The organism is Lewinella sp. IMCC34183, assembly GCF_003390915.1.
Lineage (GTDB): Bacteria > Bacteroidota > Bacteroidia > Chitinophagales > Saprospiraceae > Neolewinella.
This window is the reverse complement of the sequence record NZ_QMEM01000011.1, coordinates 57,672-115,342: the sequence shown is the minus strand read 5'-3', so window position 1 is coordinate 115,342 and position 57,671 is coordinate 57,672. Positions and strand designations below refer to the sequence as shown.

54 protein-coding genes (2 of these 54 cut by a window edge) are annotated in these 57,671 nt (G+C 61.0%); 35 read left to right on the top strand and 19 right to left on the bottom strand.

The window, feature by feature from the left end:
- From DQG19_RS18975 to DQG19_RS18965, 3 genes are all read right to left on the bottom strand, one after another.
- A protein-coding gene (locus DQG19_RS18975) for a hypothetical protein (protein WP_116127883.1) crosses the window boundary here: on the bottom strand, window positions 1–723 show its 5' portion. 135 nt of this gene lie to the left of the window's left edge; 723 of the gene's 858 nt are visible here — the first part of the coding sequence; its start codon is at window positions 721–723; its stop codon lies beyond the left edge, outside the window.
- A 32-nt stretch (window positions 724–755) separates the two neighbouring features.
- The gene (locus DQG19_RS18970) at window positions 756–1,784 is read right to left on the bottom strand and encodes a carboxypeptidase-like regulatory domain-containing protein (protein WP_116127882.1); all 1,029 of its coding nucleotides are present in this window, start codon (window positions 1,782–1,784) and stop codon (window positions 756–758) included.
- A gap of 73 nt (window positions 1,785–1,857) precedes the next feature.
- The gene (locus DQG19_RS18965; protein WP_116127881.1) at window positions 1,858–2,574 is read right to left on the bottom strand and encodes a carboxypeptidase-like regulatory domain-containing protein; all 717 of its coding nucleotides are present in this window, start codon (window positions 2,572–2,574) and stop codon (window positions 1,858–1,860) included.
- Window positions 2,575–2,728: 154 nt separating this feature from the next.
- Here DQG19_RS18965 and DQG19_RS18960 point away from each other — a divergent pair, with 154 nt between their 5' ends.
- The 4 genes from DQG19_RS18960 (at window position 2,729) to DQG19_RS18945 (ending at window position 4,492) form a co-directional block, all read left to right on the top strand.
- Window positions 2,729–2,995, top strand: coding sequence for a hypothetical protein (locus DQG19_RS18960; RefSeq protein WP_157974608.1), 267 nt, complete (start codon window positions 2,729–2,731; stop codon window positions 2,993–2,995).
- A gap of 23 nt (window positions 2,996–3,018) precedes the next feature.
- Window positions 3,019–3,354: a hypothetical protein gene (locus tag DQG19_RS18955; RefSeq protein WP_116127879.1), complete on the top strand. Its 336-nt coding sequence runs from the start codon at window positions 3,019–3,021 to the stop codon at window positions 3,352–3,354.
- Window positions 3,355–3,440: 86 nt separating this feature from the next.
- Entirely contained in the window at window positions 3,441–3,932 is a 492-nt protein-coding gene (locus tag DQG19_RS18950; protein ID WP_116127878.1) for a hypothetical protein, read from the top strand.
- A 65-nt stretch (window positions 3,933–3,997) separates the two neighbouring features.
- Window positions 3,998–4,492 (top strand): hypothetical protein, encoded by a 495-nt coding sequence (locus tag DQG19_RS18945; RefSeq protein WP_116127877.1) that lies wholly within the window; start codon window positions 3,998–4,000, stop codon window positions 4,490–4,492.
- Here the strand turns inward: DQG19_RS18945 and hemW are convergent.
- From hemW to DQG19_RS18920, 4 genes are all read right to left on the bottom strand, one after another.
- Window positions 4,489–5,652, bottom strand: coding sequence for a radical SAM family heme chaperone HemW (hemW, locus tag DQG19_RS18940; protein WP_232826554.1), 1,164 nt, complete (start codon window positions 5,650–5,652; stop codon window positions 4,489–4,491). The two genes, DQG19_RS18945 and hemW, sit on opposite strands and share 4 nt — an antisense overlap.
- Window positions 5,653–6,211: 559 nt before the next feature.
- Window positions 6,212–6,823, bottom strand: a complete 612-nt coding sequence (locus DQG19_RS18930; protein WP_116127874.1) for a hypothetical protein — start codon at window positions 6,821–6,823, stop codon at window positions 6,212–6,214.
- A 42-nt stretch (window positions 6,824–6,865) separates the two neighbouring features.
- Window positions 6,866–7,732, bottom strand: coding sequence for a twin-arginine translocase subunit TatC (tatC, locus tag DQG19_RS18925; protein ID WP_116127873.1), 867 nt, complete (start codon window positions 7,730–7,732; stop codon window positions 6,866–6,868).
- Between the two features lie 26 nt (window positions 7,733–7,758).
- On the bottom strand, window positions 7,759–8,619 hold the full coding sequence (locus tag DQG19_RS18920) for an SDR family oxidoreductase (protein WP_116127872.1): 861 nt from the start codon (window positions 8,617–8,619) through the stop codon (window positions 7,759–7,761).
- A gap of 82 nt (window positions 8,620–8,701) precedes the next feature.
- Here DQG19_RS18920 and DQG19_RS18915 point away from each other — a divergent pair, with 82 nt between their 5' ends.
- Together DQG19_RS18915 and DQG19_RS18910 are read left to right on the top strand one after the other, a co-directional pair.
- Window positions 8,702–9,352 (top strand): ABC transporter ATP-binding protein, encoded by a 651-nt coding sequence (locus tag DQG19_RS18915; RefSeq protein ID WP_116127871.1) that lies wholly within the window; start codon window positions 8,702–8,704, stop codon window positions 9,350–9,352.
- 6 nt (window positions 9,353–9,358) lie between these two features.
- Window positions 9,359–10,615 carry an FtsX-like permease family protein gene (locus tag DQG19_RS18910; RefSeq protein WP_116127870.1) on the top strand — a complete coding sequence of 419 codons (1,257 nt, stop codon included), beginning with the start codon at window positions 9,359–9,361 and terminating at the stop codon, window positions 10,613–10,615.
- 83 nt (window positions 10,616–10,698) lie between these two features.
- Here the strand turns inward: DQG19_RS18910 and DQG19_RS18905 are convergent, their stop codons facing one another.
- The 5 genes from DQG19_RS18905 to DQG19_RS18885 all read right to left on the bottom strand — a co-directional run bounded on the left by DQG19_RS18905 (window position 10,699) and on the right by DQG19_RS18885 (window position 16,645).
- Entirely contained in the window at window positions 10,699–11,319 is a 621-nt protein-coding gene (locus DQG19_RS18905) for a gluconate 2-dehydrogenase subunit 3 family protein (protein ID WP_116127869.1), read from the bottom strand.
- Window positions 11,320–11,323: 4 nt separating this feature from the next.
- On the bottom strand, window positions 11,324–13,045 hold the full coding sequence (locus tag DQG19_RS18900) for a GMC oxidoreductase (RefSeq protein ID WP_116127868.1): 1,722 nt from the start codon (window positions 13,043–13,045) through the stop codon (window positions 11,324–11,326).
- A 163-nt stretch (window positions 13,046–13,208) separates the two neighbouring features.
- The gene (locus DQG19_RS18895) at window positions 13,209–14,549 is read right to left on the bottom strand and encodes a lytic transglycosylase domain-containing protein (RefSeq protein WP_116127867.1); all 1,341 of its coding nucleotides are present in this window, start codon (window positions 14,547–14,549) and stop codon (window positions 13,209–13,211) included.
- 57 nt (window positions 14,550–14,606) lie between these two features.
- The gene (locus DQG19_RS18890) at window positions 14,607–15,695 is read right to left on the bottom strand and encodes an alpha/beta hydrolase (RefSeq protein WP_116127866.1); all 1,089 of its coding nucleotides are present in this window, start codon (window positions 15,693–15,695) and stop codon (window positions 14,607–14,609) included.
- A gap of 29 nt (window positions 15,696–15,724) precedes the next feature.
- Window positions 15,725–16,645, bottom strand: coding sequence for a polysaccharide deacetylase family protein (locus DQG19_RS18885; RefSeq protein ID WP_116127865.1), 921 nt, complete (start codon window positions 16,643–16,645; stop codon window positions 15,725–15,727).
- A gap of 211 nt (window positions 16,646–16,856) precedes the next feature.
- On the opposite strand from DQG19_RS18885, the gene DQG19_RS18880 reads away from it, so the two are divergent.
- Window positions 16,857–17,735 carry a hypothetical protein gene (locus DQG19_RS18880; protein ID WP_116127864.1) on the top strand — a complete coding sequence of 293 codons (879 nt, stop codon included), beginning with the start codon at window positions 16,857–16,859 and terminating at the stop codon, window positions 17,733–17,735.
- On the opposite strand, the gene DQG19_RS18875 is transcribed toward DQG19_RS18880, so the two are convergent.
- From DQG19_RS18875 to rfbC, 6 genes are all read right to left on the bottom strand, one after another.
- Window positions 17,736–18,701: a hypothetical protein gene (locus tag DQG19_RS18875; protein ID WP_116127863.1), complete on the bottom strand. Its 966-nt coding sequence runs from the start codon at window positions 18,699–18,701 to the stop codon at window positions 17,736–17,738.
- Complete coding sequence (locus DQG19_RS18870) at window positions 18,698–19,570, bottom strand: hypothetical protein (RefSeq protein WP_116127862.1); 873 nt, start codon at window positions 19,568–19,570, stop codon at window positions 18,698–18,700. Before DQG19_RS18870 ends, DQG19_RS18875 begins: the two co-directional genes overlap by 4 nt.
- A gap of 4 nt (window positions 19,571–19,574) precedes the next feature.
- Window positions 19,575–21,023, bottom strand: coding sequence for an MBOAT family O-acyltransferase (locus tag DQG19_RS18865; RefSeq protein WP_116127861.1), 1,449 nt, complete (start codon window positions 21,021–21,023; stop codon window positions 19,575–19,577).
- 188 nt (window positions 21,024–21,211) lie between these two features.
- The gene (locus tag DQG19_RS18860) at window positions 21,212–22,606 is read right to left on the bottom strand and encodes an MBL fold metallo-hydrolase RNA specificity domain-containing protein (protein ID WP_116127860.1); all 1,395 of its coding nucleotides are present in this window, start codon (window positions 22,604–22,606) and stop codon (window positions 21,212–21,214) included.
- Between the two features lie 329 nt (window positions 22,607–22,935).
- On the bottom strand, window positions 22,936–23,361 hold the full coding sequence (locus DQG19_RS18855; protein ID WP_116127859.1) for a thiol-disulfide oxidoreductase DCC family protein: 426 nt from the start codon (window positions 23,359–23,361) through the stop codon (window positions 22,936–22,938).
- A gap of 25 nt (window positions 23,362–23,386) precedes the next feature.
- Window positions 23,387–23,917, bottom strand: coding sequence for a dTDP-4-dehydrorhamnose 3,5-epimerase (gene rfbC, locus DQG19_RS18850; protein WP_116127858.1), 531 nt, complete (start codon window positions 23,915–23,917; stop codon window positions 23,387–23,389).
- Window positions 23,918–24,016: 99 nt separating this feature from the next.
- Between rfbC and DQG19_RS18845 the strand changes: the two genes are divergently transcribed.
- Window positions 24,017–24,388, top strand: coding sequence for a hypothetical protein (locus DQG19_RS18845; protein ID WP_116127857.1), 372 nt, complete (start codon window positions 24,017–24,019; stop codon window positions 24,386–24,388).
- A gap of 73 nt (window positions 24,389–24,461) precedes the next feature.
- Window positions 24,462–25,091: a peptidylprolyl isomerase gene (locus tag DQG19_RS18840; RefSeq protein WP_116127856.1), complete on the top strand. Its 630-nt coding sequence runs from the start codon at window positions 24,462–24,464 to the stop codon at window positions 25,089–25,091.
- Between the two features lie 42 nt (window positions 25,092–25,133).
- Here the strand turns inward: DQG19_RS18840 and DQG19_RS18835 are convergent, their stop codons facing one another.
- Entirely contained in the window at window positions 25,134–25,685 is a 552-nt protein-coding gene (locus tag DQG19_RS18835) for a class I SAM-dependent methyltransferase (RefSeq protein WP_157974607.1), read from the bottom strand.
- A gap of 141 nt (window positions 25,686–25,826) precedes the next feature.
- Here DQG19_RS18835 and DQG19_RS18830 point away from each other — a divergent pair, with 141 nt between their 5' ends.
- From DQG19_RS18830 to DQG19_RS18705, 26 genes are all read left to right on the top strand, one after another.
- On the top strand, window positions 25,827–26,510 hold the full coding sequence (locus DQG19_RS18830; RefSeq protein ID WP_116127854.1) for a response regulator transcription factor: 684 nt from the start codon (window positions 25,827–25,829) through the stop codon (window positions 26,508–26,510).
- 41 nt (window positions 26,511–26,551) lie between these two features.
- Window positions 26,552–28,642: a hypothetical protein gene (locus DQG19_RS18825; protein ID WP_116127853.1), complete on the top strand. Its 2,091-nt coding sequence runs from the start codon at window positions 26,552–26,554 to the stop codon at window positions 28,640–28,642.
- Between the two features lie 205 nt (window positions 28,643–28,847).
- The gene (locus DQG19_RS18820) at window positions 28,848–32,864 is read left to right on the top strand and encodes a choice-of-anchor Q domain-containing protein (RefSeq protein WP_116127852.1); all 4,017 of its coding nucleotides are present in this window, start codon (window positions 28,848–28,850) and stop codon (window positions 32,862–32,864) included.
- A 217-nt stretch (window positions 32,865–33,081) separates the two neighbouring features.
- Window positions 33,082–33,684, top strand: a complete 603-nt coding sequence (locus tag DQG19_RS18815) for a transcription termination/antitermination NusG family protein (protein ID WP_116127851.1) — start codon at window positions 33,082–33,084, stop codon at window positions 33,682–33,684.
- 135 nt (window positions 33,685–33,819) lie between these two features.
- Complete coding sequence (locus DQG19_RS18810) at window positions 33,820–35,121, top strand: glycosyltransferase (RefSeq protein ID WP_116127850.1); 1,302 nt, start codon at window positions 33,820–33,822, stop codon at window positions 35,119–35,121.
- Window positions 35,118–36,176 (top strand): dTDP-glucose 4,6-dehydratase, encoded by a 1,059-nt coding sequence (rfbB, locus tag DQG19_RS18805; RefSeq protein ID WP_116127849.1) that lies wholly within the window; start codon window positions 35,118–35,120, stop codon window positions 36,174–36,176. Before DQG19_RS18810 ends, rfbB begins: the two co-directional genes overlap by 4 nt.
- A 5-nt stretch (window positions 36,177–36,181) precedes the next feature.
- Window positions 36,182–37,054, top strand: coding sequence for a glucose-1-phosphate thymidylyltransferase RfbA (gene rfbA / locus DQG19_RS18800; protein ID WP_116127848.1), 873 nt, complete (start codon window positions 36,182–36,184; stop codon window positions 37,052–37,054).
- Between the two features lie 134 nt (window positions 37,055–37,188).
- Window positions 37,189–38,859: an ABC transporter ATP-binding protein gene (locus DQG19_RS18795; RefSeq protein WP_198661807.1), complete on the top strand. Its 1,671-nt coding sequence runs from the start codon at window positions 37,189–37,191 to the stop codon at window positions 38,857–38,859.
- Between the two features lie 75 nt (window positions 38,860–38,934).
- Window positions 38,935–40,269: a nucleotide sugar dehydrogenase gene (locus tag DQG19_RS18790; protein WP_116127846.1), complete on the top strand. Its 1,335-nt coding sequence runs from the start codon at window positions 38,935–38,937 to the stop codon at window positions 40,267–40,269.
- A gap of 25 nt (window positions 40,270–40,294) precedes the next feature.
- Entirely contained in the window at window positions 40,295–41,383 is a 1,089-nt protein-coding gene (locus tag DQG19_RS18785; RefSeq protein WP_116127845.1) for an NAD-dependent epimerase, read from the top strand.
- Window positions 41,384–42,130 carry a tyrosine-protein phosphatase gene (locus DQG19_RS18780; RefSeq protein ID WP_157974606.1) on the top strand — a complete coding sequence of 249 codons (747 nt, stop codon included), beginning with the start codon at window positions 41,384–41,386 and terminating at the stop codon, window positions 42,128–42,130.
- Window positions 42,123–42,935 carry a polysaccharide biosynthesis/export family protein gene (locus tag DQG19_RS18775; protein WP_157974605.1) on the top strand — a complete coding sequence of 271 codons (813 nt, stop codon included), beginning with the start codon at window positions 42,123–42,125 and terminating at the stop codon, window positions 42,933–42,935. The genes DQG19_RS18780 and DQG19_RS18775 overlap by 8 nt, the downstream gene beginning before the upstream one ends.
- Before the next feature lie 23 nt (window positions 42,936–42,958).
- Window positions 42,959–45,346: a GumC family protein gene (locus tag DQG19_RS18770; RefSeq protein WP_157974604.1), complete on the top strand. Its 2,388-nt coding sequence runs from the start codon at window positions 42,959–42,961 to the stop codon at window positions 45,344–45,346.
- A gap of 100 nt (window positions 45,347–45,446) precedes the next feature.
- Window positions 45,447–46,382, top strand: a complete 936-nt coding sequence (locus DQG19_RS18765; protein ID WP_157974603.1) for a glycosyltransferase family 2 protein — start codon at window positions 45,447–45,449, stop codon at window positions 46,380–46,382.
- 24 nt (window positions 46,383–46,406) lie between these two features.
- Window positions 46,407–47,081 carry a hypothetical protein gene (locus tag DQG19_RS18760; RefSeq protein WP_157974602.1) on the top strand — a complete coding sequence of 225 codons (675 nt, stop codon included), beginning with the start codon at window positions 46,407–46,409 and terminating at the stop codon, window positions 47,079–47,081.
- 57 nt (window positions 47,082–47,138) lie between these two features.
- Window positions 47,139–48,059 (top strand): glycosyltransferase, encoded by a 921-nt coding sequence (locus DQG19_RS18755; RefSeq protein ID WP_116127839.1) that lies wholly within the window; start codon window positions 47,139–47,141, stop codon window positions 48,057–48,059.
- Between the two features lie 57 nt (window positions 48,060–48,116).
- Window positions 48,117–49,004 carry a hypothetical protein gene (locus DQG19_RS18750; RefSeq protein WP_116127838.1) on the top strand — a complete coding sequence of 296 codons (888 nt, stop codon included), beginning with the start codon at window positions 48,117–48,119 and terminating at the stop codon, window positions 49,002–49,004.
- A 401-nt stretch (window positions 49,005–49,405) separates the two neighbouring features.
- Window positions 49,406–50,473: a glycosyltransferase gene (locus DQG19_RS18745; RefSeq protein WP_198661806.1), complete on the top strand. Its 1,068-nt coding sequence runs from the start codon at window positions 49,406–49,408 to the stop codon at window positions 50,471–50,473.
- Window positions 50,452–51,339 (top strand): polysaccharide deacetylase family protein, encoded by an 888-nt coding sequence (locus tag DQG19_RS18740; RefSeq protein ID WP_157974601.1) that lies wholly within the window; start codon window positions 50,452–50,454, stop codon window positions 51,337–51,339. The genes DQG19_RS18745 and DQG19_RS18740 overlap by 22 nt, the downstream gene beginning before the upstream one ends.
- Window positions 51,336–52,469, top strand: coding sequence for a glycosyltransferase family 4 protein (locus tag DQG19_RS18735; RefSeq protein WP_116127835.1), 1,134 nt, complete (start codon window positions 51,336–51,338; stop codon window positions 52,467–52,469). Before DQG19_RS18740 ends, DQG19_RS18735 begins: the two co-directional genes overlap by 4 nt.
- Window positions 52,459–53,340, top strand: coding sequence for a GNAT family N-acetyltransferase (locus DQG19_RS18730; RefSeq protein WP_116127834.1), 882 nt, complete (start codon window positions 52,459–52,461; stop codon window positions 53,338–53,340). Before DQG19_RS18735 ends, DQG19_RS18730 begins: the two co-directional genes overlap by 11 nt.
- Window positions 53,340–54,440, top strand: coding sequence for a glycosyltransferase (locus tag DQG19_RS18725; protein WP_116127833.1), 1,101 nt, complete (start codon window positions 53,340–53,342; stop codon window positions 54,438–54,440). The genes DQG19_RS18730 and DQG19_RS18725 overlap by 1 nt, the downstream gene beginning before the upstream one ends.
- Window positions 54,437–55,549: a glycosyltransferase gene (locus DQG19_RS18720; protein WP_116127832.1), complete on the top strand. Its 1,113-nt coding sequence runs from the start codon at window positions 54,437–54,439 to the stop codon at window positions 55,547–55,549. Before DQG19_RS18725 ends, DQG19_RS18720 begins: the two co-directional genes overlap by 4 nt.
- Window positions 55,546–56,475 carry a GNAT family N-acetyltransferase gene (locus DQG19_RS18715; protein ID WP_116127831.1) on the top strand — a complete coding sequence of 310 codons (930 nt, stop codon included), beginning with the start codon at window positions 55,546–55,548 and terminating at the stop codon, window positions 56,473–56,475. Before DQG19_RS18720 ends, DQG19_RS18715 begins: the two co-directional genes overlap by 4 nt.
- Before the next feature lie 3 nt (window positions 56,476–56,478).
- Window positions 56,479–57,645 carry a hypothetical protein gene (locus DQG19_RS18710; protein ID WP_116127830.1) on the top strand — a complete coding sequence of 389 codons (1,167 nt, stop codon included), beginning with the start codon at window positions 56,479–56,481 and terminating at the stop codon, window positions 57,643–57,645.
- Window positions 57,638–57,671, top strand: partial view of a polysaccharide deacetylase family protein gene (locus tag DQG19_RS18705; protein WP_116127829.1) — the 5' end (the start) only. 956 nt of this gene lie beyond the right edge of the window; only the first 34 of its 990 coding nucleotides appear in the window; it begins with the start codon at window positions 57,638–57,640; the stop codon falls past the right edge of the window. The genes DQG19_RS18710 and DQG19_RS18705 overlap by 8 nt, the downstream gene beginning before the upstream one ends.

Here is a 57,671-nt window from a genome sequence, read left to right as displayed (position 1 = left end):
CATGTCCTCGTAATTCTCCCACTCACCGTCGTCGTCGGGGTCGATGGCGATGCCCACACCGCCGCCCTCCTCGACGATCTGGAAGGCGGACATGTCGCTGTTGCCGTCGCCTACGTAGATGACCTGCGCCATCGGTACGTAGTTGTTCTGCGGATCGTGGTCTATGTAGGTATTTTCGAGTTCGCTGGCCTTGTCGAGGTCGAGGCCCTCGACCAGTTGCTTGATGTAATGCACCTTGTCAACGTGGCTGATGACCCGGCGGGCGCAGAGGATGCGGCCTTCCCGGTCGAACTCGTACTCCCCGCCGTATACCCGGTCAAACTGCTTCCCGATCACGGAACTCTCGGGGATGGTCTTGAAGCCGGCGGTCAGCAAAACGAACTCCAGATCCACGCCTTCGTCTTTCTCCTTGGCGTAGTCCTTCAGGCAGTCGACCATCTTGTCGGCACCGGGGAAGAGGGGATATTCCCGCCCGAGTTCCTCCATCGACTTTCGGTTGACCGGACTATCCTCCCGGTGGCTGTACTCCCGCAGCAGGTCCGCCTTGGCGAGCGGAGATTGCCAGTATTCCTGTTCCCGCTTTGCGGCGCGGGCGCTAAAGTCCTCATAGGACAGACCGAGGTGCTCCAGGTAGGTCTTGTTCGTATTCGGGCCGAGGGTATCGTCGAAGTCGAAGATCAGCACGATACGCTCGCGCAGCAGGCGGGTGGCGGAAGTGGACATACCCTTCAGATCAGCTTACGTGCACGGTTTGTTCATCGGTGGAGTACCACGCGGCTGTAGACCCGGCCTGACCGATCCGTCAAGCGGAGGATATATGATCCGGGGGCCAGCCGGAGGCTACCGAGCGCCAACTCGATGGGCACCGTCCCGCCGACGTAGGTTTGTGGGGGCCACTCCCGCAGCATCCGGCCGTCGGGAGCGAACAACTGGGGGGTGATGGTCGCAGCGACTCCCGGCGCGTCCCCTGCCGGAAAATGCACGTTGAGCCGGTCGGTAAAGGGGGACGGGTAAACGGAAAGGCCGGAGGTCGCTTTCACCGGTTCCTCTTCTTCCGAATAGGTCTGGTACGTTACGGCAATGGCGCGCCCGAGGGTATACTCGACACGACCGGCTACCACCGTGACGGATTCGAGTTCGTTGGTGGCGGGGGAGAGCACGTACCGCTTCGGCGTTTCCGGCTCGCCCGCGTCTTGCTCGAGCACCGGAACTTCCAACGGCTCGTAACCCAGGTAGCTCAGGACAACGCGCTGACCCACGGATGGTGAGATCCGGAAGTTGCCATCCAGGTCAGCGACCGTGCCGGTTTCGGTCCCGGCAACCCGTACCGTGGTGCCGATCAGGGGAACACCTTCCGCGTCGGTTACGGTCCCGACCAGGTTTCTTGCCGTACTTGCCGGTGGAGCGATGTCGGGGCTTACCGGCAGGCATAAGGCGGGAGCGGGAGGCAATGAATCGACGGCTGGAGCACCCGGTGCGGCCTGCCCGGCGAGCCCGCCCCCCAATAGCAGCCCCGCACCCGCGGCCACCGCCCGCCACCCCGTACGGGGAGCGACGTAGGCGCGGATGGGGCGGTCGAGCTGGTCCCGCCGAAACCGGCCGCAGAGATTTCCGCCCGCGGAGGTGACGAGCTGGTGAATCTCCCGGTCGGTCATCCAGCTGAAGTCGGTTACCTGCTTGTCGCAGCTCGCGCAGTGTCGACGATTATCGCCGACCGGGGTCATTCGGTGCCAATCCGCGTGGCAAGGTTCGGGGACGGAGATGCGTAGGGGAGTGTAAGCCATGGCGCGTATTTAAGGGGTGGATGCGCCGGTTGTCCGGATTACATACGCGGGGCTGAACTTTGCTCGATTCGGATCACTCTCCCGGTAGCGGCGGCGGCGGGACTTCGTAACCTGCCACCGTACCGGTCATCATCATCTCCACCGGGCGCTCCACGGGCGCTTGCCGCCACTCGACTCCGGTACCATAAAATCCGGTATCCCCCTGCCGGATGGTGTACCACCGATCCTGGTGGCCGAAGCTGTAAATCAGCAAGCGCTGGCCGCTCTCGGCAAAGAAGGAGAAGCGTCCGTCCTGGTCCGTATGGAGGGTATAGTCAGTTCCCTGGACGATGAGTTCCGCTCCGACTATGGCCTCCCCCTCCGTGTCTAGTATCCGGCCCCGGAATACCCCGGAGCTGACGCCCGATTCCCGTGCGTGAGTGATGCCCAGCGAAGAGAGGCCCGACTGTACCACCTCGATGCCCGGTAGCGGGGGCAGGGCGTGCGCGAGAAAGGTGGCACCGGCTCCGACGAACAGTCCACCGGCAGCCAGCAAGCCTTTCCATTTCGGGGCGGGCGGGACGTATTCCCGCAGGGGGCGGTCCAGCTGGCTTTGGCGGAAGCGACCGCAGATACCGTCCGGCGAATCTTTGATCAGCCGGACGATCTCCCGGTCGGTAAGTTGGCTGAAGTCGGTGACTTGCTTTTGGCAGGAGGAGCAGAACCGGCAGCCGCTTTCTGCCGGCCGCATTTCCTGCCAGTCTTCGGAGCAGGGGGCGGCAATGTGGAGCGAGAGGGGGGTGTAGGCCATCGGTAGCGGTTTATCCGTCAGATGCCGAAATCCGGTGAAAGGCACACCGATTGCCGGGGAAATCCTTTCGTCGACTGTCGGTCCTCGGTCATCGATGGAAGTTGCGAGCCGCCGCTCCACGCCCTACTATGAGGTTGTAACAAAACCAATCGTCATGGGATTCGGAGGAGCCGCCGCGGCTGCCAACGCCGCCATCAAACGCAATGCCGCCCTCAGGGGAGGACGGAAATTCCTTAATGCCGCGAAGCGGTCCGGCACGGGGAACCGGGCCGGGCTGGAGCAAACGGCCAGCGACGCCGTGCGCAAGCGGTTCAATGCGGAGTTGCGGGCATCCGTGTCTCGCGACCGTACCTTGCTGACTACCGCTTACGTGCTGATAGCGATAGTGATGGCGAGTACGCTACTGTGGCGGTTCCTGTAGTTTCGTCACGGCGCTTACTGCGGGTGGCACTGGCCACCATCGCGCGCGAACTGCGGAAAGGCGGCGGCGATTCTGTTGCAAACCCGCTCCGCGGCCTGCCCAAACCGATTTCCTTCAGCGATGCCTTCAATGCGTGGGTACCCCGGCGGTTCGACCCGCCCGCCGGGGTGTTCTACTACGTCAACGATGAACTGGGAGCCGACGTCGAAGCGCTCTTTAGGGAGGTGCGCCCGGTCGATCGCATCGACGACCCTTACGCGCGGGAATTCGGGACCACCATATACCGCTGCAGCCGGCATCGCCGTCCCTTTCAATCCTTCTGGGATGAAGTGCTGGCCCGGGATCCCTCACCCTATTGATGTCCGCGCCGGTGTACTTTTGGCCGCCCCGCCACAATAATCCGCCCGGTCCGGCGGTCTATGGCAGTCTACCCCAAAATGTCACTATGAACGTCTTTCGTCTTTTCCTTTTCACCCTGCTCTTCGGCCTCTTTTCCACCACCGCATCGGCCCAGGCGTACACCGAGTCCGTCGGCATTCGCGGCGCCTACCCCAGCGCCATCAGCTACAAGGGCTTCATCAATCCTACCGATGCCGTTGAGCTCTACGTCGGCTGGCGCGGCTGGCGACGCTACGGGGCCGTCAGTCTCAACGGAGCCTACCAGCGGCACCAGGACCTGCCCGAGGTAGACAACCTATACTGGTACTACGGTGCCGGCGCGGGTGTGCAGTTCTGGAGCTACGACGATTACGACCGGGGTTCGGCTACCCTGAGTCTCTCCGGCTATCTGGGGCTGGAATACGTGTTTCCCGATACCCCCATCACCCTTGGCCTCGACTGGCGGCCGACGATTTACCTCGGCACCCAGCGGGCGGAGAGTTTCCACAATTTCAGTGGGTTTTCCGGCGGGTTGGCTGTCCGGTATATTCTGCCCTAAAAGTTTAAAGTAGTGGGTAACCTATGTGGCCGGCGGGCCATAAACAGGCAACATACACACCCACTATGAACACACTTCGCTATTCCCTCTTTATCTTCTTTATCCTCGGGTCGCTGGCCGCTGCGGCGCAGGAGTACTCCTCCGCCGCCGGCCTGCGCCTGGGCTATCCCCTCTCGCTGAGTTACAAGACCTTTGTCTCCGAAACCGCGGCCATTGAAGCCTACGCCGGCTTCCGTGGATACAGCGGGGCCAGCTGGATAAGCATCAACGCTGCCTACCAGATCCACGCGGACATTTCCGACGTCGAAGGACTGCAGTATTACTACGGCGGTGGGGTAGGGGCCCAGTTCTGGACCTTCGACTTCGTAGAAAGCAGCAACACGACCTTCAGTCTGGCCGGCTACGTGGGCCTGCAGTACACCTTCCCCGATACCCCGATCTCGGTGAGCCTGGACTGGGTGCCGACCTACTTTATCGGCAGTTCCAACTATTATTCCTACAGCTCCTTCGGCGGCGGCTACGGCGGCCTCGGAGTACGCTACGTGCTGGGTCGCAACTAAACAAAGGCGGCGGCGGCTACGCCGTCGGCCAGCGGCAGTCCCGCTCGGGTGAGCCGGCAGCGGTCGCCCGCAGGGGTCAGTTCAAGCCGGCCGGCCGTCAGGTCGGCACGCGTCTCCCGCACAAAGTGGCGCAGCATACTGGAGCCGAACCGGCTTTCCAGTTCTGACAGGTCCACCCCTTCCCGGCGGCGCAGGGCGGTCATTACGTACTCGTTGTACCGGTCGTCGCGGCTCAGGTGTTCCTCTTCGTAGAGTAGGTCCAGCGCCGTAGCGAAGCCTCCTCCGTCGGTGATGTCTTCCCACGCCCGGGCGTAGCGTGCGTTGTTACTGACGTTCCAGCGCCTACGGAAGTGCCCATCGAAGCTGTGCGCGCCCGGGCCCACGCCGAGGTAGGGCTGCCCCGTCCAGTAGCCGCTGTTGTGCCGGCTCCGGTAGCCGGGCACCGCGAAGTTGGAGATCTCGTACTGCTCGAAACCGGCCGCTTCCAGGTGGTCGATCAGCAGGGCGAACTGCCGGGCAAACTTTCCGTCGTCGGTGTCGGGCACGGCCCCCGTAGCTACCCGGTGGCCCAGGGCCGTCTTCGGTTCCACAGTCAGGGCGTAGGAGGCAATGTGGCGCACGCTGAGGTCGGTGGCGATGCGGAGGTTTTCGCGCCAGGTGGCATCGCTGGTCGTCTGTCCGCCGTAGATGAGGTCGATACTCAGGTTGTCGAATCCCGCGGCGCGTACCTTCTCGACGGCCGAGCGGGCCTCGCGGGCGTTATGGGCCCGGTGCATGAACCGGAGGTCTTCCTCGTCAAAACTTTGGATGCCGATACTCAGCCGGTTCACGGGGCTGTCGGCCAGCATGGCTACGGTTTCCGCGTCCAGGTCGTCCGGGTTGGCCTCCAGGGTGATTTCGGTGTCCGGCGCGCCGTTCCAGTAGCCGTGGTCCTGCAGGGCCCGGAAAAAGGCTTCGAGCTCCCCGCCCGAAAGTAACGAGGGCGTACCCCCACCGAAGTAGATGGTCGGTACGGACCCGGCCGGCAGTTCTTCCCGCCGTACCGCCAGCTCGCGCAGCATGCCCCCCAATACCCCTTCCTTACCCTTCAGGTTGGTGCTGAAGTGGAAGTTGCAGTAGCTGCAGGCCTGCTTGCAGAAGGGGATGTGGAGGTAGAGCAAGAGTAGGATTTACGGTTTAGCAGGTACCATTTTGCGGCTTACTTGCTGCGGTTGTGGGGGAGGAGATGTAAAATTTACAATTTGCGGCTCTGCTCGCTGCGCTCGTGGGGTGGGAGATGTACGATTTACTAAGTACCATATACCAAGTACCATTTGCGGCTTTGCTCGCTGCGCTCGGGGGGTGGAAGATGTACGATTTAAAATTTAAAATTTACCATTTGCGGCTTTGCTCGCTGCGCTCGGCGGGGTGGGAGATGTACGATTTACCAAGTACCATCTACTAAGTACCATTTGCGGCTTTGCTCGCTGCGCTCGGGGGGTAGGAGATGTACGATTTACCAAGTACCATCTACCAAGTACCATTTGGCGGCTCAGCTCGCTAGGCGTAGCGCCGTGGCGGGGCCGCGGGTGCGGCGGCCACACTTGAACGTGGGCCGATCCGGCTACCCAATGCAGCAAGGCCAAGCTACAGGCCTGCCCCAGGCGGCAGACGAGCGAAGCGAGCAGAGCCGCAAATTGTAAATGGTACTTGGTAAATCGTAAATTGTAAATTTCCTCCCTACCGGCCCTTGGGGCGCCGCCGCTTGCCGCCCCGGGCCATCATCTGGTGGCCTTCCTTGCCCATGCGCTGGGCGGCCTTTACCTGGCCGGACTGCCGCAGGGCGGTGTCGAGCATGTCGATCTGCTCGGTGATCTGGGGCAGTTTGACGTTCGTTTCCTTGGCGGCCTTGAGGTACTTCTTGGCGGCACCGAAGTTGCGGCGGTTGGCCTCGATCTGGGCGAGCTGCAGTTTGAGCATGGCCTTCTCATTGGCGGTGGGTACGTCGATGCTGTCGGCCTGCTTCAGCCAGCCTTCGGCGGCATTGAGGTCCTTGCGGCTGAGGGCGATGGTGCCGCGCATCATGTAGTAGAAGGCGCGGTTGGCGCTGTAGAGCCACTCGGGCTTGAGGGTCAGGTTGAGGAGCTTTTCGCCGCGGTCGAAGTCCTGCACCTGCACGGCCTTGGCCGCGGGGCCGACGGTACCGAGGAAGATGTAGCCCAGCAGCAGGATGATGCCGGCCAGCAGGAAGGGGAAGCCGTACCAGAACCCGAAGGAGATCCACAGGGCGATGCCCCCGATGAGGCCGGCGGCGATCAGCGCGAAGCGGATGTAGGGTGGTATGATAAACATGGCTGAATTAAATTTACACGGCACCTGCGCACCGCCGCCCGGCTATTGCAGGGAGGCTTCGTACTGACGTTGCGCGCTCTTGGCGACGAAGATTGAAATTTCGTAAAGAGTGTACAGCGGTACCGCGATCAGGATCTGGGTGACTACGTCGGGGGGCGTCAGCAGGGCCGACAGGATGAGGATACCGATGATACTATGGCGACGGTACTGCCGCATGGCCTCGGCGGTAATCAGTCCGAACTTCGCCAGGAAGTAGACCAGCACGGGCAGCTCGAAAATGAGGGCGGCGGGCAGCGTGAACATGATCATGTAGCTGATCACGGAGTCCATCTTGGGTTGGTTGACCGTACCACCCACCTCGAAGCCCATCAGGAAGTTGGTACCGAAGGGGGCCACGACGAAGAAGCCAAAGCTGACACCAAGAAAGAACAGGAAGGAACAGATGACGATCACCCACCGCGTGGCCTTCTGTTCGGCCGGGTAGAGGCCGGGCCGCACGAACGACCAGATCTCGTAGAAGACGTACGGAAAGGCGAGGACAAAGCCCCCGATGAAGGCCATCTTCACGGCCGTAATAAACTGCTCACCGAATTCGGTAGCCTGCACCAGTACCTGGGGCGGATGAAAGCAAAGCGTACCGCCGGTACCCAGGTAATCGGACAGCCGGCAGAACATCCGGTAGCTCAGGAAATCCTCGCGCAGCGGGCCGTAAAGAATGTACGTAAAGTAGAAATCGTTGAAGATGAAGAGCAGGATACCCGTCACGCAAATCGCGACGAGGGCACGCATGATGTGCCAGCGCAATTCCTCGAGGTGGTCGATGAAGGACATTTCCTTCTCCACTTCGGGAACGGGCTTGCCGGCCTCGTCGTACTTCCAAGTATCTACGTCCTGTTGATCCAGTGGCATGGCGCGAAGGTACTACCTAGTCTAGTTTAGAGCAGAAATTCCCCTACGGCCTCTTCACTGTATTCCCAAAGGCGTCGGGCGAGTTGCGCATTGCAGGCCGTGGGCGAGGGCTTGATCAGGCACTGCGAGGGGTTGAAGTAGCGGCCCGAGACTTCCTGCACTTCCGGGCTGCTGGCCAGGTATACGCTCGTATCGGCGCCCCGCCGCGGGGAGCGGGCGAAGGGCTTGTAGAGCGACCAGATGGTTTTTGTCAGCAGCTTGCCCTTCTTGTTGGCCAGGGAAGTCCCCACCACGCCGGGGTGGAGGCAGTTGGTGGTAAGCTCGGTCCCGTGGCGGCGGTTGAGCTCCTTGGTGAATAGCACGTTGGCCAGTTTGCTCTGGGCGTAGGCGGCGCTGCCGTCGTAGGCCTTCGCGCCCCGCTCGCCGCGCAGGTTGCCGAAGTCGATGCCCCCATTGGCGTGCATGGCGCTGGCCACGTTGATGACGCGGCTACAGAGGCTGGCGCACTGCATGGCGGGCAGGAGGTTGAGGGTCAGCAGGAAGTGCCCGAGGTGGTTGACGCCGAACTGCAACTCGTAGCCGTCGCGGGTGCGTTCCAGCGATTCGCAGTAGACTCCGGCGTTGTTGATGAGCACGTCCAGGCGGGGGTAATCCGCCAGGAAAAGCTCCGAGGCGGACCGTACGCTCCGCAGGTCCGCCAGGTCGAGGGGCAGGGTATCTATCTTCTCGTTGCCGGTGGTCTTGACCAGCCAGTCGGCCGTACGCTGGGCGTTCGTCTCGTCCCGGCAGGCGAGCACCAGGTGGGCCCCCTTCCGTGCCAGGCGCTCGGCCGTAGCCTTACCGATGCCGTCGTTGGCGCCCGTGATGAGTACAGTTTTGTTTTGCATAGCCTCTGGCAGAGGTAACGCGCAGGACCACGGGGCGGTTGTTGGTGAGCTCCGGGTCGGCACGGCGCTTTACCTTTAGGGCGTGCTAGAGACACACGACCTCACTTACCGCTACCCGGGCGCGGCGCTTAGCTTCCGATTTCCGGACCTGCAAGTCGCGGCCGGCGACCGGGCCCTGCTGCTCGGCCCCAGCGGTGCCGGCAAGTCTACCTGGCTGCACCTGCTGGCCGGCGTACTCACGCCCGCCGGCGGGCGTACCCGGCTGGACGGTACGGACTACTCCGCCCTCCGCGGTGCGGCGCTCGACCGCTTCCGGGGGAGGAACATCGGGCTGGTGTTCCAGCGCGCCTACTTCCTGGAGGCACTCACGGTAACCGAAAACCTGGCCCTGGCCCGCCGGACCGCCGGCCTGCCGCCCGACACCCGCCTGCTGCGTACCACCCTCGAGGGGCTGGGCATCGACCGGTACGCCGACCAGCGGCCCGGCCGCCTCAGCGTGGGCGAGCAGCAACGGGTCACCATCGCGCGCGCCCTCGTGAACCGGCCCAAGCTCATTCTGGCAGACGAGCCCACCAGCGCCCTCGACAACCGCAACGCCAGCCGGGTAAGCGCGCTGCTGCGTAGCCGCGCCGCCGAGCTCGGCGCCGTGCTGGTAGTGGTGACCCACGACGAACGGCTGCGCGGGGACTTTCCCCGGGTCGTCGAACTTTCCGAACCCGCCCCAGCCAACTGATCGCCCATGTCCCTCTTCACCCTGGCCTGGCGCAACCTCCTCTACCGCCCCTGGACGACCGCCCTTAGCGTACTGCTCGCCGCCCTTGGTGCGGGCCTCATCAGTATTATCCTGCTCCTGAACTGGCAACTGGAGCAACAATTTGACCGCAACCTGGCCGGCATCGACCTGGTGGTGGGGGCCAAGGGCAGCCCGCTCCAGCTTATGATGTCGAGCATGTACCACATCAGTTCGCCCACCGGAAACGTGCCACTGGCTGGCGTGCTCCCCTTCCTCAATCCCGAGCATCCCTACATAGAATTGGGCGTGCCCCTTTCTCTCGGCGATTCCTACCGGGGGCGGCGCATCGTGGGTACCCGACCCACCTTCCTCGACCTGTACGACGCAAGTCTGGCGGAGGGTGATATGTGGTCCAGCGTCATGGACGTAGTAGCCGGAGCAACGGCCGCCCGCGAACTTGCCCTCGAGGTAGGGGACACCTTTCGGAGCAGTCACGGGCTTATCGAGGACGATGATCTCACCCACCGCGACGCGCCGGCCTTTCGGGTGATGGGTATCCTGGCCCCCACCGGGACCGTTGCCGACCTGGTGCTGCTCACCCCCACCGAAAGCCTGTGGGCGGTGCACGACGTCCATGGCCACGACGATCACGATCACGACGGCGAACACCGCGATGGCGAACACTACAACGTCCGTGGCCCGCTCAGTGAGTACACCGACCGGTCAATCACGTCGGTACTGCTCAAATTTCGCGGCACCAGCGTCGCAGGCTTGAACATGCAGCGGAGCATCAATGAGAACACGGAGATGCAGGCCGTAACGCCGAGCATTCAGCTGGCCGAGCTATACGCGACCGTAGGCCAGGGTGAGGAGGTGCTGCGGCAACTGGGCTACGTGGTCGTGGGAGTAAGCATCCTCAGCATCTTTATCGGGCTGTACGGATCACTCGACCGCCGGCGGGGAGAGCTCGCTCTGCTCCGCAGCCTCGGGGCGGCCCCGGGCAAGCTGTTCGGCCTGCTGTTGCTGGAGGGTACCCTCACGGCGGTGGCCGGTGCGCTGGCGGGCCTGCTTGTCAGTCACCTCGGTTTGGTATTCATCGCCCGCTACTTCTCGGAGGCGTACCGCTACGATTTTCGTGCGCTGGTCTTCTTGCCGGAAGAGGGCTGGTTGCTGGTAGCCGCCGTAGTGGTCGGGGCACTGGCCGCGGCGGTACCGGCCTTCCGCGCCGCGCGGACCGACGTACACCGTACCCTGGCGGGATAAAAAAAAGGAGCGGGAGGCTTGCGCCTCCCCACTCCCTGATGATACTGTAAGCTTTTGTCGTCCGGCCGGGGGCCGGAAGCGGGTCAGATGGCCCACGCCTTACCGCCGGTCAATTCCTGCAGGTCGCCACAGGGAATGTACTCGCCGGGGACGGGATCGTAAGCGAGCACCTCCGTACCGATCGGTTCGCTGTTGAACCAGGCACCTACGATCTGCGACTTGAGGTCGAAGTACACGGCGCGGGCTGAGGCCTCCACCTCGGGGATTGTATCCCAGTCGGTGTCGGGGTCCTTGTAGTGCATATCCTGGTCCTGGAGGTAGATCAGGGCCTGGTCGTTCTCCAGTCCGGTGAAGCTCGGGTTGTCGGCATCCTCGCCGTCCATGCGCTTCATCAGCTCCTGGAGGCCGTCGCGGAAGTTTTCGCGCGCTTCTTCGCCGTACACCTGACCGACCATCTTGTCTACCATCTCGGGTACGCCCACGTCGAGGGCCCCGGGGGTATCGGTGGTGGGGATCATCGTATCGGACAGCCGCGAGATGAATTCGTACTCCTTTTCGTTGAAGAAGTCGGGGGTGTAGACGGCTTCGCCCGCCGCGACGGCTTCGTCGCGTTTGCAGCCGGCCAGCAGGGCCGAGGCCACCGGGGCGCTCACGGCCATGCCGGTGATGTAGGCGGTATACCGCAGTAATTCTCTTCTTTTCATCGTCCTAGATGTTCATCTTTTTGAGTTCGTTGACCGCATGGTCCGCGGCGCGGGCCGTAAACGCCATGTAGGTCAGGGAGGGGTTCACGCAGGCAGCGGAGGTCATGAAGGCACCGTCGGTCATGTAGACGTTCGGGGCGGCCCACAGGCGGTTGTGCTTATCGACCACGCTGTTGCTGGGGCTGCTGCCCATGCGGGCCATGCCCATCTCGTGGATACCGAGGCCGGGGTAGGAGTGCGCATTGTAGGTCTGCACGTCCTTGAGTCCGGCGGCCTCGAGCATCTCGGCGGCGTCGTTCATCATGTCGTCGACCATGGCGTACTCGTTCTCGCCCCACTTCGCGTTGAAGGTGAGGGTAGGCAGTCCATCCTTGTCCAGGACGTCGCGGTTGAGGGTCATCCGGTTGTTGGTGTCGGGGAGGGTTTCGGCGAAGGCGGTGAGGCCCATATTCCACTTACCGGGACGGGTGAGCGCGTCCTTCAGGTCCGGTCCGATCTTCACGTTCATCTCGCGGACCAGGTGGCCCCAGCCGCCGCGTCCGGCACCGCCCTGGTATCCGAAGCCGCGCAGGTAATCTTTCTTGCTGTTGCGGTCGCCGAGATTCTGGTAACGGGGGATATAAACCCCGTTTGGCTTGCGGCCTTTCTCGATCTTGTCGCCGAAATCGTCGGTGACTCCGTTGGCGCCCACCCGGAAGTGGTGGTCCATGACGTTGCCGCCGAGTTCGCCGCTGGTGTCGAGCGTCACGCCTTCCTCGTGCTCGGTATTCATCACGATGTAGGAGCTCGGGATAGCCGATGCGCAGAGGAAAATGACCTTGGCGTAGGCCTCGTGGTCCTCGCCGGTCTCGGTGTCGCGGAAGCGTACACCCCGGGCGCGCTTGTTTTCCTTGTCGTAGATGAGACTATAGACCGAGCTGTTGGGGCGCAGGGTCATGTTGTTGGTCCCGCGGGCCACGGGCAGCGTCGAAGACAGGCTGCAGAAGTAGCCGCCGTACGGACAGCCGCGAATACAGCGGTTACGGAACTGGCACTGCCCGCGGGTGCCCAGGTGAACGCTGGGGTCGTAGGCCGTCAGGTGGGCTACGCGACCGGCGGTGACCACCCGGCCGCCCATGTTCTCGGCCACGCCTTTGCGTACTTGGTCCTCCACGCAGTTGAGGGGCATCATGGGCAGGAAGTTGCCGTCCGGCAGCTGGGACAGCCCCAGCTTCTCGCCGCTGATGCCCGCGAAGGTCTCGACGTAGGTATACCAGGGGTCGATCTCGTCGTAACCGACGGGCCACGGGGTGGCGATTCCGTCCCGGGCGTTGGCCTGGAAATCCAGGTCGCTCCAGCGGTAGCTGTGGCGGCCCCACATGATGGAGCGGCCGCCGACGTGGTAGCCGCGCATCCAGTCGAAGCGCTCGGTTTCACTGTAGGGGTGCTCGTCGTCCTTGACGAACCAGTGCTTGCTCTGTGGTTTGACGGTATAGCCGGTACGGTTCTGCTTCTGGTAGTGCTCCTTGATTTCCTCGGCCGGCACGTTGTTCTGGAGTTCGAGGTCCCAGGTGTCGAGGTTGGCCGTGGGGTAATCGCCGTGCTGGACCATGCGGCCCTTTTCCAGTACCAGTGTCTTGAGCCCCTTTTCGGTCAGCTCCTTCGTGGCCCAGCCACCGCTGATGCCGGTGCCAACTACGATAGCGTCGTAGGTGACTTCCTCATCACCCTGCGAATTGAATTTCATATGATCGATTTATCTGCGCCCCACGAACAAGGGGGGTCGCAAATTAACAATTTTGTTTTGGCATTGGATACGGCAGGGGGATATTTTCCCCGTCATGGGCCGGACGAACCAAACGTATAACCGCGGCGGGGCGCGGGTGCAGTGCCGGAAGCGGGGCGGGTCCTTACAGGCCCAGGAACTCCCACCATTTTCGTCGGACCTGTGGTGCCGCCGTGGGCGCCGGGGCGGGCAGGGGATGGAAGTGACGGTGCATCGATTTCTGCAACCGCTGCACCGTAGTGGCCGCCAACTGGGGGGCGGCGGGTTTCCGGTCCAACACGCGGGGATCGAGGGGGCGGTAAGCGTCTACGTCGTAGTAGTGCAGTACCTCGCCGGTACGCAGGGAGTCCTGCTCGCCCCGATTGCTCCAGACGAGCAGCTGGTCCACCGGCAGGCGGAAGCGAGTCGCTACCTGGCGGGCGGTGGAATCACCGGCTTCCACGATCACGTCGTAGCGGGCGTAGTACTGGTCGGGGTTCGTCTCGCCCCGGCCCGCAAGCGGGTGGGTCCAGGGCAGGTGAATGGTTTCCTCGGCTACGTCACGGGGGAAGCGCTGCAGGTAGTCCTTCATGGCCGGCATTACCCGCTTAGGGAGCATGAGGGAGTGGCCCCCGCGCAGACCGGGTAGGTAGCCACGGGTATACTGTGGGTTCATCTCCAACACTACCTCGGGGCGCAGGCCGGTGACCTGGGCGACCTGGAAGAGGCTCATCTTGCGGTACACCGTCACCCACTCTACGAGTTGCTGGTCGAGGGGCAGTACCGTGGCGGGCAGGCCGTAGTGGTGGTGGTAATTCATGAGGAAAACGGCAGCAATGAAGCTGGGAACGTACTGCCGGGTTTCGCGGGGGAGGAAGCGGCGCAACTTCCAGTAGTTGCGGCTGCCGGAACGGCGGATCGCCCGGTTGACATTGCCGGGGCCGGAGTTGTAGGCCGCTAATGCCAGGGCCCAGTCGCCGTACCGCTCGTGCTGGATCCGGAGGTAGTCGAGACCGGCCGCGCAGCCGAGGGAAGGGTCGAGCCGCTCGTCGAGCTCGTCGGTGACGATGAGGCCCAGCTCGCGGGCGGTTTCCGGCATCAGCTGCCAGAGGCCGGCGGCGCCTACCGGGCTCACGGCCCAGGACCGCAGCGCACTCTCTACGATGCTAAGGTGCTTCAGGTCGGTCGGCAGGCCCGCCGCGCGGATTTCCTCTTCGAAAATAGGGTAGAAGCGGGCCGATCGGCCGAGCATGCGCCCGCTGGAGATCGGCCAGTGCTGTATATAGTTAACGATCCTGCGGTACACCGCGTCGTCCATTCGGTAATCCAGCAGGGACTGGTCGAAAGCGGCCAGGCGCGCTTCGACCTCTTCGCGCGTAAGCTCCATGATGGCGGTCGCCTGCTGCTCTGCCGCAGAGCGGGAGGTGGCGGCTGCCAGACCGGGAAGGAGCAGCAAACAGAAGAAAAGTGCGCGGTAGGGGTTCAACAAGGAAGCGTAGTAAGGAGTAAAGCGGACAGGTTGTCCAAAGATACGGAATTTTGGTCAGCCGGGTTCTGCGGGAAACAGCCACCGGATCGCCTGTGGAAACTCCCGCCCCCAGCGCGCCTCATTGTGTTGCCCCAGGGGGTCCACGGCCAGACGAATCTCGAGCTGGGAGGCGTCGGTCTGTTCCAGCAGTTGTCGTTTAAAACGTTCCATATTCGGTACCATTGTGGCACTCTCCGCTTCTCCGCCGTAGAGGTACATGCGGCCGTGGTATTGCCGGGTGAGCTTCATCACGTTGAAGGGGATGTCGGGGGTCACCCACAAGCTGGGGCTGAAGACCATCAGCTTGCGGTAGGTCTCGGGGTACATGATACCGGCGTAGATGCTGATCAGCCCCCCGAGCGAGCTGCCCCCGATGCCCGTATGTACGGGTTCCGGCCGGGTGCGGAAGTGGCCATCGATATAGGGCTTGAGCCGCTCGGCCAGGAAGCGCACGTACTGCCGTCCCTCGCCACGGCCCAGTCGCGTCTTGAAGGAGGGCGTGAACTCGCTCACCCGCTTGGTGTCGGCGTGGTCGATCGCAATGACGATAAGGTCGCCGTAGCCCTCTTCGGCCAAGTGGGCCAGCCGCTTGTCCACCCCCCAGCTGCCGTAGGGAGCATAGTCGTCGAATAGGTTTTGTCCGTCCTGCAGGTAGAGGACCGGATAGCGTTTGTCGGTAGCGTAGTAGTCGTGCGGCAGCAGGGCCGCCACCCGCCGGGTACGTATGAGCTCGGGAATCTCGAAGTGCTCGTGGATCACCTCGACGTGCGGCAGGAGCTCCGGCCGGTACTCCAGCCCGGGACTCGCCCAGTGCTCCACGCGGTCGGGAACCAGCCAGTGCTCGCGTACGAAGCGGGTATGGTTGAGGGCGCTCGCCTCATGGGGGCCGAGCTCCACCGATTCCCAGCCGCCGCGGGTGTACTTGTACTCCACCCGCCCGTCCTCCTCGGCGAACTGAAACGTATACCGGTAGGTGCCCGGGCGGTCACCGGCTTCCATGCGGTAGGCCTCGTCGCGGGCGTGCCAGTCGTTAAAGGTGCCGGCTACGTATACGGGGCGCTCGTCGTCGGTAGTGGTGATCAGTTTGAGGGTACGCTGGGGCATGGCGGTCGGGTGGCTGGCAAAGTTAGCTACTACCGGCGCTTCCGGCGCTCGGCCAGTTCGCGCCAGGTGACAAGTCGTATGTTTTGCTCCGCAAGCAGTTCGGTAAATGATTCGCCGGTCACGAAATCGTAGTCATCCTGCCGCCACGCATTACCGTAGGCCACCGTGCCCGCGGCCATGGCACCGCTCTCCGCGCCGTCCACCGCGGTGTGGATAATGAGCAGGTTGATGCCGGGCGGTAATTCGGTCAGTACCTTGCGGTAATAGTTCGACAGTCCGCCGGCGTGGTCGGCGGGCTCGGCCATGAACAGGCGGTCGATGAGCAGGTCCTCCCCGGTAGTGAGCTCCAGCAGGCCCGGTGCAAGCCGCTGCAGATCTTCCTGGGGCAGCATGGTCGGGATGTTATAGGCCCGGCCGGTTTCCAGGTAGGTGGTGAAGAAAGCCGGGGTAGCCATCAGGCAACCCATATGGGTGTCCAGGTGGGTGGGGATGATGCCCAGTTTGCGGGCCCGCTCGATCTGGGCGATGAGCTCGGTCCGTACCTCCTCCGGGTCGGCATTTTGGGCTACGGCGGCGCAGTTGTCCGGGAGGTAGCCCGCGGAATCTACCAGGCTGGGTACCCGTCCCGCTCCCGCTACGGGACCCCACTTGAGGTCAGGCCACTCGCTGGTGAGGGTGAGGTGCATACCCAGGTCGGCGCTGGGGTTTTCCCGCGCAAAGCGGGCTACCTCGGGCAGCCAGGCGGTGTTGGCCATGACGCTGGCGCTGCTAATGCTGCCCCGGCGCAGTCCGGCGAAACTTGCGGTGTTGGTGGCGTGGGTGACCCCCAGATCGTCGGCGTGTACGATCAGCAATTTCTCGTCGGGACCGTAGCCGAGCCGCTCCGCCGGTGTTTGTGAGGCAAGGCAAGCGGCGGCGAGCAGCAGGCTCAGGCAGAGGCAGGTACGCATGGGGCGGGGTGATTTTCGCGAAAGTTAAGCTTCCTGCCACCCAACATCGGATGTCCACGACATCCGATGTACATTTTTTTACATATCTGATAATCAGTTGTTTAGCTAGTGCCGGCATTGGTGATCCACCTAAAAGGGCGGCGAAATGACCCATATTGACCCGTTCCACATCCGATGTGCGGGGTAGCAGCGCGGCCCTATTTTGCGAACCATGTACGCCAAACGTTTACTTACCCGCCCCGGCACCTGCGCCCTCGCCCTTCTGCTGCTGCTCGGTTGTGGTGCCCCCGATCTTCCGCGAAAATTTGCGCTACCCGACCGACTAAACGAGGCCTCGGGCCTGGTGATCGAAGCCGGACAAATGATCTGGCATAACGACAGCGGCGACGGCCCCTTCATCTATACCACGGATATGGCGGGCGAGTTGCTGTCCGTCGATACGCTCGACGCCCGCGCGGTGGACTACGAGGATATCTGCGCCGACGAGGAAGGGCTGCTCTACGTCGGCGACTTCGGCAACAACCGCGGACGCAGGAAGGACGTGGCCATCTACCGCTACAACCGCGAGACCGGGCATACCGACTCACTCACCTTTACCTATCCGGGGCAGGACGGCGGCGGCATCACTACCCCCGGCAACTACAACTGCGAGGCGATGGTCGTGGCCGACGGTTCTCTCCACCTATTTACGAAGGACGTACTTCTCGACGAGCGGCCCTTCTATATCCACCACTTCCGCCTGCCCGCCAGGCCGGGAACCTACGTCGCCGAACACGTCGACAGCCTCTACCTGCCCCGGCGGGTGATCACGGGGGCGGCGTTGGACCGGGAGCGGCGGGAACTGTACCTGGTGGCCTATAATTTCCGCAACCTGCTCGGCTTCCTGCCCAGTGGGGCCGCCAGCCTGATTACGATTACCGACTACGAAGGCGACCACTTCCTCGGCGGTAGGGTGAAGCGTAAAAATCTGGCCTGGGCCGTACCCACCCAGCACGAAGCCATCGCGATCTACGACGACGATTACCTCTACATCGCGGCCGAGGCTACCCGCGTCCGCCGGCACGCGATCGCCCGACGGATACGGCGGTGATCATTCCCACTGCCGGCTGCCGATATGATAGTATATAAGGTAGCGGCTGCCGGCGTTGGCCACGCGGGGCCAGCCGTCACGGCCCAGTCTCCGGGCCTCCGCGGCAGTCGCTTTCTCCAGCCTCAGGAGATCGTTACGGTAGAGATAGAGTCCCCCGTAGTAGGTGGAGCTATCCAGGCGATAACGGGTAGGGGAGAGGCGGGCGAAGCGCGCAGTATCGGCCAGGGCTTCCAGGTCCGGCTCGTTGACGAGGTAGGCCAGGGTGCCGCGCCGGTAGACGACGGCCCAGTCATAAGCGGCTACGGCCAGGTCAAGCGGCAGGGGATACGGCGACTGCCCGTTCAAGTAGGCGTCGACGATGGCGGAGTCGAAAATGGAATTTTCGGTTTCCCAGCGGTCGAGGTCACCGGTATTGTAGGCCATCAGGACCGCCCGGTCGACCGGGGGTACGCCCTGGGTGCCTCGGTCGCGGTACTGGTGCAGACGGACGGTACAGCTCAGCGCCTTGCCGGAGAGTCGTCCCAGTTCACCCAGGAAGGCAAAGTACGCCGCCCGGGTGGCGGCCGTCCAGTCGCAGTCGATCTGCAGTTCGGCATAGGGAAAGGGGAAACGGCGCTCCAGTAACCGCAGCACGTCGGCGGCCAGGCCCGCGTGCGGGTGCGCGAACACCTCGTTGGTAAGGAAGACCACCGGGACACCCTCGACGGGCAACCCGGCACGGTCCGTTTCGAGGAGGGCGGAGGGAGTAGGCCGCCCGTCGGCGTAGCTGACGTCGAAGACCTTGATGTACAGCCGGTGCACCTGCCGCGCCCGCAGGAGGCTGTCGGGCAGCCGCAACTGCGTTTCCCAGTGGTAGACGGCAGTTTCCGGGGGCGGGGCCGGCAGATCGGCTTGGCAGCCGGCCAGAAAGACGGCCGTGAATAACCCTACCCACCGGGCGAATCCGTTGGGGCCCCGCCGCCTCAAATGGAGTGGATCCGGGCCAGCAGGGTGTCGGTAAAGACGGTGGCCCCGCGGGCGTTGAGGTGATCTACGTCGTAGTAGTTTGATTCCGGCAAGTCGATCGAGGAAAAATTCAGGTACGGCACGGAGCGTTGGGCAAGCTTGTTGGTCAGTTTTCTTTCTACGCCGGCAAAGTACGCGGGAATCCGCGAACGGTAATTCTCGTGCTCCGGCGTGCGGACGAAGTACAGCTGCACGTCGTATTCCGCACAGAGGTTGATGATCGAGTCGAGGTAGGAAAACATGGTAGGAGATTCGTGGGATACCTGGCCGTGGTCGTAGAAGTGCTTGGCGATGGTCACACCGGGGTCGAGGGTGCGGGTGCCGTACTTGTTTTCGAACGTGCCGATGTAGGCGTGGTGGTGGGTGCTGGGCAGCAGGACCATTTCCTCAAAGAGGGTGCGCGAGAGGTTCTTGTAGTCGACGGAGAAGTTGCTGGCCAACTCCCGGTAATTCAGGATCGAATGGAGCCGCCGGAAGTGTACGCTCTGCCGCGGGGATTCGAGGAAATTCACGTCGTTATACCCCGACACGTTATGCATCGCTAAGGTAGCGATGACGGTCTGCGGACGGACCATGGGGAGCAGCTTTTCCAGCTTCCAGAAGGTCGCGGCCAGGGGTTCGGAAGACTGGGCCACATTGTCCGCGCTGGAGAAGCGGGCGGGATCGATGCCGTAGCGGGCGTGGGAGTCGCCGACGATCAGCACACTGGATCTGTCCACCCGGCTGTCCTTGCCGTAGGAGACGCTGTACAGGTTGTAGCAGAAACAGAACGTGAAGTAGAGAAGGGCGACGGCGCCGAAGACGCCCACTTTGCGGATAAAGGTGTGCATAGGCTCAGAATTGAAAGTAAACGAAGGGCTGTTGGTTGTCGAAGAAGTACAGGATGAGGAAGAGCGTACCGTAATACAGCGCCTGCCGCGGTACCCAGGCGTAGCTTGCTTCCAGATTTTCCAGGGGGTGGCGCAGCTCGCGTCCCTGCCACTCAACGACGAGCAGCCCAAGAATGAAGCAGGAAACCAGGACGACGGTGCGCGGGCGGGTGAACTCCGGCAGGGTAAAGAGGCCGGGACTGAAAATTTCCCCAAGTATGGCCATGGCTTGCCCCACGTCGTCGGCGCGGAAAAAGATCCAGGCCAGCACCGTCAGCGTGAAGGTGCACGCCACACCGATGAGGTCCCGGGCGGTTACGGTACTGCCCCCCGCCCCGATGGTGCCCAGGTGCAGGCGGTTGGTACTGCGTATCAGCAGGGGCAGGAAGTAGAGCGCGTTGAGGAATCCCCAGATCACGAAGGTCCAGGCGGCACCGTGCCAGAAGCCGCTGACGAGGAAGATGATGAAGGTGTTGCGGATCGTCCGCAACTGCCCGCCCCGGCTGCCACCCAGGGGGATGTACAGGTAATCCTTGAACCAGGTGGAGAGCGAGATGTGCCACCGCCGCCAGAACTCACCAATGTTGCGGGAGAAGTAGGGGTAGGCGAAATTCTGCATGAGGTCGAAGCCGAACAGGCGGGCCGTACCGATGGCGATGTCGGAGTAGCCCGAGAAGTCGCCGTAGATCTGAAAAGCGAAGAATACGGCCCCCACCAGCAGGGTGCTCCCCCCGAGCTGGTCGGAGTGGCCGAAGATGTCGTTGACGATGATGGCGGAGTTGTCCGCGATCACCACTTTTTTAAAGAGTCCCCACAGGATCTGCCGGCACCCGTCCGTGGCCGCGGCCACATCGAAGGTGCGCCGCCGCAGGAACTGGGGCAGCAGGTGCGTAGCCCGTTCAATGGGGCCGGCCACGAGCTGGGGGAAGAAGCTGACGAAGGCGGCGAACGCGATGAAATCGGTGGTGGGTTGTATCCGGCCGCGGTAAACGTCGATGGTATAGCTCAGCGTCTGAAAGGTGTAGAAGCTGATGCCCACCGGCAGGATGATCTGAAGGGCCAGGCCGGAGGCCTCGTGACCGAAGAAGGTGAAGGCACGGACGAAGTTGTCGAGGAAGAAGTTGAAGTACTTGAAGTAGGCGAGCACCCCGAGATTGACGGCTATGCTGGCGCCCAGCAGCAACTTTCGGGTGCCGGCCTCGCGGGCCCGCCCGATCAGCCGCGCGAGGGTATAATCGACGACCGTACTCGTCAGGAGCAGGGAGAGGAAGCGCCAGTCCCACCACCCGTACGCGAAGTAGCTCGCCGCCACCACCAGGTAATTCTGTAACCGAAGGGAACGGTGACAGACAAACCAGTACAGCAGAAAAACGAGGGGGAGGAAAAAGCCGAATTCAACGGAGTTGAAAAGCATTTGCTCGTATGGGTTGTCGGTTTGCAATGATGTGCTTCCCCTATGGGTGTGGGGAGGGGTTTCAATGCATGTCGACGAAATCCATGGAGCGACCGGAGCCGGCTACGGAATGCAAAGTACGTCGGAGAGCCAACTACTGGCGACCGATTCCGTGAAAAATTTACTCGGATGTGCGCTGAGCACCCCCCTTACAGGAGTACTTCGTCCCCCAATTCCGGCATCAGGACCGCTTCGAAGCCGGCCCGCTCGAGGCTCTCGCTGAAGGGGATCATCCGGTCCGTGGTACCGTGAACCAGGAACAGCTTCCGGCACGTGTCCTGCTGTCCATTGAGGAAGTTGATCAGTTCCGAGCGATCGGCGTGGGCGCTGAAGGAATCCATCACTACCACGTCTGCCTTCAGTTCGTGGTACTCCCCGTAGAGCTTCATGCCCTCTACGCCGTCGCGGACCTTGCCGCCGGGGGTGCCCGGGGCGCAATAGCCGACGATGAAGATGGTATTCTGGGGATTGTCCATCGTATTGGCGAGGTGGTGCTTGCTGCGGCCGGCGTTCATCATGCCGCTGGCGCTGATGATGATGGCGGGCCCGTCGAGGTAGTTGAGGGCCTTGCTTTCTTCCACGCTCTGGGTGTAGGTCAGGTTTTTGAAGCCAAAAGGGTCATCGTCCTCGAGCAGGTATTCCTGCAGGTCCAGGTCGTAACATTCGGGGTGGGCACCGAAGACGGTGGTGGCATCCACGGCCAGCGGACTGTCGACGAAGACCGGGATCTTCGGAAGTTTTCCGCTGCTCTCCAGCTGGTCGAGCATATAGACGATCTCCTGGGTGCGGCCCACGCTGAAGGCGGGGATGAGCAGTTTGCCCCGCTTGCGTACGCAGGTGTCGCGGATCACCTGCAGGAAGCGTTCCATTTCGTTGGGTGGAGACTCGTGCTCCCGGTCGCCGTAGGTGGATTCCGAAATGACGTAGTCACAGTCGGGCATCCGGTGTGGGTCACGCAGGATGGGTCGGTCGGGGCGGCCGACGTCGCCGGTAAAGCCGACGGTCGTAGTGTTGCCGTCCTCCCGCTGGATGCGCAACGTCACGCTGGCGCTGCCCAGGATGTGGCCCGCGTCGCGGAACTGTACCTCCACGCCGGGGCGCACCGTTTGCCACTGCCCGTAGGGGAGGCCCACGAAGCGTTCCATGGCGGGCTTCACGTCGGGGCGGCGGTACAGGGGGTCGCGGCTTTCTTCTCCGCCGTGTTTCCGGTTGAAGTATTCGGCATCCTTCTCCTGAATGAAGGCGGAGTCGAGTAGCAGGATGGCACAGAGGCTGCGGGTGGCGTGGGTGCTGTAGATCTTGCCGCGGAAGCCGTCGCGGACCAACTTGGGGATGCGTCCGCTGTGGTCGATGTGGGCGTGGGAGAGGATGAGGGTGTCGATCTCCGCGGGGTCGAAGCGCCAGTTCTCGTTAAAGTGTTCCATGTCGGCGTTGCGTCCCTGGTAAAGTCCGCAGTCGAGCAAGATCTTGTAGCCGTCGTCCAGCGTAAGCAGGTGGGCCGACCCGGTGACTTCCCGGGCGGCTCCGCAGAATGTTAGCGTCATGCGGTCAAGGTAGCAAGGATTGCCGGAGTGACGGGCTACAGGTGGCGGGGGCGCAGGTGCCTGGGTTCTTGGGAAAAGTTGGCCTCCCCGGCTTGCACATCGGATGTGCACCCCTCCGATTCGTTGCCGCCGGGAAGTTTGAACGGCTCTCCGGCGGCGTGCGGACTGCACATCGGATGTCCGGCACATCCGATGTGCCGAAACGCGAAGGCCCATATTTACTGGATTTGGGAAATTAAAGCACTTAACGGAATCAAATTTTTCACGAAATTTCCGTCCTCTAGCACGAAACCACATCGGATGTGCACCACATCCGATGTGCGGGGGGGTCAGGCCGCTCCGGCGGGGCGCTCGTCCAGGAAGCGGGGCTCCCATTCGGGGCGGGGGAGCATGCAGGCCTCCTGTTTGCCGAACCAGGCGTAGCGGTTGTCGCTGATTATCTCGTACACGAGGTTACGCAGTTCCTGGGGGACGAGCCCCAGCCCATAGAGATATGACCACGCACCGCCCATAAGTTTAAGCGTACGCAGTACGGCGTTACTCTGGGTGTAGACCTGTCCGTTGTGGTAAAGCACTACGGTGTTCAGGGCATCGGGATCGATGCCGAAGGGGGGCAGCAGCTCTTTCGCCACGTCGGACTGGAGACTGGCGAAGCGCAGTTCCCCCCGGTGGTCGTGCTTGAGGATAAACTGGATCGAACCGTTGCAAAGATTGCAGACGCCGTCGAAGAAGAGGATGGGATGAGAGGTGTCCATACGCCGCTAACAACGCGGCGGGCCTTCAGGTTAGCCAGGGGTAGCTAAGGTCACGCGCGGCCACAGTGTACTCCTGGCCTACCGCCGGCCATTCGATGCCGAAGGCGGGGTCGTCGTAGCGAAAGCCGTCCTCCGCGGCCGGGGCGTAGAAATTATCGCACTTGTAGGCGAATACGGCGTGCTCGGACGTGACCAGATAGCCGTGGGCAAAGCCCCGCGGCACGAAGAGCTGCCGCTGGTTTTCACCGTTCAGGTACACGCCGTACCACTGGTAGCGGGTAGGAGAGTCCAGCCGGAGGTCGACGGCCACGTCGTATACCTCCCCCGATATGACGCGCACCAGCTTGGCCTGCGCATCGTCGCCGCGCTGCAGGTGAAGCCCCCGCAGTACGCCCCGCGAACTTGCTGCCTGGTTGTCCTGCACGAAGGTATTCGTGATTCCCGCCTCCCGGAAGGTCCGCTCATTGTAGGTTTCCATGAAGTACCCGCGCTCGTCTCCGAAAATGCGGGGTTCGAAAAGGAGCAGTCCTTCGATCGGAGTGGTTGAAAAATACATCAGCGCGGGTGAATAAAGTTAAGTGGGTCAACCATGAGGTCCTCCCGAATCGTTTCTACCGCAAAGGTAACTTTTACCTCCGGTCATAGCCATCCATTCATGCCGACCAGTAACTGGGAACTCGATTTTGCCTACCAGCGCGTACGCCACCTGATCCGGGATCGCTTCCGCCGCGACTCCCTGCCCGACCTCAATGCCCTGCTCTTCCTCATCGGCGTCCAGGAACTCGGTCGGTGGCAGGCCGATTTTTCCAAGGAGGAGAAGCAGGACCTTATGCACGTTGCCGTCTGCCGGCTGCTGTCCGAAGACGGCCACTACCGCTTCGTCGGCCGCGACGACGACGGCTGGCCCCACTACGAGCTGACCAGTAAAATACCACCCACCGACCTGAGCGGACAGGAAGAACTGCTACGGACAAAGATCGTTGCCTACTTCGATACCCTGGAGGAGGAAGAGGGGAGGTTGGATTAGCGGGTAGCATACAGCTAGTTGCGTGCGAGTGGCTATATGCCACAAGCTACCCGCTAACAACTATCTTCGCCCCATGCGTTACCTACTCCTGTTTCTCACCCTCAGCCTGTTGTCCTGCGGCTCCGGCAACGGTACCCGCGCCACCATCCAGACCAACCGCGGCGACATCGAGGTGCTCCTCTATAAGGATACCCCCCGCCACACCGATAACTTTATCCGGCTGGCCGAGGAAGGCTTCTACAACGGTACCCTGTTTCACCGCGTAGTGCCCGGTTTCATGGTACAGGGTGGAGATCCGGACAGTAAGGGCGCGCCCGCCGGAATGCCGCTGGGACGCGGCGGCCCCGGCTACGAACTCGAACCGGAGATCGGCGCGCCGCACCTGAAGGGAGCGCTGGCCGCCGCCCGAACCCCCAACCCCCAGAAGCTGAGCAGCGGATCGCAATTCTACATCGTCACCGGCGAGCTCTTTACCGACCAGCAACTCGACAACGTCGAACGGATCAAGAATATCAAGTACAGCGACGCCCAGCGGGAAGCCTACCGCACCGTCGGCGGCCGCCCCGACCTCGACCAGGACTATACAGTATTCGGAGAAGTCACGGCGGGAATGGACATCGTAGAGGGAATTGCGGAGGTAGACACCGACCCCGCCAACCGCCCGCTGGAGGACGTAGTGATCGAAAATGTCATTATCCGGTAGGTTTTCCTGCCCCGCGCGTACCCCGCACCTGCGTTCGCGCCCCTACAACAGTCCCAGCGAGCAGCTGTACACGAAGGCCGGTGGCAGGTTGGCCAGGGTAAAGCTGATTGAAACCTGGGGAAAGGAGTCCTTGAGCAGGCCGTAATCCTGGAGCGCGTACTGGTACTGCAAAAACTGGCCGCCGGGCTTCAGCACACGCTGGCTCTGGTGGATGATCCGCTCCTTCACCGGCTGATCGATCATGCTGAGCGGCAGGCTGGACACCACGAAATCAACGGAGCCGGGAGCGAAGTAATCGGTGAGCCGGTCGGCCCCGATGGGCAGCACCCGCAGCCGCTGATCGTCGAGCAATTCGAGCCTGCGGACGAAGGCGGGGTTGATCTCGAAGGCGGTGAGGCGGCTGTCGGGACCGAGCTTGTCGAGAAGCGCGCGGGTCACGCAACCCTCACCCGGGCCGAGCTCGATCACGGTCAGCGGTACCCGGCCGGGAATGCTGCCGATAAGTCGCTTGACCAATACGGGGGAGGCGCGCGCGATGGCCCCCGTGGAGCGGAAGTTTTTGACGGCTTCCCGGAAAAAATTCCAGTTATTCATGTATGGAGGGTCAACGCAGGAAAGAACAAAGAACGGAAAAATTCTCTTGCAGTAGGTCGGTATTCGGATGCAGGCACCCCCGCCGCCCGCCGCCGCAACCATTGTACTCCGCCGATTGTACCCCTCCTAAAGTACGCGCCCATGCTCCGCATCCTGCTGGTTGAAGACGAAGAGAATATCCGTGAGACGGTAAAGCTGAACTTCGAACTGGAGAACTTCGAGGTCGTGACGGCGGAGGACGGACGCAAGGCCCTTAAGCACGCCAGCGAACAGCACTTCGACATTATGATCGTCGATGTCATGCTCCCCGAGGTCAACGGCTTTCAGGTCGTGGAACAGATCCGACTGACCAACCGCGATACGCCCATCATCTTCCTTACGGCCAAGGACCAGGCGCAGGACCGCATCCAGGGGCTGAAGAAGGGCGCCGACGATTACCTCACCAAGCCCTTCGTGTTCGAGGAATTGCTGCTCCGCGTCAACCGCCTCATCGAGCGCACCAGCAAGTCGCCCGAGGTACAGCCCGAGCTCTTTGCCTTCGGCGATAACCAGATCAATTTCGCGACCTACGAGGCTATCGGTAACCAGCGGGAATTCACCCTCACCAAAAAGGAGGCCATGCTGCTGAAACTGCTGACGGAGCGCCGTGGTGAGGTCGTAAGCCGGCAGCAGATCCTGCAGTCCGTATGGGGGTACGACGTCTACCCCAGCACGCGCACCATCGATAACTTCATCCTTTCGTTCCGGAAATACTTCGAAAAGGACCCGAAAAATCCGACACACTTCCTGAGTGTCCGCGGCGTTGGGTATAAGTTCGTGGAGTAGCCGGTGCCCGCGTGCCGCCCCGCCCTGAAATCCACCCCGCATTGGAAACGATCTCCTTCACATATCCCGTCTGGTACCTGGCCCTCTGCGCCCTGGCCGGGCTCGCCGTCAGCCTGCTGCTTTACTACCGGTCGCCCCTGCAGGCCTCCCGGGGGGTAGTCTGGCTCCTGGCGGGCCTGCGGTTCGTCGGCTACAGCCTGCTGGCCGCCCTGCTGTTGGCCCCGTTACTCCGCTTCCTGGAGACGGACCGGCAGGACCCCATCATCGTCCTGGCCCAGGACGTGAGCGAGTCCGTCGGGCTGGAGACGGATACGACCGCCTACGTGGCCGAGTGGCAGGAGCTGCGCGATGCCCTGAGCCGGGACTATCGCGTAGTGGAGTATACCTTCGGCAGCAGCGTACGGGAGGGCGGGCCGCTCACCTTCAGCGACAAGCAGACCGACCTGGATGGCGTTCTCACCGAGATCGGCGACCTGTACGGCAACCAAAACCTCGGGGCCGTTGTCCTGGCCACCGACGGCATCTATAACCAGGGCACTAACCCCGCCTACCGTGACTTCCCCCTGCGCGCACCCATTTATACGGTCGGACTCGGCGACACGACGCGCCGGCGTGACCTGTACATCAACCGGGTGTTCCACAACCGCATCGCCTACCTGGACGATCAGTTCAGCATTCAGGTGGACATCAGTGCCCGCAATGCGGCGGGAGAGCGGACCACGCTCACGGTGAGTAGGGTAGGTGAGGGGGGCGCGACCACGCTTCACTCGGAGGCAGTCACTATTGACGGGCCGGACTTTTTTGCCACGCGCGAGGTGGTGCTGGACGCCGACCGCGCCGGAGTACAGCGCTACCGCATCTCGGTGGCCCCGATCGGCGAGGAAGTGAGTACGGCCAACAACCAGCGGGACATATTCGTCGACATCCTGGACGCCCGGCAGTCGATCCTGGTGCTGGCCGATGCCCCCCACCCCGATATTTCGGCGCTGCGGCAGTCGCTCGTCGGGGGGCGCAACAACGACGTGGAGGTGGCCTACGGGGAGACCTTCACGGGGCGGGTAGCGGACTACGACCTGGTGATCCTGCACCAGCTGCCGTCGGCCGCGCACCGGATGTCCGCGGTGCTGGAGTCTCTGCGGGAAGAGCGGATACCAACCCTGATCGTGGCCGGGCCCGGGGTGCCCGCTCCCCTGCTCAACGCCGCGCAGGACCTGGTCCGCTTTCCGGGCGGCAGTGCGCAGGTGCAGGGCAATGCGGTGGCGGCGCGATTGGCGGATGGGTTCAGTGCCTTCACGCTGAGCGACGAACTGCGGCAGGCCATACTGACCTATCCGCCCCTGCAGTCCTCCTTCGGAGAGTTTACCGTGGGGCCGGGTGGCAGCGTGCTCCTGTACCAGCGCATCGGCCGCGTCGATACCGAATTTCCCCTGTTGGTCGTGGGGGACGACCGGGGCCGCCGCACCGGGGTACTCACGGCTAGCGGACTGTGGCAGTGGCGGTTGTACGACTACCTGGAATTCGGGGACCACAGCCGGTTCGACGAACTTATGGGGCAGCTTACCCAGTACCTGACGGTGCAGGAAGACAAGCGGCGGTTCCGCGTAAGCGTAGCTGAGAATATCATTGACGAAAACAAACCGGTTCAGCTGGACGGGGAGCTCTACAACAGCAGTTATGAACTGGTCAACGACCCCGAGGCACGGGTGGTAATTACCGGTCCCGAAGACCGGCAGTACGACTTCACCTTTACGCGGACCAGCAACGCTTATACCCTCAACGCCGGAACTCTCCCGGTAGGCAACTACGGGTACCGTGCCACGGCGACGAGCGACGGTGAGCAGCTGGTGAGCGAGGGCCGTTTCAGCGTGCAGGCCGTAGAGGTGGAGCGCTACGCCCTGGAAGCCGATCACGGGTTGTTACGACAGCTCAGCGACCGGTACGGGGGGCGACTACTATTCCCCGGCGAGCTGACCGGGCTGGCAGATTCGCTACGGCAAAGCGAGGCGGTAAAGCCCATCCTCTTCGAAACCGTGACCACGCGCTCGGTGCTGAACGTCAAGTGGATCTTCTTCATTCTGCTGTTACTTTTTGCTGCGGAGTGGGGATTACGCCGGTGGTCCGGCGCGTACTGATTTTTAGTGACGAACGGCGGATTAGCGGTGACGACAATAGTTTATTGTACATTAAGATGGGAAAATTATATACTTTTTATCGCCCATATTTAGTTTTTAATTAACAGATTTGGGTCGTTGACCAAACCTTGTTGCGATAATTTCCGTAGGTAGGCGTAGTTGGCCCTCTGGCTGGCTCGATTTGTCTTTTAACCAACTACCTACTATGGCACACAAGTACATGACCCGCTCATGCCTGCTACTCCTGGCATTGAGCCTCTTTTCTCTTAATCCCCTCCTGGCCAAAACCATCACCGTAACCTCCACCGCCGACAGCGGCAGCGGGACGTTGCGGCAGGCGATCATGATGGCCGCGGACGGGGACGAGATCGTTTTCAGCAGCAGCCTCGACGGCAACGCGATCATGCTCAACGGGCAGATCACGGTGGCCAAGAGCATCTGGATCTCCGGCAATGGCATGGGCACTACGCTCATCAGTGGCAACATGGTCAACCGCATCTTCCAGTTCGGTGGCATGACTACCGTTATGGTGCGTGACCTCACCCTTTACGACGGAATGAGCAAGCTGCAGGGGGGCGGCATCCGTATTCGCAGGGGAACCGACGTGACCCTCGACCGGGTTGAAATCCGCAATTGCCGGTCAACCGCAAACTCCGCCCAGCGCGGGGGCGGTGGTATCGCCAACGCGGGTATGCTGACCCTCAACGACTCCAAGATTACAGGCAACTTCGCCCTCGGCACCTCGGGTTCCGGAGGCGGTATCCTAAACGAGGCCGGCGGTACGCTTACCATTAACCGCGGCATGGTGAGCAAGAACGAGGCCAACCGGGCCGGCGGCGGCATTGAGGATGCTTCCGGCGGCGCGACGATGTTCGAGATGAATAACGTCCTGGTCCGCGAAAACGTCGTATACACCGCTCCCGGCAACGGTGGCGGTATCCACATTGGCGGCGACGGCAGCCTTACCATGGTCGACGGCGTAGTAAACAACAATACGGCCGGCGCGGAAGGCGGCGGCATCTGGGTCGGTTCCGGTACCCTCAGCATCAGCAAGACCCTCATCCGCGGCAACGTGGCCATGGGCAACGATGCCGACCAGGGCGGCGGTGGCCTCTACAGCAACGGTAACGGTACCATCGAATTGATGAATAACGTCCGCGTATTTGACAACAAAGCTACCGGAACCTCCGGCAGCGGCGGCGGTATCCTGAACGGCATCGGCGCTACGCTCATGATCACGGACAGCGAGGTGTCCCGCAACGAAGCCAACCGGGCGGGCGGCGGCATCGAGGACATCTCCAACGACGGGTCGATGTTCACGATCACCAACTCCATGATCCACGAGAACGTGGTCAACAATGCCCCCGGTAACGGCGGCGGTATCCACATCGGCGGCAACGGCAGCCTGACGGTCACCGGCGGATCCGTCCGCGACAACCAGGCTGGCGCCGAAGGCGGTGGCATCTGGAACAACCAGGGCGTACTGACCGTCACGGGCGGCACCCTCATCCGCGGCAACATCGCCATGGGCAACGACGCCGACCAGGGTGGCGGCGGCCTCTACAACAACGGTGGTGGTACCATCATCGTGGAAGACCGCGTGTCGATCTCCGAAAATAAGGCCACCGGAGCTTCCGGCAGCGGCGGGGGTATCCTCAACGGGGTCGGAGCCACGCTGATCGTCCGCGGCAGCGCCATTGCGCGCAACAACGCCAACCGGGCCGGCGGCGGTATTGAGGACATCTCGGGCGGGTCCTCGATGTTCACCATCACAGACAGCCGCATCACCGAGAACCGCGTCAACTACGCCCCCGGCAACGGTGCCGGTATCCACGTGGGCGGCGACGGCAACCTTACGGTCACCGGCAGCATCATAAACGAGAACTGTGCCGGTGCGGAAGGCGGCGGCATCTGGAACGGCACGGGCACCCTTTCGGTGACCGACACTGAAATCTCCACCAACATCGCCGGTGGCGACGCCGCCGATCAGGGCGGGGCAGGACTCTACAACAACGGCGGCGGCCGCATTGAGCTCACCAACGTCAGGGTGACGAACAACCGCGCCTTCGGTGCCGCGGGCAGCGGTGGCGGCATCCTCAACAACGTGGGCGGCACGCTGATCGTGATGTCTTCCCGGATCACCGGAAACGAGGCTAACCGTGCCGGTGGCGGTATCGAGGATGCATCCGGTGCCGGCTCGGAAGTAACCATTATGGATACCCGGATCTCGATGAACGTGGTCAACCGGTCCCCCGGCAACGGCGGCGGCATCCACATCGGCAGCGACGGCGACGTGACCATCGTCGACGGTACCGTGAACGCCAACCGGGCCGGCGCCGAAGGCGGCGGTATCTGGAATGGCATGGGTACGCTCACGATCAAGCAGGCCCTGATTCGCGATAACGTAGCTCTCGGCGATGACGCCGACCAGGGCGGTGGTGGCCTCTACAACAACGGTGGTGGAACCATCCTGCTAAGCGACAACGTACGCATCCTTAACAACCGTGCTACCGGTACCTCAGGATCAGGCGGTGGTATCCTGAATAATACCGGTGCTACCCTGACCCTGACCGGCGTCGAAGTATCCGGTAACGAGGCCAACCGCGCTGGCGGAGGCATCGAGGACGCTTCCGGAAGCGGATCAATGGTAACGATCACCGATTCCAAGATTGAAATGAACCGCGTGAACACCGCCCCGGGTAACGGCGGGGGTATCCACGTGGGCAGCGACGGCGACCTGACCATCACCGGAGGTACCGTGAGGGACAACTCGGCGGGTGCCGAGGGCGGTGGCCTATGGAACGGCCTCGGTGTCATGGAAGTGAACAACGTGACCGTCTGGGCCAACGTGGCCGAGGGCAACGCAGCCGACAACGGAGGCGGTGGTATCTTCAACAATGGGGGTATCCTCATGGTGACCGACTCGAAGTTGCGTGACAACAAGGCCACGGGTGCCTCTGGCTCCGGCGGCGGTGTCTTCAGCACCGACGGCTCGGTGACCATAGACAACACCCTCCTCATCCGTAACTCGGCCAGTCGAGCCGGCGGCGGCGTAGAGATCGTAGACGGCAGCTTTGCTTCCAACTATAGCGATTACGAATCCAACGACGCCGGCAGCAGCCCGGGTAATGGGGGTGCTTTCCACGTAACCGGTATGATGAGCACGGTCGACTTCGTCGGCGGCTCGGCCACCTACAACGTCGCGGCCAACGAAGGCGGCGGCATCTGGAACCAGTCGGGTACGATGATGAGCATTATGGACATGAGCATCCTCTACAACCGCGTAACGGATCCTGGCATGCTGGACCGGCGCGTCGGCGGCGGCGGCGTGTTCAATAACTCCGGCATTCTCGACATCGAGGGTTCCACCATCGCCTACAATACCGCCACGGGCGGTAAGCTGACCGCCGGTGGCGGCATCGCCAACAACACCGGAGGTACGGTTACCCTGATGCGGTCCACCGTTTCCAACAACGAAGCCGGCCTGGTCGGTGGTGGTATTGCCAACGACGGTATGATCGAGATCACCAACACCACTATTACCCGTAACATGGCTCCCGCGGCGGGCGGCTTTGCCCAGGCTACGCCGGCGGCCATGCTGACCATCACGGGCTCGATCGTTGCCGACAACCGGGCCAAGCTGGCCCACGACTTCGGTACCCTGCTCGGACAGGTCACTTCCGGTGGCTATAACCTCATTGGTGACGATTCGCAGAACCAGTTCCCCGCTCAGTCTACCGATAAGGAGGGCCTGTCTGCCATGCTACGGCAACTCGGCGACAATGGTGGCATGACCATGACTCACGTACCGCTGTGTGGCAGTCCGGTGATCAATATGGGTAACCCGGCGGACAACTCGCCCGACCAGATCGGACAGGCCGTCTTCGGCGGTACCCGTGACATCGGAAGTTTCGAGCGGCAGTCCTTCTGCGGTGGCGGATACGACCAGAGTATCACCCGCAACGACGACGTACTGACCGACAACGTGAGTGTGTACCCCAACCCGGTAGTCAGCGATTACCTCTCGGTGAACCTGCCCGCCCACTTTAGCGGCGACGTACTGCTCCGTATCATCAGCAGCGAGGGTCGCGTGACCAACGCCGGCACCGTGCAATCGTCCAACCACCGGCTCGATCTGTCGAGCTTCGTACCGGGTGCCTACACCCTGCAGGTACGTAACGGGGAGGAAACCCAAACCGTGCGCTTTGTGATCTCCCGCTGATCTCAGTGTTCATAGTGTTCCGACGCCTATTGAAGATTGTTGCCCTGGTCCGCTTGCGGATCGGGGCAACTTAATTTAGGCCAATCTGCTCCGAAAGGTTAGATTATGAACCGGTTGCAGGTACGCTAGAATGTCCGGGTGGCGTTCTGCCTTCTCTATTATTGACTTATCTTTGCGGTCTCTAAGGAGAACCCGAGCCTTTAAAGTGTCCGCCTGAGTGTTAGTAACCGCCCAATCTTTCCCGAAATCCTCCCGGTCTGCCATTGCCCAGGACGATCTTCACGTCGACGAGCCGCGCTGGTTTGCCGTACGCGTGGGGCACCGGAAGGAAAAGGTGGTGGCCAAGCAGCTGGGCTTGCTCGGCGTAGAGTGTTTCCTGCCCCTCCGCGAGCGCCCCTTCCGCTACAAGTCCAAGACCGGGGTCCGGCAGATCCCGCTGTTGGGTGGTTACCTTTTCGTACGCATCGTAGCGCAGCAGGCACTTGATGTGCAGCGGCAGAACTTTGTGTTCGGCTTCGTAAAACTGGGCAGCGAACGCCGGCAGGTCAAACCCTACGAGATCGATTTGCTCAAGCGGTTGTCCACGGACGATACCCTGGAATGGGTAGTGGAAGAGAAGCTGGAAACCCTAAGCCCGGGGAGCCTGGTAGAAATCTGCCGCGGTCCACTGGCCGGGGTGCGTGGGCACTACGTGTCGGCAAAGAATAAAAAGACCTTCATTATTTCCTTCGGCGGGCTCGATGCCCGGCTGATGACCTGTGAGGTACGGCCCCAGGACGTGATCCCGCTCGACGGAAATACCCTGCCGGAAGCTCCCTGACGGGGCTACGGGCAATACTAGTTGAATACTGTATCCTGGCAAGGTGGAAATAGCGACGCGGTAGCGTCTCGGAACAAGTGGCCCCGACACATGGACGGCGAAGCCGCGTCACGCCATGACTAAGGGACCGGTGGAATGCGCGTACTTATAATATCCTACTATTGGCCTCCGTCCGGAGGCATCGCCGTGCTGCGGTGCCTGAAGTTCGCCAAGTACCTGCGGCAGTACGGCTGGGAGCCGGTGGTCTTCACGGCGCGCGACGCCCATTATCCCACCCTGGACGACAGCAACGACCGTGACCTGCCCGCCGGGTTGGAAGTCATCCGCCAGCCCATCTGGGAGCCCTACGCCTGGTACAAGAAGTTCATGGGCAAACCCGCCGACGAGAACGTCAATAACGTCTTTTATACGGATGAGTCCGCCGGCGGCTGGAAACACCGCCTGGCCGTATGGGTACGCAGTAACTTCTTCATTCCCGATGCCCGGGCCACCTGGATCGACGGTTCGGTAAACCGGCTGCTGGCTTACCTGCGGGAACATCCGGTGGATGCCATCCTCTCCGACGGCCCCCCCCACAGCAATACCCGGATTGCTACCCGCGTAAGCCGGGAAACCGGCATCCCCTGGCTGGCGGATTTTCAGGATCCCTGGACGCAGGTCGATTACTACCAGCTGCTGAGCCTTACGGCGGCCGCCCGCAAACGGCACGAACGCATGGAGCAGGAAGCCTTCCGGCAAGCTAGTCTGACAACCATCGTCAGCCCGAGCTGGAAACGCGACCTGGAAAGCATTGGCGCCCGCGACGTGCGGGTCCTGTACTGGGGATACGACCCCGACGACTACGCCGGCCTTGTGCGGGAACCGCACGACAAATTTACCCTTACCCACCTGGGCATCATGGGCTACGACCGCAATCCGGAAGTCCTGTTCGCGGCCATCCGCCACCTGAACGCCACGGTGGATGGCTTTGCCGGCGACTTTGAGCTGCGGCTCTACGGACAGGTCGATCACCGCGTCCGGGAGTCCGTCGAGCGCCACGGGATCCAGGAGCAAGTCACCTATGCCGGTTCGGTGAGCCGGACCAAGGCCCTGCAGGAAACCCTGAACAGCCACCTCCTGCTGCTGCTGCTCAACCGGCAGGAGAACGCCAAGGGGCGGATCCCCGGCAAGCTGTTCGAGTACCTCGCCGTCCGCCGGCCGGTGATCAATTTCGGACCCGAGGACAGCGATGTCGCGGCCATCTTGACGGAAACCGGCAGCGGTCCGACCTTTGCGTACGACACGGCACCTGCGCTTGCCGCTACCTATATAGAAGAACATTACCGGGCCTACCGGCGGGGAGAATCCGCGGAACTGGATCCTGAAGCCATAACACCCTATAGTCACCCTACACTTGTCCGCCGGCTGGCGGGCTGGTTAAATGAAATAGCGGCATGACCACCAAGACCATATTAGTAACGGGAGGTGCCGGCTTCATCGGCTCGCACGTAGTGCGGCTGCTGGTGAATAAGTATCCCGACTACAGCATCATCAATCTGGACGCGCTGACCTACGCCGGTAACCTGGCGAACGTGGCGGACCTCGAAGAGGAAAGCAACTACAGTTTCGTCAAGGCCGACATCACCGACCTGGAAGCGATGCGCAAGATCTTCGCGGTCTATCCCATCGATACGGTGGTGCACCTGGCGGCGGAAAGCCACGTGGACCGCAGCATCGAAGACCCCCTGATCTTTGTTAAGACCAACCTGGTGGGCACCGCGACCCTGCTGCAGGCCGCCCGCGAGGCGTGGAAGGGTGCCCACGACGGCAAACTGTTCTACCACGTCTCCACGGATGAGGTGTACGGTTCGCTGGGGGAGACCGGCTTCTTTACCGAAGAGACCCCCTACGATCCGCGCAGCCCCTACTCTTCCTCGAAGGCGGGTAGCGACCACCTGGTACGGGCGTGGCACCACACCTTCGACCTGCCCGTGGTGCTGAGCAACTGTTCGAATAACTACGGGCCCTACCAGTTTCCCGAGAAACTGATTCCGCTGTTCATCAACAACATCCGCAACGAAAAGCCGCTGCCGGTCTACGGGAAGGGGGTGAACGTACGGGACTGGCTCTACGTGGAGGACCACGCGCGGGCCATCGACCTGATCCTGCACGAGGGCAGGGTAGGGGAGACCTACAACATCGGCGGACATAACGAGTGGCGCAATATTGACCTGATCAAGGTAATCTGCCGCACCATGGACGAAAAGCTGGGCCGCCCCGCGGGTAGCAGTGAGGAGTTAATAACCTACGTCACGGACCGCGCCGGACACGATATGCGTTACGCTATCGACGCGAGCAAGCTGAAGGAAGATCTCGGCTGGACCCCCAGCCTGCAGTTCGAGGAGGGGATCGCCAAAACCATCGACTGGTACCTGGAGAACGAGGAATGGATGCGGGGAGTCACCAGCGGGGCTTATAAGGATTACTACGACTCGATGTACAAGAACCGCTAGTTGCTATGAAAGGAATAATACTCGCCGGAGGCTCCGGTACCCGCCTCTATCCCATCACCAAGGGGGTATGCAAGCAGTTGATGCCGGTGTACGACAAGCCGATGATCTACTACCCCCTCAGCATTCTGATGCTGGCCGGGATAAAGGAGATCCTCATCATCACCACGCCGGAAGACAACGAAGCGTTCCGCAACCTGCTCGGCGACGGAAGCCAGCTGGGCTGTGCTATCGAGTACGCGGTGCAGGAAGTGCCCAATGGCCTGGCCCAGGCTTTCGTGATCGGCGAAGAGTTTATCGACGGCGATGCCTGTGCCCTGGTGCTGGGCGACAATATATTCCACGGCGCAGGCCTGAGCCAGTTGCTGCAGGAGAGTGCCCAGCTCAAGTCGGGTGCCCGGGTGTTCGCCTATCCGGTCCACGACCCCGAGCGCTACGGCGTGGTGGAGTTTGACGAGGACCGGAAGGCTATTTCCATCGAGGAGAAGCCAGACAAGCCCAAGAGCCGCTACGCCGTTCCCGGGCTGTACTTCTACGACGAGCGCGTGGTTGAGGTAGCGAAGCAGGTCGAGCCCAGTGCCCGCGGCGAATACGAGATCACCACGGTGAACCAGTGGTACCTGGAGCGCGGCGAACTGGAAGTCGGCATCATGCAGCGGGGTACCGCCTGGCTCGACACCGGTACCTTCGAGAGCCTGCACGACGCCGCAGAATTCGTACGGGTGATCGAAAAGCGGCAGGACTTCAAGATCGGGTGTATCGAGGAGGTAGCCTGGCGGATGGGGTATATAGATAAACAGCGATTGCTGGAGGTAGCCGGCCCACTTGAGAAAAGTGGCTACGGCAAGTATCTGGTAAATCTGGTAAGCGAAAAGGTTTGAAGTTACTGGACCGTTTAAAATCGCAGAGCCTCTTCCACTATTTTTCGTTTTTCTACGAATATTTGGGTGGGGCGATGATCATCGCGTTGGGGGCCAGTATGCTGGTCGCTATTCTCGATGGTATAGGGCTAACCATGTTTCTCCCGCTCCTCAAGGTCGCCGGTACCGACCAGAATGGCGGAGTGGTCACCGAGAGTATGGGGGATATGGCCATCGTGCTCGATGCACTCGGCCAGCTGGGCATCGATCTCACCCTGCTGAATATTCTCGTGGTGATGTTCGGTTTTTTCGTTCTGAAGGGCATCGCCAAGTTCATGGCGGATTTCTACCGGGTGATCCTGCAGCAGCGGTTCGCCAACCGGCTGCGGATCGAGAACATGAGCCTGCTGGCCGGCTACGATTATCAGGCGTTCGCCAAGAGTAACTCTGGCAGGATCCAGAATACCTTCAGCGGGGAAGTCAACCGCGTCCACAATGCGTACAAGGCGTACTTCACGATGCTACAGCAGGCGATCATGACCATGGTGTACGTGTTCCTCGCCTATTCTGCCAATCCGCGATTTGCCCTCATCGTCGCCGGCGGGGGAGTGATTTCCAACCTGGCCTTCAGCCGGATCTACGGCATCACCAAGGATGCAAGCCGGCAGATGACCCTGAGGATGCACGGCTTCCAGCAGTTCCTCATCCAGAGCGTGACCAGTTTCAAGTTTCTCAAGGCCACCGACCTGATCACTCCCTACAAGAAGAAAATCATTAAGTCGATCATCGGCATCGAGGAGCAACAGCGGAAGGTGAATACCATGTCCGCGATCTCCAGCGCCATGCGCGAGCCGATCATTATCCTCATCGTGGCGGCCGCGATCCTCATCCAGGTCGAGATCTTCGGCGAGTCGCTGGGGCTGATCATCCTGAGTTTGCTCTTCTTCTACCGCGGACTGACCTCCCTGGTCGCGCTGCAGGGAAACTACAATACCTTCCTCAGCAACCTGGGGGCGCTGGACAATATGCAGGAGTTCGTGGCCGAACTGAAGCGCGATCAGGAAACGACCGGCAACCGCAAGCTCACCACCTTCAACGAAGGGATCGTGATGAAAAATCTGTACTACTCGTACGACGACGAATCCGTCATCGAGGACCTTTCGGTGACCATCCGGAAAAACTCCACCGTCGGACTTGTGGGGGAAAGCGGGACGGGAAAAACAACCCTGGTCAACCTCTTCTGCGGGTTGCTGAAGCCCGCGCCCGGCATGCTGTTCATCGACGGCATCGACGTCAACGAGCTCGACGTACACAGCCTCCGCCAGCGTATCGGCTACGTGACCCAGGAGCCGCAGGTGTTTACCGATTCGATCTTCGACAACATCAGCTTCTGGGAGAAACGTACTCCGGAATCCGAAAAGAAAGTCTGGGAAGCCCTCAGGTTGGCGCACGCCGCCGACTTCGTCGCGGCCCTGCCCCAGGGGCTCGATACCGTCATCGGCATCAACGGCGTGAACCTGAGCGGCGGGCAGCGCCAACGCATCTCCATCGCCCGCGAGCTGTACCGCGACGTCGATATTCTCATCCTCGACGAAGCTACCTCGGCCCTCGATTCACAGAGTGAGAAAGCCATTCAGGAAAATATCGAGTCGCTTTCGGGCAACTACACCATCATCGTCATCGCCCACCGCCTGTCGACCATCAGGAAGGCGGACAAGATCGTCTACCTGCAGCCGGGCGGACGCTACCAGGTCGGCACCTTCGACGGCCTGACGGAAGCCTCGGAGACCTTCCAGCGGATGGTCGCCCTACAGTCCATGGCTTGATTTTCAGTCCGCCTACCGGCGGTCCGGCCCACCGGGGCCACCCCATCGTTACACCAAAAAGAACAATTTACCGGAATGACCCAAACCACAACGCACAACGCAACGGCCAGCGAACAGCTGAAGGCCTACCGCAACAAGGAGAAGGCAATCTCCGTAGTCGGACTCGGCTACGTAGGACTGCCCCTGGCCCTGGAACTGGCCAAAAAGTTTCGCGTGATCGGCTTCGACATCAGTGAGTCGCGCGTGGAAATGATGCGCCGCGGCGAAGACCCCAGTGCGGAACTGGAGGCCAGTGCCTTCGAAAATAAGGACATCACCTTCACCCACGACGGCGCGGATCTCCAGGCCGCCTCCTTCCACATCGTGGCGGTACCCACTCCGGTGGACGAAACGCGCACGCCCAACCTAAAGCCGCTCTACGGTGCCTCCAGTTCGGTGGGCAAGCAGCTGAAGCAAGGCGACATCGTCGTCTTCGAATCCACCGTTTACCCCGGCTGCACCGAAGAGGACTGCGTACCCATCCTAGAAAAGGAGAGCGGACTGACCTTCGGAACCGACTTCACGGTCGGGTATTCTCCGGAGCGGATTAATCCGGGCGACAAGGAGCATACCGTCGACAAGATCCTCAAGATCGTGAGCGGCAGCGACGCGGAAACCCTGGAGGTCGTTTCCGGCATCTACGGCGATATCATCACGGCCGGCATCTATGAGGCGGCCAGCATCAAGGTGGCCGAGGCCGCCAAGGTCATCGAGAACAGCCAGCGCGACGTCAACATCAGCTTCGTCAACGAGCTCAGTATCATTTTCCGGCAGATGGACATCGACACCCGCGACGTGCTGGAGGCGGCGGGCACCAAATGGAACTTCCTGCCGTTCCGTCCCGGACTGGTCGGGGGGCACTGCATCAGCGTCGATCCTTACTACCTCCTGCACAAGAGCATCAAGATGGGCTACGATCCCCTCGTGATCGCCAGCGGGCGCCGCATCAACGACCGCATGCCGGCCTTCATTGCCAAGGAGCTGGTGCAGGCCCTGCTGCAGGCCGACCGGAACCCCAAATCCAGCAAAGTGCTGATGCTTGGCGTTACCTTCAAGGAGAACGTGGCGGACATCCGTAACAGTAAGGTCGTCGACGTGGTCCGCGAAATGATGGAATTCGGCATCAACGTGCACCTGTACGACCCCAACGCCAGCCCTAACGAGGTGGCCCACGAATACGGACTCACGATGATCGACGACATCGGTCAGAACTACGACGCGATCGTCGTAGCCGTAGGGCACAAGAGCTTCGAATCACTGGACCTAGAAAAATTCCGGGAGATCAGCAACGGCAACCTCATCCTGTTCGACCTGAAAGGACTGTACGACCGGTCGGAACTCCGGGAAGGAGAAGTCATCTGGCGCCTGTAACTCACTAACCTAGTACCCGAAACACATGATCTTAATTACCGGAACGGCGGGATTCATCGGTTCCCACCTCGCCAAGCGCCTGGTGGCGGACGGAGAGTCCGTCGTAGGACTGGACATTATCAACGATTACTACGACATCAACGTCAAGTACGATCGCCTGGCCCGCGCGGGCATCGCAAAGGAGGAGATCGAGTACGGTAAGGTGGTACAGAGTACGACCGATCCGAACTACCGCTTCGTCAAGCTGGACCTGACCGACCGCGACGGGCTCAACAAGCTGTTCGAAGCCGAGCAGTTCACCACCGTGGTCAACCTGGCGGCGCAGGCCGGCGTGCGCTACAGCCTCGTAAATCCGCAGGCCTACGTCGATAGCAACATCATCGGCTTCGTAAATATCCTGGAGGCTTCGCGGCACTACGGCGTCAAGCACCTGGCGTATGCCTCCAGTTCCAGCGTCTACGGGCTCAACGAACGGATGCCGCTATCGACCAGCGACAACGTGGATCACCCGATCTCGCTCTATGCGGCCAGCAAGAAGAGCAACGAGCTGATGGCCCATACCTACAGCCACCTCTTCAACCTGCCGACCACCGGGCTGCGCTTCTTTACCGTCTACGGGCCGTGGGGCCGGCCGGACATGGCGCTGTTCCTCTTTACCGAGGCCATCCTGAAGGGCGAGCCCATCAAGGTATTCAACCACGGCAAGATGGTCCGCGACTTCACCTACATCGACGACATCGTCGAGGGTATCCGCCGCGTGATCGACAACCCGCCCAAAGGACGCGCGGAATGGACCGGCATGAAACCCGATCCCAGTACCTCGAAGGCTCCCTACAAGGTGTATAACATCGGCAACAACGACCCCGTCACGCTGATGGAATTCATTTCCGCCATCGAGGAGGAACTTGGTATCGACGCCGAGAAGATCATGATGGACCTGCAGCCGGGCGACGTGCCCGCCACCTACGCCAACGTGCAGGACCTGATGGACGATCTGGGCTACAAGCCGGAAACTCCTATCCGGACGGGCATCCGCAATTTCCTCGACTGGTACCGTGAATACTACGGCTACGCCGGCGGGGCCACGGGTGCGGAGAAAACCCGGACGGCCTAGATGTTTGACTGGCTTCGTCGCCAACCCGTCGGACCGGAGGACTATACCTTCCTCGGAACGGATATGCACGCCCACTGGCTGCCGGGGATCGACGACGGAGCCAAAACCGTAGCGGAAAGCCTGCAGATGCTACGGCGGTACGAAGAACTCGGATTTACGCGGCTGGTCGCCACGCCCCACATCATGCAGGAGTTCTATCCCAACACTTCCGTTGAGATAAACGGGGCCCTGGAGCAGGTGCGGCAGGCGGCCCGGGCCGAGGGAATTTCCCTGAAACTTGACGCCGCGGCCGAGTACATGATCGACGAGTTCTTCGAGGATCACCGCGATCAGTACGGTTTGCTGGCCCTGCCCGGGACGAAAAAGGTGCTCATCGAGTTCGGCTTCTATTCCCCGCCCATCAACCTGGGGCAGGTCATCTTTCGGCTGCAGTCGCAGGGCTACCAGCCGATCATCGCCCATCCGGAGCGGTATGCGTATTACCACAAGGACCCGACCAGCCTCTACGAAATGCACGCCCGGGGCCTTAAGCTACAGGTAAATTTACTCTCCCTGGCCGGGCACTACGGCAAATCGGTCAAGCAGATGGGGCAAGACCTCATAACGGGGGGGTACGTGACTTACCTTGGTTCCGACGCGCATTCCCTGCACCACCTGGATAAAATGGCCGACCTGTTGAAGGATCGCAAGGTCGGGAGGCTGCTGTCGGGAACCGATTTTGACAATGTACATTTGTTCGATGAATAAGCTTCAGTCTCTTTGGTACGCCGCGCTTTGCGTTTTGGTGATCACGTCGTCCTCCTGCGTGAACCATAAACAACTCTTGCTGCTGGCCGAAAGCCCCGAGGCCGGCCTGGCCCTGGATGGCTACCAGAAGGAGATTGAACTGCCCAAGCTCGAGGTACAGCCCGACGATATCCTCTACATCACCGTCAACAGCCTCAACGACGAGACCAGCCGGCCCTATAATATGTCGTCCGGTACCTCCGGCAGCGGCGGCGGCGGCGGGGGCAACAGCGGGAACAACCAGCTGCTGCAGGGCTACAGCGTGGATAGCCTGGGCTACATCGATTTTCCGAGCGTGGGACGCATCCGCGTGGGGGGGATGAGCCTGGAAGGGGTGAGGGAACAGGTGGTGGCGGCCCTGCAGCCCTACCTGAAAAACCCCGCGGTGAACGTCAAGTTCCTTAATTTCCGCTACAGTATCGTCGGACAGATCAGTAACCCGGGTACGTTTACCACCATCAACGAGCGGGTTTCGTTGCTGGAAGCACTGGCCTCGGCCGGGGACTTATCCACCTACGCCAACCGCCACAAGATCTACCTGATCCGGGAAGAATCGGGGATCAGGACCATCGCCATCCTAGACCTCCAGGACGAAGCCTTTCTCAGTTCGCCATATTATTACCTGAAACAGAACGACGTGATCTACGTCGAGCCTTCCGAGGACATCATCGCCACGGTTGCCGACCCCGTCAACCGGTACATCAGTTTCGGTTCCGCTTTTCTGTCCCTCGTAACCTTTACGCTGGCCCTCCTTGCCAGGAGGTAGGGCGTTACCGCTAAGTCATCAACTTGGAATACCTGAATCCACCAACCGATCGCATGGAAGAGCGGGCGGCCCCCGCAGCGACCCAGAAAAGCGTCGCTCCTCCGGGATTTTCCATCGATCCGACGGCCATTCTGCGCCGGCTGCTGCGCAAGTGGTGGATCATCGTGCTCTGCGTGGGAGCGGGATACGCCGCGGCCAAACTGTACCTGCGGTACCAGGAGATCAATTACGAAATAGAGGCCCTCATTCAAATTACCGAAGACGAGGATACCGGTGTCAATACCCGGGTAATCCTTGGCGACATGGGCGTGGACTCGCGGCAAAACCTCGAGACCGACATCATGATGATGAAGAGTCGGGGAGTCCTGTCCAAGGTGGTGAGTGACCTGGATCTCGCCGTGAGTTTCTTTGCCGAGGGCCGGATCAGGAATTCCAACCTCTACGGCTCCGGTGGCGTACCCGTTCGTGTGGTAGCGGCAGCCCCCTCCGATGATATCTACGGGGAACTGATGACCCTGCGGGTACTGGACTCGACCCGCCTGGCCTTCGGTCTGGAAGAGGAAATAGATACGTTTAGGATCGGTCTTCCCTTCACCTCCCGCTTTGGCACCTTTCACTTTGTCTTAAACGAGCGCGCCAGCCGGCCCATCGACGACTTGCTGGTCACCTTTTATAATCCGCAAGACCTGGCCGACCGCTACGCCGACCGCCTGACGGTACGCGCCCGCCCGAACTCAAACTTTCTGCAGATGCAGATTGAGGACGAAGTGCCACAGCGGGGCATGGACGTGCTCACCTCCGTGATCGAGACGTACGACAGCATCATGATCAGCCGGAAGAACACCAGTTCTTTCAAGACCCTGAATTTCATCGACGAACGAATCGACGAATACCGCAATGAGCTCAACTCCGTGGAGCAACGGGCCGAGGACTTCATCCGGGAAAACAACCTGCTGGTAGATATCCCTACCAACCTGCAAATGCAACTTGGCGAACTCCGGGAAACAGAACAGCAGTTGGCTACGCTGAAGCTGCAGCTAAAAGGAATTGATAACCTGGCCGGATACCTGCAAAACGGAGAGGACCCTTACCGACAGATTCCTTACTCCGCGGATATTCCCTCGGTCAACATCGGTGGCTTCATTGAGCAGTACAACCAATTGCTTCAGCAGCGGGAAATTTATCTGGCTACCGCTTCACCGGAGAACCCCGTCGTACAGGCGGTGGAGGAGCCGCTGAGCGGCCTGAAGAACGATATCCTTGATGCAGTCGTCCGGGCCCGGCAATCGATGCAGTACGACGTATCCCGGCTGAATAATTCCGCCGACTCGCTGCTCAACGAAGTGAAAAGCGTCCCCGGGCAGCGAAGGGAACTGCTCAGCATCGACCGCGAGCAGGGAATAAAGGAACAACTGTACCTCTTCCTCCTTCAGCGACGGGAGGAAACGAGTCTTACTCAGGCGATCACGGCTTCCGGCGTCCACATGGTGGAACCACCTTCCAACGAGGGACCGGTTGGTCCCGATCCCCTACAGGTATACGCCATTGGCCTGGTGCTGGGGTTGATCATTCCCACGACGGCCATCGCGGCCCGGGAGGTCCTCGATACAACAATCAAAAACCAGACGGACATTTCCGAATACCTCGACGTGGCGATTCTCGGTTCGATCGGGGCTTCCGAAGAGGAGAATCATATCGTAGTCAAGCACGGCAGCCGTACCGCAATTGCCGAAATGTTCCGCCTCGTGCGGACGAACCTGCGCTTCGTGGCCGTTCAGGATAAGAACCAGGTGATACTCGTCACCTCCAGTATGGGGGGAGAGGGCAAAACGTTCATCTGCATCAACCTGGGAGCCAGTCTGGCCGTGTCCGGAAAGCGGGTACTCCTGGTAGGTATGGACCTCAGAAAGCCGAAGCTGGGAGCATACGTCAGCGGGCTGAGCAGCAGCGATACCGAATTGCCGGGGGTGACCAACTACCTGACCGGCTTCGCGGAACTGGAGGATACCATACACCCGATACCGGACCACGAAAACCTCTTTTATCAGCCCTGCGGTACGATTCCTCCCAACCCCGGAGAGTTGATGATGGGGAACCGGACGGTACAAATGTTTGAAGAGCTGCGCGAAAAATTCGACTACATAGTGGTTGACACCGCGCCCGTGGGCCTGGTATCGGACGCGCTGCAGCTAAGGCCCCTGGTAGACCTGTCGCTATACGTCGTCCGGTACGGGGTGACCGACCGGAAACAACTGATGCTCGCGGCAGATATTCATCAGCACCGCAAGCTCCCCAACCTTTCGATTATCGTCAATGGGGTCAAGCGCGGTGCGAATTACGGATACGGATACGGCTATGGCTACGGGTATGGATACGGTGACGGAGACGGATACTACGTCCAGGAATCGTAATCCTGCGAAACCCTACGCGGCGGTGGGTGGCAAATCGCTGTACTATTCGGCTTAGGTATCCGCCGCACCGCGGCAGGCTGGCCAAACAATTTCTCTGCGCGTGAGCTCAAAAGAACCTAAGGTTTCCGTAATCATTCCTACGTTCAACCGGACGGAGAAGGTGAAGCGGGCTATTGACAGCTGCCTCGACCAGACCTACCCCAACCTGGAGGTGGTGGTGGTCGACGACGGTAGCACCGATGGCTCCCCCGCCTTTCTGAATCAACTCGCCCGCGATGAACCCCGGTTGATCGTACAATGTAACCCCGAGAACCGGGGCGGTAATTACTGCCGGAATCAGGGGTTCAAAATCGCCAGCGGCGAGTACGTGGTATTTCTGGATTCGGATGACAAGTTTCATCCTGACAAGATTCGGAACCAGATTGACCGGTTTGGCGACGACGACCAATTAGACTGCGTAGTTGCTCCGACCCAAGTCATGCAGGAGCATACCGATGAAGAAGTCCGGCGAACGGACGGCAGGATCAAATGGAAGCCGCTGCCTGGCCTATCTCATCTGGAGATGTACGTGACTAAGCGTACCGCCTGGCTAACCCACGAGCCCATGTGGAAGAAGTCCTTTCTAGATCCACAGCCCTTCAGCATCCGACTAAAGAATAGTCAGGAATATGAATTTCACTGTCGTACCCTGGCAAAGGGGCCCAGGGTCGACATATTGGATACCTGCCTCGCCACCGTCTACCTGCACGATGGCGTAGAGCGTATCAACGGTCCGTCCCGCAAGAAGACCGGTAAGATGAGGGACCACTTTAAGAGCAAGATCCTCTCCCGTTATATGGTAGCCCGGACACTAAAGGATCGTAATCTTACTTCCACCGCTACTCTCCGGTATCTTGCAAAATTCTCATCCTCGATTCTCGTACGCTGCTTTCGTATATCTCCCTCTCACGGTTTTGCGATGACCCGTTACTTGCTTAAGTGCAATCTAGACCTATTGGCCGGCTCGGGCGATTCGCTCACCGAGTCGGCGAAGTAATACTGATGGTGAAAATACCAACCAATGACTCCTAAACACCACGCCGTAATTTCAGGAACCGGTCGCGCCGGCACTACGTTTTTGGTCCAGCTACTGACCAAGCTGGGCGTCGATACGGGGTTTGACCCGGAACGGATGATGGAGAAAGACTACCACAATACGGCCAGGGCGGGTATGGAGACGGACATCCGCCGAAACCCCGCCCAGTATATCGTGAAAAGTCCGCAATTCTGCGACTACGCGGATCAGGTGTTCGATATGCCAGAGATCGTGATCGATCACGTTTTCGTTCCCATGCGGGATATCCGCGGAGCCGCGGAAAGCCGGCGCAGGGTGCACCGGGAATCCATCCAAAGCCTTACGCTCTGGGAACGAATCAAGCGATACTTACCCCGGAACAAGAAGAAGTTCGCCGGGGGACTCAAAACCCTGCACGTAACCGACGCGGAGGAGGTAGGACAGTGGCTGCAGGGCCAACTTTACAAACTGTTGCTGGCGTGTAGTTCCAGGGAGGTTCCGGTAACGCTTCTGCACTATCCTACCCATACCGCAGACAGCCGGTATACATTCAACAAACTCAAGCCCATCCTGGGAGACGTCAGCTACGAGCAATTCAAGCAGGTGTTTGAAGCGGTCGCTAATCCCCAACTGGTCAGCAGCTACTCGGATGCCGATAAAACGGCAAAAAAGCCCGGGTAACCAGACGGTTGCGCCCCGCACCGAGCACGCAAAAGGAATTTTAAAGAACACGCTGCCTTGAACAAAGAAGTACTGACGATCATCGTGACTTACAACGGCTCCAAATGGCTTCCCACCTGTATGGGCGGCTATGCCGGGATCAGGGAGTGGTCGGACCTGGCAGTGGTGGATAATGCATCCACCGACGATACGGTCGAACTTCTGAAGGGAGCGTACGGCGAACTGATCGACCACCTGATTACGGAAAAGGATAACCTCGGATTTGGCAGGGCACACAACTTGGTATTTTCCGCCCCCTGGGCTAAGCCCTACCGGTATTATTTTTTGCTGAATCAGGACGCCAGTATTGAACCCGCGGGATTCAGGCGTTTGCTTGAAGTCGCGCACCGGAATCCGCAATTCGGCATTCTCTCTCCCATGCACCATCACACCGCCGAGAAACTTGATTTCCGGTTCGAGCGGTACGTGTCCGGGAGTTTACGCCGGCAACCCGATAGTGCGGTCGTGTCGGTGAATTTCGTCAATGCCGCCCTCTGGCTCATCGACCGGCGGGTGATCGACCAGATTGGCGGGTTTAACGCGGTATTCCCCCACTATGGAGAGGACGCCAACTTCGCCGAGCGGGTGCGGCTGTCAAGTTTCAAAATCGGGATAGTTCGCGGAGCCATCGGATACCACCTGCGTAAACAGACCCCATCCGCTTCGAATATCGGCCGTACACCGTACACCCAGATGATCATCGGCATCTCTAAATTAGTGTCACCGTCCTCATCTTTTAGTAGGAATATCTTTACCGTCCTGAAGTTGTACGCCGTCCTTATCGGTAAGCTGCTGTTGCACGGTCGGATGAAACAGGCCATGAAACACCTGGGGGGGCTGATGACGTTGCTCAAGAGGGCGGGCTACTATAAAGGCTTCCAAAGGCGATGCTTACCCCTGGAAACCCAACTAGTTGAGAAGATTTTGGCCGGTCGGTAGATTGGCTCTATATTGTTTATCATTACACTTAAATTTCCCAAAGTCACCCTTTCTCTCATGAATGAAGATGTTGCAGTTGTCGTACGGTCAAGCCAGGAAAGAACGGTGCCGCTTAATATCGAATTACTGAAGCGGCAGGTGCCGGAAGATCGAATCAGCGTGATAGAAGTCGCGCCCTTTTCGGCCGCCGTGAAGAAAACCTTCGAAATCGGGCTGGAATCCAAAGCAAAATGGACGTTAGCGGTAGATGGTGACATTTTGATTTATCCGGACGCGATCCAGGAACACGTCGAGCGGGCAGCGTCCTACGGACCAAAACTGTACAGTTACCAAGGTCATGTAAAGGACAAGATTTTCGGCACCTGCCGTGGTGCCGGTCCGCACCTCTTCAACAGCGAATACCTTGAAAAGGGACTGGAAGCGCTTGATCGGGTCAAAGACAGCCTGAGGCCCGAGTCCGGCACCTACCGGGAATTGGCCAAGCAAGGATATATTACCGTAGTAGATAGGGTTGTTTTCGCGCTACACGATTACGAGCAGAAGTACGCAGATCTCTTCCGCAAAGCCTACTTCTACAGTAAAAAGCACGGGGGAGAGAAAACTACCACCAAACTGATCACCCATTGGCGGCAGCAGGTAAAGGAGGATAAAGACTTTAAGGTGCTCTTTTACGGCTGGGTATTCGGGTGCGTCGACACGCAAACGGTATACAATGACAGAAACTTCTTCGACGAAATCGTCGCGGCGGAATTTCCGAAACTGGACATTTCTGAGAAGGAGGCTTTGAACTGCGATGTCGAATACTGGATGCATCAGCTGCTACAACACAAGAATGCTCCCGTAGACATCCTACAGTTGAAATATACCCGGTTGCCCAGAACGGAAATGTGGCTTCGGGTGCAGACGGCTAAAAAAGTTATTAAGCGATTGCTGTTCTCACGCTAGCCCAGGTCCCATTACCTTCCTTGGTATTTCCCGGCAAATCCAATTACATCTGGCGCATCAAAGGCGCAGACCGTAGCGGACGGCGAACGCAAATTCTTTTTCCATTTGTACAAGGCCCTTTCTTACGGTACATCCGTAGGCATCGTCTGAGGGCTCTACTGTGACGGCATTGTGGCGTTTACATGCAATAGTGGATCCAGCAACCGTCACAGCAATTACCCACCGCACGGACTACCTGGATTTGACCCATTGGTAAGTCACTATGGGGTTTCCGCCTGTATTTGCTGAAACTTCTTGCTAAACGCGGGGATGTCCTCTGGCAAAATTGCTTGCACCTTTTCAACGTACCAGGCAATACTATGGCAGCGGATCCGCGCGGCTGATTGCTACAATCTCATCATTTGAAACTGCTATTCTTCAACGGTTCCCTCAAGGCCGGCGGCGCCGAACGGTCCCTGTCCCGCCTCCTGAATTTCCTGGCGGGCGAGGGGCACGAAGTGCACCTCGTACTTCGGCTCGACATCATTCAGTTTGCGCTAGATCCCGGCATCCACGTTCATTTCCTGACGAATTATAAGGGAGTGAACAAGGGGCATACAGTGCTCAAACTGCGAAAGCGGCTGAAGGAGACGATCGACTCCGTCCGCCCGGACCGCGTGTGTGCCTACTCTTCCCTGGCGGGAGTACTCCTCGCCATGACCTTCACCTCTGGAACCATCGTCCGCTTCGATACTTATCCGCGCGCGCTGATGAAGTGGAAGCAGGCGCTCTTCTACTCCTTCTTTAACCTTCCCCACCTGAAGTGTATCGTGTGCCTCACCGAAGGCACCAAGCGGGACCTGCGCAACCTGCTCACCGTCAATGACCTGGTAGTCATCCACAATGCGTCGGTATCGATCGCCACGGCGCGGGAGAAGCAGCAGGTGGCGGCCGAGCGGCCTACCTCCCGGCCCTACCTGGCCGCGCTGGGGCGGCTGTCCGCCGCTAAGGCGTACCGGGACGCCCTGGACGCCTACGCCCGGGCGAAGGTCTACGAGAGTATGGATTTTGTCTTTATCGGCGACGGTGTCGAGCGGGAAAACCTGGAACAACAGGCCACCGACCTGGGCGTAGGCGATCACGTCCACTTCGTGGGGCATACCACCGAACCCTTCCCGATCCTCGGCAACGCGGAATTCCTGGTGCACACCTCCGTTCGCGAGGGTTTCCCCAACGTTTTCGTGGAGGCGCTTTCTCTGGGTGTCCCCGTACTGGCCACCGACTGCAAAAGCGGCCCCGCCGAGATCATCCAGGAAGGCGTAAACGGCTTTCTGGTTCCGGTCCACGACGTGGCGGCGATCGCCGAGCGGATGCACGAGCTCGCTACCGACGACGCGCTCCGCACGCGCCTGGCGCAGCAGGCCCCCCAGACCATCGAGCGATTCTCCGAAGAAAAGATATTCAGCCAGTGGCTGGAGGTGCTGGCATGAGCGTGCGTAAGCTGACCTATAAGGTGCTGGGCTGGACCGCCCACCGGCTCCGCGGCCCCCTCACGGCGGGTACGCGCGTCCTGGCGTACCATACCGTACCCCAACCCGACCGGTACCGCCGGCAACTGGAGTACCTGCGCGCCAATTACACCCTAATCGATCTCGATCGCTTCCTCGCCGCCCGCCGCGGGCGGGAGGTGCTGCCCGACGATGCGGTGCTGATCACCTTCGACGACGGCGACCGGTCGGTACTCGACCACGCCGCCCCCCTGCACCGCGAACTCGGTGTTCCCGCGGTACTGTTCGTGGTCTCCGACCTCATCGGTACCCAAACGCCCTTCTGGTGGAAGCGGGTGGAAAACCACTTCACCCTTCAGGAAGCTTCCTACGCCGCGGCCCGGGAGGTGGTCAATCACCTGAAGACCGTCCCCAACGCCGAGCGCGTCGCCTTCGTTTCGGGATTGACGGAGCTGTCCTACCCACAGCTGACGCGGGAAGAACTCACGGTGCTCCAGGACGCCGGCTTTGCCATCACAAACCACACGGCCACCCATCCCCTCATCGACCGCTGCACCCTGCCGGAGCTCGAGGACGAGCTCGACCGGGCCATCGCCTTCCTCCGTGACCTCCCGGGCGGCTACCCCAAAGTCTTCGCTTACCCGAACGGCAACAGCAGCCCCGCCCTCGACGCGGTGCTCCGGGAAAAGGGCATCGAACTGGCCTTCCTGTTCGACCACGATTTCGCCCGGCCCGGACAGGATATGCTGCACGTGTCCCGCATCCGTACGAATACAGATGACCGCTTAGCGGAATTCAAGAGCAAAGTCGGCGGCCTCCATCCTTTCCTATACCAACTGAGACGATGAAGGTCCTCTTTCTAATCGATTCCCTCGGGGCCGGTGGCGCGGAGCGCTCCACCTACCAGCTGGCCCGCCACCTGGAAGAGACCGGCCATTCGGCGGCCATCGTGGCCCTGAAATCCAAAGCGGTGGGCATCAGCGAGGAATTTGCCGGATTGCGGGGTAGGGTAGTGGTCGGTTCGGGCGGTAACCTCCGGAGCCGGGTAGCCTTCGTGAAGCGGACGATCGCCGAGGAGCGGCCGGACATCGTGCATTCGGTGATCTTCGACTCCAACCTCATCCTGCGGATCGTCGGCTGGACGGATAAGACCTTCGTCACCGTGCAGAGCCTGGTCGGCCTGCCGTACCTCGAAGCCCGCCGCTTTGAGTCGCGCATCCGGTCGCTCAAGCACGCGGTGGTGAAGGGGGTGGACGCGCTTACCGGCCGCCTTTCCAATCTCAACTTCCACGTGATCTCCCGTGCCGTGCGGGAGCATTACCGTCCCCTTTACCACTACGACGACGACCGGGTTTTCCTGGTGTACCGGGGCCGCGACGAGAACCAGCTCGTGGGCGGGCCGCGCAGCTTTCCGGGCAGCCGGCCCTTCGTGCTGATCAATGTTGGCCGGCAGGAAGCCGTCAAGGACCAGGTCGTGCTGGTCCAGGCTATGGACCAGCTCGTCAATCAGCAGGGGCAGACGAATATCGTCCTCAAAATTTACGGACGCCGGGGGGGAGCCACCAAGGCGATCGAAGCCGCCATCGCGGAATACGCGCTCGAGGACCACGTGCAACTGATGGGCTTCGACCCCGCCATGGATAAGGCTTACGCCGCGGGCGATGCCTTTCTGTTCTCTTCCTTGCACGAGGGGATGGGCGGGGCGCTCGTGGAGGCCATGGCGGCCCGCCTGCCGTGCATCTGTTCCGACATCCCCACCTTCCGCGAGGTCGTCGGGGAGGAGGGGCGGGCCCTGTTTTTCCCGGTAAGCGACCACCAGGAGCTCGCGGCACGCGTACGCGAACTCATCGCTTCGCCGGATCTGTACCGGGAGCTTTCCGGGGCGGGATACCGTCGCTTCCGGGAAGCCTTCCGTAACGAGAGCGTCATGGAGCAAATGGTAAGTATGTACGAAAAACTGCACGCCCGTGGAATTTAGGCCCTTCAATTACGGGGAAGATCTGCAGGAGGTACTGGCGCTCTTCGGAACCGGACTGAGCAAGACCGGCGATCGGTCCTGGTTCGACTGGAAGCACCGCGACAACCCCTTCGGCCCGTCACCGGGCTTCCTGGCCGAGATGGACGGCAAGATCGTAGCCGCCCGCTTCTTCCTGCGCTGGCGCTTTCGCAACCTGGCGGGTACCATCGACGCAATCCGGCCCGTGGATACGGTCGTACACCCCTCGGCCCGCCGGCAGGGGGTATTCTCCCGGCTGACCCGCTACGGCCTCGAGCAGCTGGCGACCCCCGGGCTGCCCCCGGTCTACAATACCCCCAATTCCAACAGCCTGCCTGGCTACCTGAAGATGGGCTGGGAAGTCTACGGCGAACCCCTTCCGTACGCCTACCGGCTGTGCCCGCCCTTCGGTAACTTCCCCCAGGCTACCGTCGGGAGCCACTATCCCACGGAGGTATCCCCGGAGGTCACCGTTACCGATCGGTACCGCACGGACCTGTCCGCCGATTTTCTCCGCTGGCGCTATGCCGGACCGGTTTACCGCTTCGCCACCTCCACCGCATCCCGCAGCGCCCTGCTCGTATACCGCATGCTGTCCGTACGGGGATTGCGGGTGCTTTCCGTATCCGACTATGCCGGCCCGGCGGCTTTGCAGGAAGGACTCACCCGTGCCGCGGCGCGGCGGGAGAACTGTTACCTCGTTCATACCCTGGCCGACCTGCCGGAGTGGCCCGTGGGCAACGGCGGGCTCCGGAAGAAGAAGGGGAGCAGCCTCGTCGCCGTCCGTGATGCCGAAACGCTGACCGCGACCGGGCTCATTTTCTCACCCGGCGACCTCGAAGACGTTCTCTGATGCGCATACTCCAACTTGTCACCCGCCGGCAGTACCGAGGCGCCGAGGTTTTCGCTTCGCTGCTCTCTACCGGCCTCGCCGAACGGGGGCACGAGGTTGCTTTCGTCGGCCTGTACCCGGCGCCGGAAACCGAGCTGACCGCCCCCGGCTGCAGTAACCAGGACCTGGGCGGGAACGCGGGTGCGAAGTTCTCCCCCAAACTGCTGCGAACGCTGGTTCGCTACTACGACGACTACCGGCCCGACATCATCCAGGCCAACGGCTCGGATACGCTCAAGTACAGCGTGGCCCTGAAGCTGCTGCGGCCCTCCGCCCGCGTGGTCTACCGCAACATCAGCATCATCAGCCAGTGGATACGTTCTTCCCTGCAGCTCCGCCTGCAGCGGTGGATGTTCGGCCGCATCGATTACGTCACCTCCGTCAGCGACGAGAGCCGGCAGGACTTCGTGCGTACGCTGCAGTATCCGGAGGACCGCATTGCCACCGTGCGCCGCGGCATCGATACGGAGGCCCGGCTGGACCGGCGGGCGGAGCGCGAACGGCTGGGGGTCGACTACCCGGTCGTGGCGCTCGTGGGGAAACTCAGCGTGGAGAAGAACCACCGCTTCCTGATCGACTGCGTGCAGCGGCTGGGCGACCGTTTGCCAACGCTTCACCTCTGGTTCGTCGGCGACGGGCCGATGCGGGAGGAACTGGAAACCTACGCGCAAGCGTCGGGCCTGAAGGACCGGATCCGGTTCTGGGGGGTACACTCCGAGATAGCACCCTTCCTGGCCGCCGCCGACGCGCTAGCCATCGTATCGACCGTGGAGGGCATACCGGGGGTAATCCTGGAGGGGGCTATTCAGGGTACCCCGACCGTCGCCGTCGATGTGGGCGGGGTGAAGGAGGTACTCAAGGACGACGTGACCGGCCTGCTCGTGCCCAGTCACGACTTGGAAGCCTACGCCGGGGCCCTGGCCAGTATCCTGGAAAACGACGACCTGCGCCGCCGGCTCGGGGAGCAGGCGCGGCAGAACGTGCGCCGCGACTACGCGATCGACCGCGCGGTGACGACCTTTGAGCAGATTTACGGCGACGTCCTACACCAACGACCATGAAGGTTTACCAATTGATCAAGAGCCTGGGCCGCGGGGGCGCCGAGATGCTGCTCCCCGAAACCCTGCGGGTCCACGACCGCGCGGCCTTCGACTTCCGCTACGGATACTTTCTGCCCCATAAGGGACAGGTAGCAGAGGACCTGCGGGAACTGGGTGCCACGGTCGACTGCTTCGATGCGGTCAACAACGCCAAGATCCTGGCGCGGGTCCGCACGGTGGCCGCCACCGTGGAAGACTGGGGGGCCGACGTCATCCATTGCCACCTGCCGATCGCCGGCGTGGTCGGGCGCATCGTGGGTAAGATGACCGGAATACCGGTCGTCTATACCGAGCACAATACCCAGGAGCGCTACCACTTCCTGACGCGCAAGCTCAACCTGGCCACCCTGCCCTGGAACCGGCGCATCGTAGCCTGCTCCGACGACGTCAAGCGCAGCATCGTGGAGCATACTAACCTGGGTGACGCGGGGGTCCTCTCGCTCCAGAACGGCGTGAATACGGATCGCTTCAGCCCGCAGGCCATTGCGGACCTGCCCGTACCGGAAGCTCTCCGGGACATTGCCGGCACCAAGACCATCGTGGGTACCGTCTGCGTATTCCGCACCCAGAAGCGACTGCACCACTGGCTCGAGCTGGCCGCCAACCTCTACCGCCGGAACCCGAACTTACACTTCGTGATCGTCGGTGACGGCCCGGAGGAGGAAAACCTCCGCAGGCAAATTGACGAGACCGGCCTTTCGGGGGCGTGTACGCTTCCCGGCCGCCTCTCGGAGGTGCGCCCCTGGTTGCGGGCCATGGACGTCTACCTGATGACGAGCGCCTTCGAGGGGCTCCCCATCGCCATGATGGAGGCCATGAGTATGGGGCTGCCCGTGGTGGCCACCAGCGCCGGCGGTATCGCCGAGGCGGTGCGGCACGGGCAGGACGGCTATCTCCGGCCGGTCGACGACTGGAAGGCGCTAGAGGGGGATCTGCAGCGGCTGATCGACGGTCCCGAATTACGGGCCGCTACCGGCGCCCGGGCGCGACAGCGCATCATCGATGCGTTCAGTATCCGTAGAATGACCGTAAAACTGGAAGAAGTATACCGGGAAACCGCCGGCCAATGACCATCAGACCCACCACCCCCGCCGACCGTCCCGCCATCATCGACTTGCTGCAGCGCAGCATGGGCGAGGCGTCCACCCCCAAAAGCGAAGCCTACTGGCGCTGGAAACACGAGGAGAACCCCTTCGGACCTTCTCCGGTACTCGTGGCCGAGGCCGATGGGCGGCTCGTGGGCATCCGGGCCTTCATGCGTTGGAACTGGCGCGACGGGGGCAACACCTACCGTGCGCTGCGCGCCGTAGACACGGCCACCGACCCGGACTACCGCGGGCGGGGCATCTTCAAGAAGCTCACCCTGCAGCTGGTCGAGGATTGCCAACGTGAAGGGGATCACTTCATCTTCAATACGCCCAACGAAAAGAGTGCGCCGGGCTACCTGAAAATGGGGTGGCGCAAACTTGGACGACTCCCAGTTAACCTGCGGCCCGTCCGTCCGCTTCGTCTGGCCATGGCGCTGGCCGGACTCTCCGAACGCCCGCCCGGGCCGGTGCCGGCAACCTCGATGGATGATCTCTTCGTGTACGAAACCCTGACGGGAGAGCAGCACGACTGGTACACCCCACGGAGCAGCGCGTTCCTGGAGTGGCGCTACGCCCGGTGCCCGGTGGTCGATTATGCCGCCGCCGGATCGGCGGGCAAGTACCTGGTCATTTACTACTTCAAGGAGCAACGCTGGGGGCTTGAGATGCGGGTGGTCGAACGAATTACTACCCCCGGGGCGGAACGGGAGTGCCAGCGCGCCGTATTACACACGGCGCGTCGGTCGGGAGCCGTCCTGATCTCCGAGGCGCCCGGTACGGTACCGCGCTCCCTCGCATCGGTCACCCTCGCCAAGGGTCCTCTCCTCACCTTCCGGCCGCTGAACTTTGACGCGCCGCCGGATGTAGAGAACTGGTCCTACAATCTGGGGGATATGGAACTCTTCTGATCCATGCTGAGCGCGCTCATCGTCATCATCTTTTCCACCTTGGGGACCGCCTGGTTCCTGAATGCGAAGGCTAAGGAGCTGCGGCACCCGAAATCCGTGCTCTGGGGGGCGTACGCCTTTCATTACCTCCTGTTCGCGGTCTACTACATCAACTCGCTATACAACAACAGCGACTCGCGGCGCTACTACCGCGATTCGTTCAGCGGAAGCTACATCGGCGACAGCTGGGAAGATTTTTACGGGATCGGATCGGTCTTCATCAAGTTCATGGCCTTTCCCTTCGTTAACGGGCTGGGATTCAGCTATGAGGCGATGATGCTGCTCTTTTCCTTCTTCGGCTTTCTGGGGATCTTATACTTCTACCTGTTCATGGTAGACAAGACTACCTTTCGTCACCGCTTCCTGGGCGTGGACTTCGTGGTGCTGCTGTTGTTCCTGCCGAATATGCATTTCTGGACGGTGTCCCTCGGTAAGGGGGGGGTCATCCTCATGGGCCTGGGTATGGTGTTTTACGGCCTAAGCGACATCGGCCGGCGGCTGATCACCACCGCCATCGGGGGGCTGTTGATCTTCCACGTCAGGCCACACATTCTGCTGGTCGTACTGCTGGGGGCTGTAGTGGCATCGCTGACTTCCTCAAAGGGCATCAAAACGTGGCAGAAAACGCTCATCGTGCTGGTCGCCATTGCCGCCCTGGTACCCGTGGCCGGTACCTTCCTGGACCTGGCCGAGATCGATGATGCGAGCGCGGATGGCTTTACGGACTTCAGCGACACGCGGGGGCAGTCACTGACCAAAGCGGATTCGGGTGTGGACATCGCGAACTACAACCAGTTCATGAAGCTGTTCACCTTCTGGTTTCGCCCGCTTTTCGTCGACTCGCCTAACGCAATGGGGCTGCTGGTATCGGTAGAGAATGTGTTCTACCTAATCCTTTTCTGGAAGTGTCTCTCCATGTCCTTTGTCCGCTTCGTTCTGCAATCTTCCTGGGCGGTTAAAATTTCGCTCGTCACCTTCTTCGGTATCTCTTTCGCCCTCGCCCAGATCAGCGGTAACATGGGCATCGCGATCCGCCAGAAGTCGCAGGTCATGTACCTTTTCCTGTTTATCGTCCTGGCCTACGCCGATTATGCCTACCGTACCCGGGGTAAAGTGATCATTGGTGAGTGAATCCGTCGTAACCGTGCCCCGCCTGG

What these genes read in the sequence shown, in the direction of transcription:
- DQG19_RS18905 (WP_116127869.1), bottom strand. Translation starts at nt 11,319, where the DNA reads ATGAAAAGAAGAGAATTACTGCGGTATACCGCCTACATCACCGGCATG.
- DQG19_RS18780 (WP_157974606.1), top strand. Translation starts at nt 41,384, where the DNA reads ATGTTTGACTGGCTTCGTCGCCAACCCGTCGGACCGGAGGACTATACC.
- DQG19_RS18890 (WP_116127866.1), bottom strand. Translation starts at nt 15,695, where the DNA reads ATGCCCCAGCGTACCCTCAAACTGATCACCACTACCGACGACGAGCGC.
- DQG19_RS18885 (WP_116127865.1), bottom strand. Translation starts at nt 16,645, where the DNA reads ATGCGTACCTGCCTCTGCCTGAGCCTGCTGCTCGCCGCCGCTTGCCTT.
- DQG19_RS18920 (WP_116127872.1), bottom strand. Translation starts at nt 8,619, where the DNA reads ATGCAAAACAAAACTGTACTCATCACGGGCGCCAACGACGGCATCGGT.
- tatC (WP_116127873.1), bottom strand. Translation starts at nt 7,732, where the DNA reads ATGCCACTGGATCAACAGGACGTAGATACTTGGAAGTACGACGAGGCC.
- DQG19_RS18945 (WP_116127877.1), top strand. Translation starts at nt 3,998, where the DNA reads ATGAACACACTTCGCTATTCCCTCTTTATCTTCTTTATCCTCGGGTCG.
- DQG19_RS18750 (WP_116127838.1), top strand. Translation starts at nt 48,117, where the DNA reads ATGAATGAAGATGTTGCAGTTGTCGTACGGTCAAGCCAGGAAAGAACG.
- DQG19_RS18760 (WP_157974602.1), top strand. Translation starts at nt 46,407, where the DNA reads ATGACTCCTAAACACCACGCCGTAATTTCAGGAACCGGTCGCGCCGGC.
- DQG19_RS18965 (WP_116127881.1), bottom strand. Translation starts at nt 2,574, where the DNA reads ATGGCCTACACCCCCCTCTCGCTCCACATTGCCGCCCCCTGCTCCGAA.
- DQG19_RS18715 (WP_116127831.1), top strand. Translation starts at nt 55,546, where the DNA reads ATGACCATCAGACCCACCACCCCCGCCGACCGTCCCGCCATCATCGAC.
- DQG19_RS18720 (WP_116127832.1), top strand. Translation starts at nt 54,437, where the DNA reads ATGAAGGTTTACCAATTGATCAAGAGCCTGGGCCGCGGGGGCGCCGAG.
- DQG19_RS18725 (WP_116127833.1), top strand. Translation starts at nt 53,340, where the DNA reads ATGCGCATACTCCAACTTGTCACCCGCCGGCAGTACCGAGGCGCCGAG.
- DQG19_RS18950 (WP_116127878.1), top strand. Translation starts at nt 3,441, where the DNA reads ATGAACGTCTTTCGTCTTTTCCTTTTCACCCTGCTCTTCGGCCTCTTT.
- DQG19_RS18710 (WP_116127830.1), top strand. Translation starts at nt 56,479, where the DNA reads ATGCTGAGCGCGCTCATCGTCATCATCTTTTCCACCTTGGGGACCGCC.
- DQG19_RS18900 (WP_116127868.1), bottom strand. Translation starts at nt 13,045, where the DNA reads ATGAAATTCAATTCGCAGGGTGATGAGGAAGTCACCTACGACGCTATC.
- DQG19_RS18880 (WP_116127864.1), top strand. Translation starts at nt 16,857, where the DNA reads ATGTACGCCAAACGTTTACTTACCCGCCCCGGCACCTGCGCCCTCGCC.
- DQG19_RS18870 (WP_116127862.1), bottom strand. Translation starts at nt 19,570, where the DNA reads ATGCACACCTTTATCCGCAAAGTGGGCGTCTTCGGCGCCGTCGCCCTT.
- DQG19_RS18930 (WP_116127874.1), bottom strand. Translation starts at nt 6,823, where the DNA reads ATGTTTATCATACCACCCTACATCCGCTTCGCGCTGATCGCCGCCGGC.
- rfbB (WP_116127849.1), top strand. Translation starts at nt 35,118, where the DNA reads ATGACCACCAAGACCATATTAGTAACGGGAGGTGCCGGCTTCATCGGC.
- DQG19_RS18970 (WP_116127882.1), bottom strand. Translation starts at nt 1,784, where the DNA reads ATGGCTTACACTCCCCTACGCATCTCCGTCCCCGAACCTTGCCACGCG.
- rfbC (WP_116127858.1), bottom strand. Translation starts at nt 23,917, where the DNA reads ATGTATTTTTCAACCACTCCGATCGAAGGACTGCTCCTTTTCGAACCC.
- DQG19_RS18855 (WP_116127859.1), bottom strand. Translation starts at nt 23,361, where the DNA reads ATGGACACCTCTCATCCCATCCTCTTCTTCGACGGCGTCTGCAATCTT.
- DQG19_RS18820 (WP_116127852.1), top strand. Translation starts at nt 28,848, where the DNA reads ATGGCACACAAGTACATGACCCGCTCATGCCTGCTACTCCTGGCATTG.
- DQG19_RS18845 (WP_116127857.1), top strand. Translation starts at nt 24,017, where the DNA reads ATGCCGACCAGTAACTGGGAACTCGATTTTGCCTACCAGCGCGTACGC.
- DQG19_RS18790 (WP_116127846.1), top strand. Translation starts at nt 38,935, where the DNA reads ATGACCCAAACCACAACGCACAACGCAACGGCCAGCGAACAGCTGAAG.
- DQG19_RS18835 (WP_157974607.1), bottom strand. Translation starts at nt 25,685, where the DNA reads ATGAATAACTGGAATTTTTTCCGGGAAGCCGTCAAAAACTTCCGCTCC.
- DQG19_RS18795 (WP_198661807.1), top strand. Translation starts at nt 37,189, where the DNA reads ATGTTTCTCCCGCTCCTCAAGGTCGCCGGTACCGACCAGAATGGCGGA.
- rfbA (WP_116127848.1), top strand. Translation starts at nt 36,182, where the DNA reads ATGAAAGGAATAATACTCGCCGGAGGCTCCGGTACCCGCCTCTATCCC.
- DQG19_RS18785 (WP_116127845.1), top strand. Translation starts at nt 40,295, where the DNA reads ATGATCTTAATTACCGGAACGGCGGGATTCATCGGTTCCCACCTCGCC.
- DQG19_RS18960 (WP_157974608.1), top strand. Translation starts at nt 2,729, where the DNA reads ATGGGATTCGGAGGAGCCGCCGCGGCTGCCAACGCCGCCATCAAACGC.
- DQG19_RS18860 (WP_116127860.1), bottom strand. Translation starts at nt 22,606, where the DNA reads ATGACGCTAACATTCTGCGGAGCCGCCCGGGAAGTCACCGGGTCGGCC.
- DQG19_RS18830 (WP_116127854.1), top strand. Translation starts at nt 25,827, where the DNA reads ATGCTCCGCATCCTGCTGGTTGAAGACGAAGAGAATATCCGTGAGACG.
- DQG19_RS18810 (WP_116127850.1), top strand. Translation starts at nt 33,820, where the DNA reads ATGCGCGTACTTATAATATCCTACTATTGGCCTCCGTCCGGAGGCATC.
- DQG19_RS18775 (WP_157974605.1), top strand. Translation starts at nt 42,123, where the DNA reads ATGAATAAGCTTCAGTCTCTTTGGTACGCCGCGCTTTGCGTTTTGGTG.
- DQG19_RS18865 (WP_116127861.1), bottom strand. Translation starts at nt 21,023, where the DNA reads ATGCTTTTCAACTCCGTTGAATTCGGCTTTTTCCTCCCCCTCGTTTTT.
- DQG19_RS18910 (WP_116127870.1), top strand. Translation starts at nt 9,359, where the DNA reads ATGTCCCTCTTCACCCTGGCCTGGCGCAACCTCCTCTACCGCCCCTGG.
- DQG19_RS18840 (WP_116127856.1), top strand. Translation starts at nt 24,462, where the DNA reads ATGCGTTACCTACTCCTGTTTCTCACCCTCAGCCTGTTGTCCTGCGGC.
- DQG19_RS18735 (WP_116127835.1), top strand. Translation starts at nt 51,336, where the DNA reads ATGAAGGTCCTCTTTCTAATCGATTCCCTCGGGGCCGGTGGCGCGGAG.